We start from the raw sequence: 54,776 nt of genomic DNA on the forward strand, positions 1-54,776 counted from the left end.
TTTTATATACGAAACTATTTATATATTGAAAAAATCTCAAAAATATAGAAGGTTGCCATGAACAAGGAGCTGTTATGGGACTTGGCAACCAGAGTGATGACCAGAGTCAGGTGTTTGTCATGTGTGCGGATTTACCGCGCTCACCTGGACACGTTTTTTATGACCGCTTGCAGTCGATCTTGATCAAGGGCGGCTTTGACCGTTTTGTCGAGAAGCTCTGTGAGCCGTATTATGCGTCTGGTCCCGGCAGGAAATCCATTCCTCCAGGTCGTTATTTCAGGATGCACTTGGTTGGCTATTTTGAAGGGATCGAGAGCGAGCGCGGGCTTGAGTGGCGGTGTTCCGACTCCTTGTCGCTGCGAAAGTTCCTGCGGCTCTCCCTGACCCAGAGGGTACCTGATCACTCCAGCCTGAGCAGAATCCGACAGAGGTTGCCTCTGGAAGTTCATCAGGAAGTGTTCGGATGGGTGTTGCAGGCACTGACCAAGTCCGGCCTGGTAGTTGGGGAACGTCTTGGCATCGACGCCTCGACCATGGAAGCCAACGCGGCCATGCGCTCGATCGTACGCCGAGACACGGGCGAAACGTATCAGCAGATGCTTGAGCGCATCGCCAAGGACAGTGGGATCAAAACGCCGACCCGTGAAGAACTGGCTCGCATGGATCGCAAGCGCAAGGGAAAGAAGCTTTCGAACAAGGACTGGAAGTCGGAGAGTGACGAGGATGCGCGGATCACCAAGATGAAGGACAGCCGCACTCACCTCGCCTACAAGCCCGAGCACGCCGTAGATCTGGACACCGGAGCGATTGTTTCCGCCGACATCCACAAGGCCGACCAAGGGGATACGACGACGATCGGCAAGACGCTGGAATCCGCCAGGAAGAATCTTTCCGACATCGGTTGTACGCCGATTACCACGGCTCCAACGGAAGTCATCGCGGACAAGGGCTACCATTCCCGGGAAGTAGTGAAAGAACTGAATGGCGGAGTTTGGAGGACGAGGATCGCCGAGCCGAAAGCGAACGGTCTGCTCAACTGGAAAGGTGACCACGAGGCGCGGCGGGCCGTTTACAACAACCGCGCCCGGTTGAAGTCAGCCAAAGGGCGCGAACTGGCAAAGCGACGAACGGAATTGGTCGAACGAAGTTTCCAGCATGTGCTCGATCGTGGAGGTATGCGGAGAACGCACCTTCGAGGGCAGGAAAACGTCCACAAACGATACCTCCTGTGTGTGGCCGGGTTCAATCTCGGCCTGCTGATGCGTCAGTTGATAGGTTTCGGGACCCCGAAGGGGTATTTTTACCTCAATTCAGCGCAAATTTTTATTATTGTTTGGGGACGGATGGTCGTTTCGATAATTTTGGTTGAGATGAAGAGCGAGACTGGCCAAGAATTCGTCGGAACTCAGATTACCGTCGAGCGGTGTTGATCATGAATAAATCAACGGGCTGCTAATAGCGCCACCGATGGGCACCTTAATGACGCCAGCAAACATGAGAGATTTTCGCTCGGACGACCTCGTCTGGTTATGTGTTTATGAGTCGCCTCTGCAAGGGGAAAGATCCTTGCGAGGGGTCCTGTAGCTCTTGCCGTCCAGTACGACTTGGTAAGCGCCGTGCATGATCCGGTCGAGGGTGGCTGCGCCGAGCAGCTTGTTGTGGAAGGCGTCGTTCCACTCCGAGAAGTCCAGATTGCTGGTGATGATCGTCGGTTTTCGCTCGTAGCGCTCTGCGATGACGTCGTGGAAGTCCTCGTCCTGCCCGGAGCGCATGGGCTTGAGGACCGCGGGCATGCGGTCATTGAACGATGCCTGGCGCTGCCTCTTTGGAGAGTAATGCGCAGGAAGGCACCTAGCTGCCGTCCTGTCCTGTCCAGACGGCCCAAAGCCCGGCGAAGGCGATAGCATCTGCATTCGGTGCGGAGATGTAGTAGGGCGGCTTCACCTGCCGGCCAGAATCGCTCCTGACTAGGTCGTTTTCGTTCCATTCGTACCATCCCCTCACAGGCATCAGGCAGCGCATACATTGCATGCTTTGTAAGCGTTCGCCGGTCCGCATTTATCCATTAAATTTTTTGTGTGAGATAAATCAGGTCCCTTTTGATGAATCGAATTTCGACTGGTGCATCTAAAATCCCTGTTTATGACTGCCTGTTTTTTAACGTTATTGTATTTTTTTTTGACGGTATTTTTTAGGGCCGGAGCAGACCATCTCGATCTGCTTCGGCTTGCGTCAGTCTTGAGGAATGGAATTACTGGGGCGAGATTTTTTACGATTTGACCACTTCGAAGTTGGTGTCGATGGAGTTATCTTCTTCATGGACTTCTGCAGCCTCCATCAGGCGAACAATGTATGGTATGTTGAAGGCGTCAATCATGACCTGTTCTTTTGCCCGGTGGGCCGCAATACCTAGGAACGTCATGTCAGAATCTAGTGTATTTGAAGGTGAAGCATCTCCTATACCTGTAAAAGTCTGACCTTGGCTCGTCTCTAGTTTCGCTTGGCAAATTGCAGTGTTGCCATTTTCCTTGTTTGGACATTGAATAATTGACACATCTAGGCTATCGATGCCGATCGTATGTGCAGCATAAAGCAATAAATTATAGCTATAGTTAATGGAATTATTTGCTTCAGTAACGCCATTTTCGATTTCTGCAGTTTCGATTTTGTGATGTTTAGACATAATAATTGCTCCTTTTATAGGTTGATAATAAAGGATATTATTCCGATCAGTAGCGTTATACTGTCCGGGCAAATTGGATCTTGGTTGAGTGAATTTTGAATAGAAGAAACGTGGTATTTGAGATGCAAAAAGCGGATTGAAGCGAAATCTTATATAACTTTGCATTCATTTTGCGCATTAGATTATCTAACAAAATATTTTATTATACAAACAGATTTGCGTAAGCGGTCAGGCATCCGCATCATCTTCCACGGACGTGCCAGATCTGCGATACAAGCAGAAGAGTCATTACTTTTTGCGCGGCTTTGGCTTGGGGAGGCTTGGGAGAAGGGATTTGTCCACGTGCTGCGGCATGAGGGCTCGCATGTCTTCCGTGATCTGCGCGGAGGGGAATCGTTCGAAGAGGAGTATTTGGTAGGCTTGGGAGTCGGTCGCGCTGGCCATGTCGCGTGGTTCTGGCCAATTCCAATTCCAGCGATCGATTTCTAGGAGTCTTGATGCCGCGGCTTCGTCTGGAATGGCAAATCATCCACACTTGGCTTCCTCGTGAGCTTGAGTCTCTCGAAACTTAAGTACGAAGAAGGTTTCATGAGCAAAAAAATAAATGAGGCCGGATTCCCTGAAAGGGGTGTCCGGCCTGACATTTTCAGCTTTACGTCACTACCAGTTACTCAGCCTTGGGTGCCTTTTTACGCTTTTCCCAAAGCTTCATGTCCTGCATGGTTTTTCGGCGGCTACGGGCCAGAGATTTTGCTACCAGGGAAGTACCTTTCTTGTAACCGTATTTTTCCCTGTACTGTTCGGGAGTGAGTCCGTGTGTAGCCAAGTGACGCTTCGTCAAAACTTTGAATGACTTTCCACACTCGCAGCAAAGGACGCTCTTTTCACGAATTGCGTTTTTGGGATCGATAGCGGGTCCGGTTTCGACAACGGGAGCGCCACCTTCATCGACTCCACGAATGCTGCCAGCCAAGGCCTTGATCATGGACGTGATCTCTTCCTCGTTCATATTGCGCACAGATGCTTGGGCTTTTACGATCTCGATTGCTTGCTTGAGATAATCTTCCATGTTTTCTCCTGTGGATCTATTAGGATTTGATTATGCGCTCTCAGCACAAACTGTGCCTGCGCCAATATCGAGGCGTCGTTGGAAAAAGTAACATACAAATATTGGGAAGGTAAATGCCGAATGGGTTTTGCAAAAGAGGCTAAACATAATGAATGGCTACGGCCTTAACCAGACCGTAGCCATTGCTGTTGTTCATGTCGGTTAGTCAAAAAGTCTCCGAAAAATACGTGCTGAAAACAGCATTTCTCAGGTTTTCGGGGATTTGGGGCATCAGTATCGACCGATGGGTCTGTTATTTTGGATGATATTTTGATTAACGAGTTGGGGATTCAGGACGCACAACCGGTCTCTCCCGGCCTCGAAATACTGCCGTATGTTATCATGTTGCTCAAGCAGATCGAGCGCTGCGTGACATTGCTTCTTGTTCAACCCGCTAATCGCACTCATTGCGTCCTGAGCTTGGAAAACCGGGATGATGTCGGTCCAATCGCAACGGCGTATCCATGCGAGTATTTCCTGTGCATCCACACACGCTTGGCTACGCTCTGGGCTAAAGGCTATGTTTGCGTGCTCGACGATAACGTCCATCAACGAGATAGCAGCTTCTACTTCTTCCCGAGTGATAGGAGACTGTTCTGGCTTGGGATTGTTCCAGGCGTGAATGCATAACGCTAATCGTACGACCGCTCCATGCGCCTTCGCAAGGAAGGAACTCATGTGCAAATACTCCAGGCTTCTGACATATGGCTGCGTGTTTTGCTCATAAGTTTTGACCAGTTCGTAGGCTTTCGGTGTCAGGGACACGGTCCAGATTTCTCTGTTTTTGTCCTGCGTGAAGTTCCGTTTCAGCATTTCGGTGATCTTGGCGTTGTAGGCGATCATAGCGCCTGGCTTCGGGGTGGGGGGCAATGACCTGTGGCGAATGAAATTGCTGGGCTTCGAGGCGAAGTGGGGCAGAAACCTCGCGTTTAACCCTCGACTTTTCAGATTTTTGTTGCTGTAAAAATTCATAAGCACATCAGGTTGGACAAACGCGACTATGGTCATAGACGGTTTTTGCATTGAGATTTTGCCGACATTTTTCGACGAGTAATCGTATCTCTCCATGTCGTATGACTTGAGGTAAAGGCCTGGGTGTGTAGACTTGTTGGCGATTTCGCTTTCGAAAAAGGAGCCTTCTGCCTCGAAGACACAGGCAAATTCACCTTGCTTTGACATTCCCTCGCCAGCCGACACGCGACTGGCTATGCTCAGGAATATCTGTGGTGGAGTGCTATACTTGGGTTTTGTAGCCTCAGTGTTCTTGTCCAAGCTGTCGATAGTGTGTTGAAGCTCTGGTAACACCTCGTTCGGATCCCCAAAGTAAATTCCATCTGCCGAAGAACTCTTCAGATGGTTGTTTATAAGTAAATTGATGACTTTCCGTTTGAACACTTCAAGGTGCTTGTTATTTTTTTTATATTTAGCAGACTGCACCTCATGCTCCAGGCTCAATTTTTCGAAGTATTGGTCTAAAGGTGCTTTTGCTGTGCTAATCACGTACGATTTGCGAGAGCCAGACTCAGCAGCTTCTACAATGTATAGGCCGCCAGACTCACGCCATTCATGGTCTACTTGCACAACGTAGCGGCCGCACATCGCAGCAGAAATACTGCCAAACAAGACCAAAAGTACTGACGTTGTATCAATCTCTGCATGGCTACTGATGTGCTCGGCAACTTCAATCAAGTCATTTGGAAACAATTCCGGATTGAAAGCTGCGAACGACAACTGTTGAAAAATCCAGCGAGGAGGACGATTCCGAAGCTCCTCGTAACTGCGGTGTAGTTTATCTTCGAGTCGCAATCTGTACTGCCTGTCCTCGATTCGCTTGTTGAAGTCGATGGCGTTAACCATCATCTTCAATTCATCTTCTTTGTAAGCCATAACGGCCTCCTTTTCATGCCCATTTTGGGCGGTATATGATTGATAAGTTGTTGCCTGTCGAACACTACGCAAATCAGATGTTCCTGGTGGTGACCTGCAGAGTTTGATGCGTATCTCCATAGTTAGATATCCGCCTTGCTCAGTAAGACGCCTTTGTCGGTGACTTCGAAACGGATAATGTCTTCCTTTGTTGCTTGGAGCTGCATGCAAATTTCTTTTGGAAGATTTTTTCCAGAGCATGTTCCGTATTCATATGTCGCTAGGGTTATTTTTTTTTCAACGATCGCATCTGTGAAATTCTTATTGTATCGAGCCATCGAGATGCTGAGTTTGCGCATTATTTCGAAGGGTGTGAGGCCGCGTTGGTAAAGTTCGACGAACTGCCGATGCTCTTCCCTGATCTCTGCGACAGATCTCCTGGACTTCTTTTCTGTTTCTTCTTTCATTGTAGACCTCCGATGATGAATTGTTATGAATAGCTTCTGTAATCTCATCAGGACACCCAAGGATGGGTGTCCTGATGGTTCCTGAACGCGTTATTTCTTTAGTTGAGTTGGCTTGATTCTTGCCGCAAGCCATGTCAAAAAAGATTCGCGGGAGTAGCAAACCTTGCGGCCAATCATAAAGCGCCCAGCAATGCCGTCTCCGCGTGAGTCTCTGTTACGAAGTGTGCCAGGTTGAATAATCCCCCCCGTCAATCGCCCGACTTCGCTTCTTGCGAAGATAGGGGGGAGCGACTCTCTCAGTGTTTCGATTTCGGTCATAATGCCTCCTGTCTGTGTTTCGACGAATCCAAACGTCCATTCGCGAATTCACTATAGAAACCGGAAGATGGGTCTATTTTTTCTGAAGGAAGATCGGAGGGTCGCGTAGATTTTTTTTCTATCACGCTGAAAAGTAAGCGAAAATTATTCAGGCTTACGAAATGTGATTTGGAAACTGACTTAAGAAATTGGCGAAAATGGTGTTGTTTTTTTTAAAAAATGAATTAATTCAGCTTGTTGATTGTTCGATAAGTTTTGCGTGTGAGGGGGGGCAGAGCGAGATTCGTGCTAGCGGCAGCGGTCAAAGAAAAAATATTTATGAGGTGCCGATTTATTTTGGGCACCTTTGGCCGTTTCCGCGAAGCGATCAAACGGCGCGTCCTTTTAGACCGTGGCCTGCGCCAGACGTCGGAACAAAGAAAGCTCTTCCTGCCAGAAGAGCTATTTTGTTGTTAATGGTTCCAAACGGGCTGGCGTTAGCGTCGGTTGCCATGCGGCGGAGATATTGCAACGGGAATGGGATGGTTTCGTCTTGAGGAATATGAAGTCTTTTATGCTGCGAATTTTCTCCGGAATCCGTTTATGTTTAACAGGTCCAAGCCTAAGAGCAGAGCTTTGGCGGAGATGGGAGCAGGCGAGGGTGGGGTCGTTGCGAGGCGGAGGTAATCCATCAAGCCCCCCTTTGGTGAAATATGGCTGGAGGCAACCGCCATCGTCAGGCTGGAGGGCCGTTGTCCACGAAAGGCCTGCCTTTGCGCAGGCGTGGCGTATCAACACCGTCTGACTGATTCCAAAATTATATTTTTGGGGCGCCGTCATAACCTTCCTGTCTTGTCCAATTCTTGTACTATTCTTGTACTAAACTTGGTTTTATGGAAGGGAAAATGAAAAGGACTTGCCGCATATTGCTGCAAGTCCTTGTTTTCATTGGTGCCCAGGGCCGGACTTGAACCGGCACGCCCCGAAGGGCAAGGGATTTTAAATCCCTGGCGTCTACCACTTCCACCACCCGGGCAGGGAGGTTTTTCAAATATACAGGGCGGTGATGACCGTCAATTCTTTCTTGGGCTCTTGGACTCTTGGACGGTTAAGCGGTGGCGGGTCTGGGCATGGGGTGGTGTGGTTGGTCGGGTGACGCGGCGCGCCAGGGAGGGCGAAAAAATTTTCGCCCCTACGATGCGGTGGGGCGTCGATTGGTGGATGAGGATTTATTTTATGGCAGGTCCTGGATTTTGCCGGCTGGGTCGCTGTCGTATTTTTATCTACGATTTCAGTCTGTTGCGTTGCGGCTCGCGATGAAGTTTTTGAAGTCGGCGGCAAATCCGCTGTCGATGTAGCTCAGGTCGCGCAACAATTCCTCCACGTCAAAGCCGTTTTGCACCGCGAACTGGGCGAATGCCCGGCCGGAGGTCCCGGCGTTGCGCTGGCGGATCAGTCCTTCACCGTCGCGTGAAAAGAACTGGTAGTGCCCCAGGGCGTCGAGCACCAGGGAGTATTCCAAGTCCCAGGGGGTGTCAGCCGCGTAGTTGGCGACGGACCCGAGATAGTGGCCGGGCAGGGATTTCAAGCGGTTCTCCTGTCTTTGCGCAGAGTGAATTTATACCAATCCTTGTAATGATAGAAATAAAGGGCGGTGGCGCTCTGAACCAGGACGGACGCGAACATGGCCATCCATACGCCGTTGGCGGACTGAAAAACCACATGCCCCAGCAGGTACGCGAGCGGCAGGCGCACCAGCCACGCTGCCGTGCCGAAAATGACGGCTTGGTAGATGGTCGCACCCGCGCCGGTGAAGGCTCCGCCCAGGATCATGGCGGCCAGCAGCGGCGGTGTGGCGGCCATGTTCCAGGCCAGATAGCGTATGGCTTCTTCCTGCACCTGCAGGTCCGGCGCGACAAAGGCGATGACCGGCTCGATGACCAGCCACAGAAGGCCGGTGATGACGCTCATGGCGATCACGCCCACGAGCATGATCTTGTAGCCGATGCGCTTGGCTTCATCCTTTCGCCCCTGGCCAAGGTAGTGGCCGACCAGGATGGAAGCGGTGAAGTTGAAGGCGATGCCGGGCAGAAAGAGCAGGGCCTCGATGCGGATACCGGCGCTCATGCCCGCCATGGCGACGACGTTGTCAAAGGGAAGACTGGCCGTGATGGCATAGAGCACCATGTAGGCCGAGTGCCAGACCAGTTGCATGAGCCCCGCCGGCCAGGCCACCTTGACCAGATAGGGCAGAGCCAGCCGGACCCAGCGCCATGGGGCCAGACTTTGCCGGGAGAGCAGGCCGCAGCGGAACATCATGACAAAATTATAGACGGTGCCGCACAGGATGGAGGCGAATGTCGCCCAGGCGATGCCCTTGTATCCGAGGTTGGGCAGCCCCCACATGCCGAGTCCAAGGCCCAGGTCGAGCAGTGTGTTTACTCCCGTGACCAGGATCATGGAGTAAAGGGGCAGGGTCACTATTTTCTGGGCCCGAAAAAAGGCGTTGCTGATGGTGAACAGGTAGTAGGCTGGCAGAATGTAGAGACTGACTTGCAGCAGATACTCGGCGATGGGCATGACCTCGACCGGGATCTGCAGCAGGAGCAGGAAGCGTTCGTCGAACCAGAGCCCGAAGGCCAGAATGACCAGTCCCGTGACAAATCCGAGTCCCACTCCAAGCCCCACAAAACGTTTGACGCGGCGTGGGAGCCCCGCTCCGGAGCTCTGGCTTATGGCCGCCACACCACCGTTGGCCAGCGCAATGGCCACGACCATGAAAAAAAACATGGCCTGGCTCATGACGCCCACGCAGGCTTGGGTCTCGCGACCGATCCGTCCGGCCACCCACACGTCGACAAAGCCGATCAGGAAATGGAAGAACATCATCACCACCTGGGGCCAGGCCAGATTCCAGATGGTTGCGTAAGGGGCGCGTTGCAAATTTTGGTCAAAATCGCTTTGAGACATGTCTGCTCCGGATGAGTTGTCTGGGTCGGAATGCTTCAGGGACTTTGATTTGACAAGCGAAAATGTGCCCGTCGGGTGTCAGGAGCCGCCTGGGCTTGCTTTCCCGGGAGGCTGCGGATAACGGAACGGATCTTGACAATAAACAGGGCATGGGCCCGTGAGGTATAGCGTGGATTTTGAAAATTTGCCCGACAGCGTGACCGTGGTCGAAGAGGGCGAGAAAAGGTTTTTTCTCGTTGGAACCGCCCACGTTTCTCTGGAAAGTGTCGAGGATGTGCGCCGGACCGTGGAGATAGTGCGTCCCGATTCCATCTGCGTTGAACTCTGCCCGGCGCGCCACCAGGCCATGACCCGCCGCGACGACTGGAAGCGGATGGACATCTACAAGGTCATCAAGGAAGGCAAGGCCGTCTTCCTCATGGTGCAGCTCGTGCTGCAGGCCTTTTACCGCAAGATCGGCGACAAGTTGGGCGTGCAGCCCGGCGCGGAGATGATGGAAGGGGTGCGTCTGGCCCAGGAAACCGGAGCCACCCTGGTCCTGGCCGATCGCGATGTGCAGGTCACCTTGAAGCGCGTCTGGGGTTTTCTTGGCTTCTGGAAGAAATTCCAGCTCCTGAGCCAGCTTCTGGCCAGCGTCTTCGTCGACGACGACGTGGACAAGGAGCTTATCGAGGACCTGAAGAAGAAGGATGAGCTGGCCGCCATCATGGGCTCTTTTGCGGAAAATTTTCCCCAGATCAAGGAGCGCCTCATCGACGAGCGCGACATCTACCTGGCGCAGAAAATCCGCAAGGCTCCGGGCACGAATATCGTGGCCGTGGTCGGTGCCGGTCACGTGCCGGGCATGCAGAAATATTTTGGCCAGGAGATCGACCTGGCTCCGCTGGAAGAGCTCCCTCCACCCTCCAGATGGGGCGTGTTCTGGAAGTGGGGATTGCCCGGTTTTTTCGTCGCCTTGCTGGTCATCGGATTTTTCCGTGGCGGCGCTGATGCCTCCATGGACGCAATTTCCGTCTGGGTGCTGGTGACCGGCATCGGCGCGGCCCTTGGTTCCCTTGCCGCTTTCGGGCATCCGCTGACCGTGCTTTCGAGCTTTCTGGCCGCGCCCATCACCACGCTGCATCCGCTCATCGCCGCAGGTTGGGTGGCCGGTCTTGTCCAGGCCTGGGTCAAGAAGCCCACGGTTTCGGACCTCGAAGACCTGCCCATGAGCGTCATGACGGTGAAGGGCTTCTGGATCAATCCGGTCAGCCGCATTTTGCTCGTTGTCATCTTCGCCAACCTGGGCGCGACCATCGGCGTCTTTGTCTCCGGAAGCTGGATCGCGAGCATGGTCTTCTAGGACGGTCGGTTTTTGACGGGGCCCGCGTCGGCCAGGTGAGCGCGAGAGGTGGCGATATATGCCATCCATATCCGAAGTTCGCAGCAAGACGGCTTGAGGCTGAGCTTCGCAAGATACACTCTGGCTGTCATTCCCGCGAAGGCGGAAATCCATCCGGCATGATTTCAGGTTGAAACAAATTGTTTTGAAACAACAAAAAAAGGGTGACCATTTCGGCCACCCTTTTTTGTTGTCGCTGCGCACAGGCCCCGGCGCTAGTAGGCACCGTCCTGGGCCAGTTCCTTTTCCGTGACCTTGTGGGCGAAGGTCCGGTAGAGCCAGAACTGGTAGGCCGCCACGATGGGGATGAAGACCAGCGTCACGCCCAGCATGATGGACAGGGTCAGAGTGCTGGAGGCCGCGTTGGTGATGGTGATGGAATAGTCCGGGGAGATGCTCGAAGGCAGCAGCGCCGGGTACAGCCCGACCACGCCGAAGAGCGTCAGGCCGGCGATGATGGCGGCGGACAGGCCCCAGGCGGCCCACCACTGCTCCTTGCCGATCTGCTGGCGCAGCAGAACGAGCGCCAGGATCGGAATCACCAGCAGGACGAGCATCAGCGGGTTCAGCAGGTAGTTGGACAGCAGGTTGGTGTAGATGGCGGTCAGGACCACGAAGACACCGATGAGTGCCACCAGCACGGGCCAGAGCTTGCGGGTCAGTTTGGCTGCGCGTTGATGCAGGTCGCCTTCGCTTTTGATCGTCAGCCACAGGGCTCCGTGCATGACGAAGAGCAGCACGAAGAGCACTCCTCCGGCCAGGCCGTAGGGATTCAGGAGCGTCAGCAGGTTGCCCTGGAAGACGCCATTTTCATCTAGAGGCAGGCCCATGAAGATGTTGGCGAAGGCCACGCCCAGAAGCAGCGCGGGCACGAAGCTGCCGATGGTGGCGCCCCAGTCCCAGACCTTGCGCCAGGCCGGGCTGTCGACCTGGTGCCTAAACTCCAGGGAGACGCCGCGGACGATGAGGGCGAAGAGCAGCAGCATGAGCGGCGTGTAGAGGCCGCTGAACATGACCGCGTAGGCCTTGGGAAACGCGGCGAAAGTCACGCCGCCGGCGGTGATCAGCCAGACTTCGTTGCCGTCCCAGAAGGGACCCATGGCGTTGAACATTACCCTGCGGTCCGTGTCGGATTTGCCGAGGAACGGGACAAGGGTTCCGATGCCAAGGTCGTATCCGTCCAGCACGAAATAAACAGCCCAGAGCACACCCCAGAGTAGGAACCATATGGTTTCAAGCATGTATCAATCCTCCTTGTGATCCGAACGGTTTATGCCTCGGCCGGGCCTTTCTTGGCGAACTTGAAGAGCAGGTAGATGTCCACTGCGCCCAGCAGCGCGTAGAGCAGGGTCAGCGCCACCAGGGAGAAGGCCACCTGGGAAGTCACGATGGGCGAGACCGCGTCGGCGGTTTTCATGAGCCCGTAGACGATCCATGGTTGACGTCCCACCTCGGCCACTACCCAGCCCGCCTCGATGGCGAGATAGGGGAGCGGGATGGCGAAGATCATGGCTTTGAGCAGGCGCGGCGTTTCGGTCAGCTTGTTGCGGCGCAGAAAGGCCCAGATGCAGAGGATGGGCAGGAGCGTGCCGAGGCCGACCATGACCCTGAAGGAGAGAAAGGTCAGCATGACGGGCGGGCGCTCGTCCGCCGGCCAGTCCTTCAGGCCCTGGACGGGAGTGTTGAAGGAACCGTGAGCCAGAAAGGACAGAGCGCCGGGGATGCCGAAGAGTTCGATGGCGTTCTTCTCGTTTTTCTCGTCCGGCACGACCAGCAGATACATGGGCGCGTTTTCATGGGTTTCCCACAGGGATTCCATGGCCGCGAGTTTGGCGGGCTGGATCTTGCCGACTTCCTGGGCGTGATGATGACCCTGGACCGCGACCAGCACCGAGAAGACAAGGGCGAAGATCATGCCCATCTTGAAGGAGCGGGTGAAGAAGTCGATGTTCTGTTTTTTGAGCAGATGGTAGGCGGAGACGCCCATGACGAAAAATCCGGCCAGGGTGAAGGCGCCGCTCAGAGTATGTACGTACTGCTGCCAGCCAAAGGGGTTCAGGAGCACGTGGAAGAAATTGTCCAGTTCGGCGCGTCCGTTTCTGAGCACATAGCCAACGGGGTTCTGCATGAAGGCGTTGGCCAGGAGAATCCAGGCCGCCGAGAGGTTGGAGGCGATGGCCACCAGCCAGATACAGGCCGCGTGCATCTTGGGGGACAGGATGTTCCAGCCGAAGATCCAGGCGCCAAGAAATGTCGATTCCAGAAAAAAGGATGTGGTGGCCTCGATGGCCAGAAGAGATCCGAAAATGTCTCCGACGTATTCGGAATAGCGGGACCAGTTGGTGCCGAATTGAAATTCGAGCGTGATTCCCGTGACCACGCCGAGCACGAAATTGATGACAAAGAGTTTGCCCCAGAATTTGGTCATCCGTTTGTACGTCTCGTCGCCGGTCCGTACGTATTTGGTTTCCATGATGGCTACCAGAATGGACAGGCCCAGGGTCAGCGGGACGAAGATGAAATGAAACATGGTAGCCATGGCGAACTGAAGCCTGGATAACATGAGCACATCCATAGTGAGTCTCCTTTAGTTTTGTGCGGGTACGTGGCCCGTGATCCGGCAGACGGCTTCCGCGGCCAGGATGGCCAGGGTCACTTCCTGAAGTTCGCGGTCGCGGTACAATTCAAGGACCGATTGGTCCTGGCTCATGGCTTTAAGTTTCGGCAGCGCCGCGGTCAGGCCCAACAGGCCGCAGGCCCAGGCCGCAAGGCCCCGGATGACCGTGTCGCAGTCTTCCAGGGCGCAGAGCAGATCGGGCTCGGCCTTCGCCGCGAGGTCTGGCCGGACCTGCGCCAGCCGTCCCACGCCCCAGACGGCCCCACGGCGCAGGGGGGCGTGTTCCAGATAGCAGTCCGGACGGCAGTGGTCCTCGTGGATGTAGGCCAGGAGGTGATTGTGGTATTCGGAAGCGATCAGTGGGCTTGCGGTCATGATTTCGGCCATGGCTTCCGGCGCGCCCCAGCCGATGCCTCCGGATTCGTCGTTGAGGCTCCAGATGAAGCGGCGCATGACTACGCGCGCCTTTTCCGGAGTCTTCTCGGCCAGGGCCGCGATGACGATTCCAAACCCCGTGACCGCGCGCCAGCGGACCAGCGGCGCAGGGTTGCACAGCGCCGAAAAAAGCGGCGCCACGGCCTGCTGCCCGAGTTCCGCGAGACCGCCAAGCCCAGCCTCCCAGCCATCGGTGGCCAGGAGGTCCAGGACTTGGCGTTTTATTTCCCTGCTGCGTGCCATGGTGCGGGTCTTAGGCCTCGGCTTCCACTTTGGCCACGATGGCCTTGCCGACCTGGCGTCCCAGTTCCTTGCACTCGGCCAGCTTGGCGTGATCCGGCACGTTCTTGCACTTCACGCCGGGCTCGACGACCTCGATCTTGGCCGATTTGAGCCACTCGGTCAGGATGTTCAGGGATTCGCCGCTCCAACCGAAGGATGCGAAGGCCGCGCCGACGCGTCCAAGGGGCTTCAGGCCTTTCATGTAGGTCAGAAAGTCCGCCATCAGCGGCATGATTCCGTTGTTGTGGGTCGGGGAGCCGCAGATGATGCCGGTGGCATCGGCCAGGGCGCCCATGACGTCGGAGTGGTGGTACTGTTTGAGGTACATGATCCTGACCGCGACCCCTTCTTCCATGAGTCCTTCGGCGATGGCCTTGGCCATCTTCTCCGTGGAATGCCACATGGTGTCAAAGACGATGACGGCCTTCTTGTTCGGCTTCTGCTCGGCGTAGTCGCGGTAGGCCTGGAGGATCAGCGGCACGTTGGAGCGCCAGATGATGCCGTGGTCCGGTGCGATCATGTCGATCTCAAGGCCCAGCTTGGCCACATCGTCGAGCACCGCGATGACCCGGGGCGAAAAGGGCAGGACGATGTTGAAGTAGTAGTGGGAGGCCTCTGCCATGAGCATGGCCAGATCGATTTCGTCGTCGAAGCGTTCGCTGGAGGCGATGTTCTGCCCGAAAGCGTCGTTGGAGATGAGCAGCTTCTCTTCGGGGATATAGGAGAACATGGAGTCCGGCCAGTGCAGCATGCGTGTCTCCATGAACTGCACCGTGCGTTTGCCGAGGCTGATGGAGTCGCCGGTCTGGACCGGATGGTAGGGCCAGTCGGGTTGGTGGTAATGGTCGAGGAGCATGCGATGCCCAATTTTGGAGCAGAAGACTTTCTCGGGCTGGATCTTCTCCATCAGGAAGGGCATGGCCCCGGAGTGGTCGGGTTCGATGTGGTTGCAGACGATGTAGTCGATCTTTTCCAGCGGGATGATGGACCGGATCTGGTGGTACAGGTCCATCTGAAATTTGGCCGGAACGGAGTCGAATAGGGTGATCTTGTCGTCGATGACCAGATACGCGTTATATGTCGTTCCCTGGGGAGATTTGGAGTATCCGTGGAAATCATGGATGTTCCAGTCCACGACTCCGACCCAGTAGATGTCTTTCTTGATTTCGGTGACAGGCATTGGGGATTGTCCTTACAACGTGATGACCCCGCCCGGGGCGGGGAGTTGAGCGTATAAAAAAACAAGGCCAGCCCGGATCGCACGGGCTGGCCTTGGTAAATCAATCTTCCTTGGCGAAATCTTCCTTGCCGGCTCCGCAGATGGGACAGGTCCAATCATCAGGGACGTCTTCGAACTTGGTTCCGGGGGCGACTCCGTTGTCCGGGTCGCCGGCGGCCGGGTCGTAAACATAGCCACAGAGCGTGCAAACGTATTTATCCATGCTGGGTATCTCCTTTTAGTTTTCGATTTTCCAGTGTCCGTGCAGGTTGCAATATTCGCGGGCCGTGACCTTTTCCGCGGTGATGCAGAATTCGGCTTCAGGGGCCTGGCCGGGGCTCAGGTACTGACGGTAGACCTTGCCGTCGGCGACAAGCTCGATCCACTCTATATAATGAGCGTCGATCATGGGATGGGCGACTTCGCCGACCACGACCTTGTAGCCGGTGGCGGTTTTGTGGATCACGGGAACATGTTTTTCCCGGGCCGCGTCCACGGTTCCCTCAACCTGAAGCTTCATGTCCTCACCACAGCAGACCAGGGCTCCGTCGCCGCCATGCATCACTTCAACGATATTGCCGCACAGGTCACATTTGTACACTTCGAGTCTTTGAGCCATTTCTTCCTCCATGTTCGTGGTGTGAATTTACCCGAACACTTACCACGGAACGGCTGAGTGTTCCAGTGATTTTGATAATTGGGACATGTTCGCCGCTAATGGACTATTGCGCCAGCTTTTTTCCCGCCTGGCACTGGGGGCAAATCCCCGAAAATTCCAGGCTTACGCCGGTGATCTGGAAGTCCGTGCCAAGTCCCTGCTCGATTCCCGTGATGTCTGGAGCGTCGAAGATGTCCCCCACCTTTCCGCATGCTTCGCAGCGGATATGGTGATGGGGGGAGACGTCGCCGTCAAAACGCTTCTGTCCGGCTGCGTTTTCCAGCTTGCGCACCAGACCGAGCGAACTGAGCACTTCAAGATTGCGATACACGGTGCCCAGGCTGATGCGAGGCATCTTCTGGCGCACCATGCCGTAGATCTCGTCGGCAGTGGGGTGGGTGGTCACTGATTTGAGCTCTTCCAGGATGATCCTGCGTTGATTGGTCAGACGCATGTCTTTGCCCAATAGTTCTTTCATGTCGGTACCTCTGTCAAACTTTGATAATTGTTCCTATTAAAAATAAGGACCGGCGTCAACAAAAAGGCGGGGTTGGTTCAGGCCGGGAAGGAAGAAAGCAGATCCAGGATCAGTTTCTCCGAGACGTCTTTCATGCAGGCGTTGCCAAGCGAGCATGCATCCTGGCCGTGCAGGGAGCAGGGGGCCTTGGGGCAGGGGCTTTGATGGACAACGTCGTGTGGGCCTGAAGGGTAGAAACCCCATTCCTTTGTGGTCGGTCCGAACAGTGCGACGACGGGCGTGTTCACGGCCGTGGCCAGATGCATGGGGCCGGAGTCTCCAGTGACCAGGACTCGGCACAGGGACAGCAGGGCCGAGGTGGCGCGCAGATCTGTGGCGTTGGTCAGGTCATGCGGAGCCTGTGGATACAGGGGGCGCTCATGGCGGCCGAGGATGAGCACCTGCTCTCCCTGGGTTTTAAGGTTCCGGATCAGATTTCGCCACACTTCGGGGCGCGGGGTCTTGGCCGGGTGGGTGGCGTAGGGATGGATGGCGACGGGCCGGGTCAATCCCAGACGTGAAAGCGTTTCACGGGCCACGGCTTTTTCATTCTCGGCAAGGAAGATGCGGGGCTTCAGCGCATCCGCGTCCACGACCTCTGGGTCCAGAGCCATGCAGTAGCGCTGGGGAACATTGAGGCGGCGGAGCCTGGTGGCGAAGACGGGGTGCCGGGTGGCCAGAAACAGTCGTCTCTCCAGGGAGAATTTGCGGTAGGAGCGCGTGGGTCCTGGCCAGAACGAGCGCAGCAGCAAGGTACGCAGGTTGGCGTGCAGGTCGATGAGCGGCAGTCGGCCAAATTCCTTGGCCAGCCCACGGCAGAACCTGATCCAGCTTGCGCCGTGCAGGTCTTCTTCACGAACGCCGATGATCCCGGTCACGGCCGGGTGGTTGTCGAAGACGGGAGCCAGGGCCGGTTTGGTCAGCACTTGAAAGGTCAATCCGGCCTGTTCATGCCAGTATGCGAGTACTCCCGTGGTCAGAATGGCGTCGCCAAGGGCGCTCAAGCGCACGGTCAGGCATTCCTGGTTGCTGAAGGGCAGGGACATGGGGGAGAGGCTCCTATCTTTGCGCGCAGAGGTCGGCGTAGACCTGCATGAGGGCAGCCGAGGTGCGCGAGATGTGAAAATTCCGGGCGTGGCGCTCGCCCCTGGCGATCATGTCCTGCCGCAGGGCGCTGTCCTGCAGGACCCTGGTCAGGGCCTGGGCCAATTCCGGTACGTCGCCCGGGGTTGTGTACAGGGCCGCGTCGCCGCCGGGTTCGGCAAAGCAGGAACCGGTGGAGGTGATGACCGGCACTTTGCTGTTCAGTGCCTCAAGGATGGGGATGCCGAAGCCTTCGCCTACCGAAGGATAGGCAAATGCCACGGCCTGCTGGTACAGGCCGGGCAGATCCGCGTCCGCGACCTGTCCCAGGAAATGGACCTGGCCGCCAAGGCCCGAGGCCAGCGCCTGGTCGCGCAGGGCCGTTTCCATGGGGCCCTTGCCGACGATGACCAGCTCCGGCCGGTCGGACCGGGGCAGTTGCGCCAGAGCGGAGATGAGCGTCTGGGCGCCCTTGCGGGGGATGAGGGAGCCGACAAAGAGGATGTAGCGCTCGGGCAGGCCGTGAATCCCGCGCAACCTGGCCGTCTCATCCGGACCTCTGGTGACGGAGAAGGCCGGAGAGCAGCTCTGGTAGGCGACACGGATACGCTCCCGGGGGATCTCGAAAATTTCGTGCACGTCGTCGGCGGTCTTTTGGCTGATGGCCACGATCATGTCCGCGCGCTGGCAGCTTTTTCTGTATTTGAGCGCGTAGAGCTGGCGGTCGATCCAGGGATAGAGGTGCGGGTGGGTCAGGAAGAGCAGGTCGTGCATGCTGACCACGGTGCGCGTGCGTGGTCCGAAAGAGGTCAGCGGAAGCTCGTGGGACAGTCCGTGGTAGATGTCCAGATCGTGACTGCGCGCCGCGCGGGGAATGCCCAGGCTACGCCACAGAGCCGGAAACATGCGCCCAAGCGGGCATGCTTCCTGCACATGCAGGCCGTGACCGGCGGGCAATGTGCAAAATGGTCCGGAAAGACGCTGCGTATATAATGTATAGCGGTGCTCTGGAAAATGCTCCGCCAGCCCGAAGATGGTGCTGCGGGCGTAGTTGCCGAGCCCGGTGGGGTTGTGGAAGAAGCGCTTGGCGTCAAATCCGATGTGCATGCACATGTTCCTTTTTTTGCACAAGATGCTCCAGATAGCGGCCAAGGTCGCTTGCCAGCCAGGTCGGCCGGCCCGGTCCGGGGGCGCAGCGCTGCAGCGGGGCTCCAGGTGCGTCGAGGCCAAGCTTCCGAGCGGCGTCAAGGCCATGTCCGGTCAGGACCAGCACCGTTTCGGCGCAGCCGATGGCCTGGCCGAAGCGGATGTCGGCGACCTTGTCTCCGATCATGACCGTTTTTTGGGGAGACAGACCGAAGTTCGCCGCCAGTTCCTGCCAGAGTCCGATACGCGGCTTGCGGCATCCGCATTCGTCCTCCGGAGAGTGGGGGCAGTGGGCGGCGCCGCCAAGGACGATGTCTTCGGCCAGCAGCAGGTCCACCAGACGCGCGTGCACCCGGCGGTAGTCGTCTTCGCTGAACAGCCCGCGTCCGATGCCGCTCTGGTTGCTGGCCAGGTAGAAGCGGCAGCCGAGCCCAGCCAGCCTGCGCATGGGGGCGGCCACGCCGGGAATCAGCGCGACCAGGGCGGGATCGCTCAGATAGTGCCGCTCTTCAATCAGGGTGCCGTCGCGGTCGAGGAGTATGGTGTCTATGTCTGTCATATTTGTCCTTGCCGAAGATGGGCTTTTTTGATCGGTAAGCGCAGCAAGGTCAAGAAAGGAAATGAATCGGTTCGGACCGCCGGTTTCCGGAGCGTCGGAGGTAAAAATTTTGTCCGACGAAATTGTTGACGAAACTGGTCTGGTTGTGGATATGCGCGTGCGAAACGGCACGCAAGGCGTCGTGACAGGTGGCGGCGGTTCGTGCTAGGAGCCGGGCCACAATGAAACCGGAGACTTTATGAGTACCGCAAAAAATCAGAAATGGGTCTACCTCGCCGCAGTCCTGCTCGTAGGGGTCGGGGTGGGCTATCTTCTCTTCAGTGGCCTGTCCCAAAATTCCGTTTATTTTCTCAATGTTTCCGAAGCGCTGGCCATGCCTGCGGAAAAGCTGTCCCAGGCGAGGCTTTTCGGCATGGTGGCGGAGCATGACGTGGATCATGACCCTTCGGCCATGGGCGTGTCCTTTTTCGCCCTGGACAAGGACGAGCCGAGCAAGGCCATTCGCGTCCATTACCGGGGCGCCGTGCCCGATACGTTCAAGCCCGGCGTCGAGGTCATCCTTGAAGGCTCCTTCACGGCCGACACACGGGTGTTCGAGGCCACCACGCTGCTGACCAAATGTCCATCCAAATACGAAAAGAATGACAAGGGCCAGATGCGTCCCCCTGGATTTGCAGGCTAGTCCCGGTTCGTTCAGTCTCTTTTGCAACCAGAACCTCCACGAGGATACCCCGCTTCATGCACGCCATCAGTTTTACCGCACTACTCTTGAGCATGCTGGCCGCCGTGGGCTTGACCGCGACCGCCGGGATGAAGGCCCTCAAAGACGATTTCGACACCGTAGCCCTGCTTGAAAAGGGGCAGATCCTGCTGACCCTCGTGGTTCTGGCAGTTTCCGCCGTCCTGGTGCAGGCTCTGGTGGTCCGCGATTTTTCCTACGTCTATGTCCGGGATTACACCGACACATTCCTGCCGCTCTTCTATGCCGTAACGGCATTCTGGGCCGGTCAGAACGGATCCTTCCTGTTCTGGTACCTGTGCGTGGCCGTCATGGGCTGGTGCATGATCTACACCCCAGGATATTCCCGGCTGGACAACAGGACCAAGGTTTTCTTCTGGATTCTCTTTTTCCTGATCGAGATCTTTTTCCTTTACGCCCTGACCGGTCCGAGCAACCCCTTCATGAAGCTCGACCCAGTTCCGGCGGAAGGCCGGGGGCTCAATCCGCTGTTGCAGAATCCGGGCATGATCTTTCATCCCCCGCTTCTTTTCCTGGGCTATGCCGGCTACACCATCCCATTTTGCCTGGCCCTGGCCTCCCGCCTCTCGGGCAACAGCCGCGAGTGGCTTGAATTGTGCCGCAACTGGAACATCGTGGCCTGGATATTCCTGACCTCGGGCATCATCCTTGGGGCCTGGTGGTCCTACATGGAGCTTGGCTGGGGCGGCTACTGGGCCTGGGACCCGGTCGAGAACGCGTCACTCATCCCCTGGCTGGCCGGGACCGCCTTCATCCACACCGCCATTGTCGGCCGCACTCGCAAATCGCTGCTGCGCACCAACGTGTTCATGGTCGCCCTGACCTTCCTGCTCTGCTTTTTCGCCACCTTCGTGGTCCGCAGCGGCATGATCGATTCCCTGCACGCCTTCGGCGGCAGCCGCATGGGTATCCCGCTTCTGGTATTCATGGTCGCCACGCTGTTGCTGACTCTCCATGTCTGCCTGGTCCAGCGTGAGGACGACTCCGCGCACATCGATGACTTCGCCAGTCGTCCGGGCATGCTCTTCCTGGCTTCCTGGCTCTTTTTGTGCATGGGCGGCATCGTCTTTCTGGGCGTGCTCTGGCCGGTCCTGAGCAGCATGTGGAGCGCCAATCCCGTGGGTCTTGACGCCGGCTTCTATAACAAGGTCTGCCTGCCGCTTTTTGCCGCGCTGGCCTTTATCATGTCCATCTGTCCTTGGTTTTCGCAAAAAAGCGGGATCAGCGACAAAGCGGCCCTGGGGCTGGTTCTGGGTGCCGGTGCGGGATCGGCGGTGATCATGTTCGTCATGGGCTACTCGCAGCCGCTGGCTCTTTTTTCGGCCGCCTCGGGATTCATGATGATCGTCTCCATTGCCCTGTATTTTGTCCGTAACAAGGGCGCGCGAGCCTTCCTGCCGTCTTTGGGCGCTTACGGAGTGCATCTGGGCGTGGCGCTGATGGTCGTCGGCGTGGCCTTTTCCGGGCCCTACAAGGTGGAGGCGGAGGCCGTACTGACCAAGGGACAGTCCATGACCGTGGGCTCTTACGAGGTCATGTTCCATGAACTGACCCACGATCACGACAATCCGGCCATGGACACCCACGCGGCCCTGTTGACCGTGACCCGGGGCGGCAAGACCGTGGGCAGCATGGCGCCTGAGAAGCGGCTGTATCGCAACTTCGAGCAGTCGACCTTTGCCGAAGTCTCGGTCATCCCGTCTCTGGGCGAGGAAATATACTCCACGCTGCTCGGTTTCGACGAAGAGGGCACGGTCAGCCTGAAGGTGAGCGTCAACCCGCTGGTCAACTGGATCTGGATCGGCGGCACCCTGTCCTGCCTGATCGCGTTTTTGTGCTGGAGAAAGATCGAGCGCCGATGATGAATTCAGGTTCCCTGCTGACCCTGCGCGGGGTCAGCCATTTTTTTGGCTCCCGGCTGATCTTCAAGGGGGTGTCCTGTGAACTGGCGCCGGGCAGCATAATGCTCGTGGCCGGACCCAACGGCGCGGGCAAGACCACCCTCCTGAAGATTATGGCCGGTCTGACACCGCCCCGGGCAGGCACCGTGGAGCGCACGGTCAAGGATCGGGCCATGGCCTTCATGGGGCATCAGACCTTTGTCTATCCGGCGCTTACGGCCCTGGGCAATCTCGAATTCTGGAACAGCGTCTACGGGCGCGGACTTGGCGATGCGGCCCTGCTCGGCCTTTTGGACCGGGTCGGCCTCAAGGGCTTCGCCCTGGAGTCAGCGGGCACGTTTTCGCGGGGCATGGCCCAGCGCCTGTCCCTGGCGCGAGTCCTTCTTGTCGAGCCTGCGCTTGTGTTTCTGGATGAACCTTCAACGGGGCTCGATACGGCGTCCCAGGCGTTGCTGCACGCCGAATTGGAGGCCGCAAGGACCAGGGGCGCGGGAATTGTCTGGATATCCCACGACCTGGATCGGGATCTGGGCCGTGCCGACACGGTCCTTTCGCTTGGTGGACGCGGCATGAGCTATTTCGGCCCGGCGCATGGGTTCGCCCCGGAGGGACCGTGATCGCATCTTCACTGGCCATCGCCCGCAAGGATCTGCGCCTGGCCTTCGCCGGGGGGCAGGGACCGGTGCAGGCGGTGCTGCTCGGACTCCTGCTGGTATTCATCTTCAGCCTTTCGGCTGCTCCGGGCGAGCATTTTTCTGCCCAGCAGGCCATGGCCATCTTCTGGCTGTGCAGCTCCTTCGGGGTGGTCCTGATTTTTTCCCTGCTTTTTCGTTTCGAGGAAGAGAACGACACGGCCACGGCCCTGCTCCTTTCCCCTCTGCCGGTGCAGGGACTGTGGCTGGGCAAGACCCTGGCGGGGCTTATTTTGCTTTTGCTGTGTCAGGTTTTCTTTTTTCCGGCGGCCCTTGTCTTCCTGGGCCTTGACCCCGGCGACAACCTGTCCGGGCTTGTGCTCATGGTGCTGGCCGTGGATGTCGGCCTGTGCGTGCTGGGCGGGCTCATCGGGGCCATGGGGCAGGGCCAGGGAGCCAAGGACGCGCTTTTGACCATCATCGTTTTTCCGTTGCAGGTGCCGCTGCTGCTCGGCGGAATCCGTATCGGGGTCGGGCTGATGCAGGGCACGGCAATGGCCGGAGTCTCGGATTGGTTCGGACTTGTCTTGGCGTTCGACGCAGTTTTTGCGGGCGCGGCACTTTTTCTGTTCCCTCATGTCTTCAGAGGGGAATAAAGGGACGAACATGTTTCGCATCTATCCAAAAATACTCATGATTCTTGCCTGCATCAGCATGGCGCTGATGGCGATCGGACAATACGCCATCTGGTTCCATGCCCCCGAGGAAATGACCATGGGGCTGGTGCAGAAGATCTTCTATTTCCACTTGCCCCTGGCGTGGTGGTCGTTTGTGGCCTTTTTCGGTGTGTGCGCTGCAAGCGTCATGGTGCTGTGGACCGGCCGGGAGCAATGGGACGTTCTGGCCGGAGTGCTGGCCGAGATCGGGGTGCTTTTCAGCGGACTGGCCCTGGTCACCGGCTCCCTCTGGGGCCGAGCGGCCTGGAATACATGGTGGACCTGGGACCCGCGTCTCTCGACGACGCTGGTGATGTGGTTCGTGTACGCCGGCTATCTTGTCCTGCGTTCCGCCGATGTGGGCGGGACCAAGGGCGCGAAGGTGCGGGCCGTGCTCGGGATCGTGGCTTTCTTGGATGTTCCGCTGGTTTTTTTGTCCGCCAGGCTTTGGCGGTCCATTCATCCGGCCGTGCTCGCTTCCAAGGGCGGGGGGCTTGAGCCGGAGATGTGGACGGCTGTGTGGATCAATGTCCTGGCCTGGGGGGCGATGTTTGGGACTCTTGTCCTGGCACGCTATCACGGCGCCGGTCTGAAGCGGCGCGTCGAGGCGGCCCTGATCGGCATTCAGGAAAAGACCTTGCAATAAGGGGAATAGGCATGAATTACCTTTTTATCGCCAATGTGTGCATCTGGCTGGGCGTGGGCGGCTACGTCCTGTTCCTGGCCCGGCAGCACAGTGTTTTGGAACGCCGCGTACGGCAACTGGAGATCATTGATGGAAACGAATAACGCTTTTCCCCAGGCTGCCCGGCGCCGGGCGCTTTTCTTCCTGCTGGCCTGCCTTGGCGTGATGCTCTTCGCGACGGTGAGCTTCAGGGTGGAGAACCCTTCCATCGTGCAGCATGAAGAACCCCGGGGGATGCCCGGCGGCGGGGGCATGGAACAGATGGGTGGAGACATGGCCGCTGTTTCCGCCATGATGAAGAAATTGCAGGAAAATCCAGAGGATGTCCAAGCCATGCGCGCCCTTGGCATGTCTTTCATGGACATGCAGGCCTGGGATAGAGCGATATCTTTTTGGGACATGCTCCTTGAACGGGACGGGAATGACGTCATGGCCCTCAACCAGAAGGGCTTCTGCCTGTTCGAACTGGAGAAATACGCCGAGGCCGCAGAACTTTTCGAGCGCATGCTGACCATCGAGCAGAAGAATTTTCACGCTCACTACAATCTGGGCGTCATCTACAAGCATTATTTGTCGGAGTCCGACAAGGCCGCCGCTCATTTTCAGGCCGTCATCGATGCCGCCCCCGATGATCCCGCCCTGATCGAAAACGCCAAGCGGGAACTCGAAAGCAAGTAATCGCCGCGCTCCTGTTTGACACCTCCAAGGGGCTAATGGTAATAGCCCTCGATTCCGCAAGCTTTAGTGGCCCGCCATGGCGGGCCATGAATCATATCCTAAACTTGAACATTGTGGAGGAACTGATGAAACGTTTTTCTGGTCTCGTGATCGCGGCGTGCCTGACTTTGCTGACCAGTACGGCATTTGGTGCCGATACCGTGAAGATCGGCGTGGCGGGAGCCCACACCGGCGATCTGGCCTCCTACGGCCTGCCGACAGTCAATGCCGCCAAGCTGGTGGCAAAGGACATCAATGCCAAGGGCGGCATCGACGGCAAGCAGATCGAACTTTTGATCCAGGACGAAGAGTGCAAGCCTGAAAAGGCGACCAACGCGGCCACAAAGCTCATTTCCGACGGTGCTGTAGTCGTGCTTGGGCACATCTGCTCCGGCGCCACCAAGGCTGCCCTGCCCATCTACACCGAAGCCAAGATCGTGACCATGTCCCCCTCGGCCACCAATCCTGAGTTGACCCAGAGCGGCCAGTACCCCACCTTTTTCCGCACCATCGCTTCCGATGACGCCCAGGCTATGCTTGGCGTCAACTTCGCCATCGACAAGCTGGGCGCCAAGAAGATCGCCGTCCTGCATGACAAGGGCGATTACGGCAAGGGTTATGCCGAGTACGCACAGAAGTTCATCCAGGAAGGCGGCAAGGCCGAAGTCGTTCTGTTCGAAGGCGTGACCCCCGGCGCGGTGGATTACTCCGCCGTTGTCCAGAAGGTTCGTCAGGCCGGCACGGACACCGTCATGTTCGGCGGCTACCATCCTGAAGCCTCCAAGATTGTTTCCCAGCTGAAGAAGAAGCGCGTCAACGTGAAGTTCATCTCCGACGACGGCGTCAAGGACGACACCTTCATCAAGGTCGCGGGCGTCGATGCCGAAGGCGTGTACGCTTCCGGTCCCCAGGACGTCAGCGGCCTGGAAATGAACAAGGCCGCCAAGGCAGCCCACGTGGCGGAGTTCGGTTCCGAGCCCGGCGCGTTCTTTGATGCCGCCTATGCGGCCATGCAGGCCCTGGTCAACGCCATCGACAAGGCCGACTCCACCGATGCCGACAAGATCATGGAAATGCTTCGCACCGAGAACGTGGACACCACCGTCGGTACGATCAAGTTTGACGCCCGCGGCGATGCCGAAGGCGTTGGCTTCTCCATGTATCAGGTACAGGGCGGCGCTTACGTGGAATTGAAGTAGGCTCCCTCTTACAATGCAGCTTTAACCGAGGGACGGGCGATAAAGCCTGTCCCTCGGTTCTTTCAACAGCCCGGCAAGGAATGGTCCAGGGCCGGAGCAGACGGGGAATTATGGACTGGCAATATTTCACGGAACTTTTTTTGGGCGGATTGACCAGGGGGAGCATCTACGCTCTCATCGCCATCGGCTACACCATGGTTTACGGCATCATCGAGCTCATCAACTTCGCCCACGGCGAAGTTTACATGCTCGGCGCCTTCGTGGGCCTGATCATTGCCGGCGTGCTCGGGATCATGGGATTTCCCGCGCCTGCCATTCTGGTCATCGCCGGGGTGGTGGCGATCATCTACTGCGCTGGATACGGCTACACCATGGAGAAGATCGCCTACAAGCCTCTGCGCGGGGCCGGTCGCCTCTCTCCGCTCATTTCCGCCATCGGCATGTCCCTGTTCTTGCAGAACTACATCATCCTGGCCCAGACTTCCGACTTTCTGCCGTTTCCGCGCCTGATCCCGGATTTTGATTTCATCGAGCCCATCGCCCACGTTTTCGGATCCTCGGACCTCGTCATCGTTGTCACCAGCGCATTCTCCATGGCCGGCCTGACGGCGTTCATCAAGTACACCAAGATGGGCAAGGCCATGCGCGCCACGGCCCAGAACCGCAAGATGGCCATGCTGCTCGGAGTGGATGCGGACAAGGTCATCTCCATCACCTTCATCCTCGGTTCGTCCCTTGCCGCCCTCGGCGGCGTGCTCATCGCCTCGCATGTAGGCATGGTCAATTTCGCCATCGGATTTCTCGCAGGCATCAAGGCCTTCACGGCCGCTGTTCTGGGCGGCATCGGGTCCATCCCCGGCGCCATGCTCGGCGGTCTCTTTCTGGGTCTGTCCGAGAGTTTCGCCACTGGCTACATTTCAAGCGATTACGAAGACGTCTTCGCCTTCACCCTGCTGGTGGTCTTTCTGATCTTCCGGCCGTCGGGAATCATGGGCAAGGCCAAGGTGGAGAAGGTATGATCAGCGGACGCAAACGTATCGAAGGGCGGACACGATAATGAACGAGTTGAAAAAATCCATCATGGTCAGCCTGTGGTTCATGTTCCTGACCTTTCCCCTCATGGTTATCCGCGTCAATACCATTGAAAATACGGTGATTTGGCGCTGGGAGAACATGGCCTTGATAGGCATCGGCAGTTTTGTGCTGTCCTTTGTGTGGCGCTGGGCCATGCGGCGCAAGGAAGCCGGTGACGCAGTGGCGGCGTCCGGAGAAAAGAAGAGCGGCAAATTGGCGGAGCTGGCCAACAACCCGGCACTGACCAATTCGTTTCGAGCTTTTTTTCTGGTCGTCTTTCTGGTCACTCCCTGGCTTGTGACCACATACCAGACCAATATCCTCATTTCCTTTTTGCTTTACGTCGTGCTCGGGCTCGGCCTGAACATCATCGTCGGCGTGGCCGGCCTGCTGTTTCTCGGCCATGCGGCCTTCTACGCCATCGGCGCCTATTCCTACGCGCTCCTGAACCAGTATTTCGGTCTTGGCTTCTGGGTTGCACTGCCTCTGGGCGGCGTGATCGCGGCTTTGGCGGGCATCGCACTGGCCTTTCCGGTGCTGCGGCTACGCGGAGACTATCTGGCCATCGTCACCCTCGGTTTCGGCGAGATTGTGCGCCTGGTGCTTGAGAACTGGAGCGATCTGACGGGAGGTCCTTCGGGCATCTCGAACATTCCGCGCCCGGGCCTGTTTGACGCAAAGCTCTCGGTTGCAGATGCAAACATCTATATTTATTATATTGTGTTGGCTTTGGCCATCATCACCATCATCGCGGTGACCCGCCTCAAGGATTCGCGCATCGGTCGCGCCCTGCAGGCCCTGCGTGAAGATGAGATCGCTTGCGAGGCGATGGGCATCGACCGGGTCGGCGTGAAGGTCATGGCTTTTGGCCTGGGCACTGCCTGGGCCGGGTTCGCGGGAGTCATCTTCGCGGCCAAGACCACCTTCATCAACCCCGCGAGCTTTACCTTTTTCGAATCGGCCATCATTTTGTCCATTGTCGTTCTGGGCGGGATGGGTTCAAACCTCGGGGTCATCCTCGGTTCCGCCTTTCTGGTGCTCCTGCCGGAATATCTGCGCGCCTTTTCCGAGTATCGCATGATCCTTTTCGCCTCCGCCATGGTGCTCATGATGGTCTTTCGACCTCAGGGGCTCATTCCGGCCAAGGGGCGCTCCTACACGGTGGACGATCCTGAATTGAACGCGGCCAATGGAGGACGTATCTAGATGAAACCGGTACTCGACGTCACGGCTGTGTCCATGAATTTTGGAGGCTTGCGCGCTTTGAACGAAGTGCAGCTTGAGGTCCAGTCAGGAGAGATCGTCGCGCTCATCGGCCCCAACGGGGCGGGCAAGACCACCTTCTTCAACTGCATCACAAGCATCTACGAACCAACCGAAGGCGAAGTCTGGTTCACGCCCAGGAATGGGGCGCGGACCAAGGTCAATGGCCTCAAGCCCAATCTGGTCACGGAACTCGGCATGGCCCGGACCTTCCAGAATATCCGGCTTTTCAAGAACATGAGCGTGCTCGAAAACGTCATGATCGCCCGCCACTGCCGGACCAAGACCGGCATCTGGGGCGCGCTTCTGCGTTCGCCCAGTGTGCTCCGCGAGGAAAAGGAGATCGTGGATCGGAGCTATGAGCTGCTCAAGTATATGGGATTGCACAAGTTCTACAAGGAACTGGCCTGCAATCTGCCTTACGGAGCCCAGCGCCGCCTTGAAATCGCCCGTGCCCTGGCCACTGACCCGACGCTTCTGCTGCTTGATGAACCCGCAGCGGGCATGAACCCGCAGGAAACCGAGACGCTCAAGCATCTGGTTTTCAAGATCCGGGACGAGATGGACATGGCCATCCTGCTCATCGAACACGACATGAGCATGGTCATGAGCCTCTCGGGGCGCATTTACGTCATGGAGTACGGCTGTCTCATCGCCAGCGGCACTCCGTCCGAGATCAGCAGCGATCCTCGGGTCATCAAAGCCTACCTCGGGGAGGAAGCGCATGCTTGAGCTCAAGAACGTCTGCACATTCTATGGAAACATCCAGGCCCTGCACGGAATTTCCATGCACATCGACAAGGGGGAGATCGTTTCCCTGATCGGTGCCAACGGCGCAGGCAAGAGCACCACGCTCATGTCCATCTGCGGTGGGGTTCCGCCCCGAAGCGGCGAGATTCTGTTCGAGGGCCAGCCCATTCATCAGGTCAAGGCGGACCGGATCGTGCGCATGGGCATCTCGCAGGTGCCTGAAGGACGGCTCATATTCCCGGAAATGACGGTCATGGAGAACCTGGATCTGGGGGCCTTTCTGCGCAACGACAAGGTCGGCATCGCCCAGGATCTGGAATATGTCTTCACGCTCTTTCCCATTCTGGCCGAACGACGCAAGCAGCTCGGCGGCACCCTGTCCGGCGGCGAGCAGCAGATGCTGGCCATTTCCCGCGCGCTCATGGCACGGCCGAGGTTGTTGCTGCTGGACGAACCCTCGCTCGGCCTCGCGCCGATCATCATCGCTCAAATTTTCGACATCATTCGCAAGGTCAATGAATCGGGAACCACGGTTTTTCTGGTCGAGCAGAACGCCAATCAGGCGCTCAAGATCGCTCACAGGGCCTATGTCATGGAAAACGGCCGCATAACGCTTGAGGACTCGGGCGCGGCCCTGCTCTCCAATGAGGATGTCAAAAAGGCTTACCTGGGGATCTAGCCCCGAATTTTGAATTGTAACCCAATCCCCAGCATCGGGAGAGATGAAATATGGATAAATTTCTAGGCAAGGCGTTGACCTTCGACGATGTCCTGCTTGCTCCGGCGTACTCTGAAGTGACGCCGGATCAGGTCATTTTGAACACCAGACTGACTCCGGCCATTGAACTCAACATCCCCTTCTTGAGCGCGGCCATGGACACGGTCACGGAGTCGCGCATGGCTATTTCCCTGGCTCGGGCCGGGGGCATCGGCATCGTGCACAAGAACATGACCGTCGAGCAGCAGGCCCTTGAGGTCGTGAAGGTCAAGAAGTCGGAATCGGGCATGATTGTCGATCCGATTACCGTGGCCCCCGACGACACCGTCGGTCATGCGCTTGAGCTCATGCGCGACTACCGCATCTCCGGCCTGCCGGTGGTCCTTGGCGACCAGCTCGTGGGCATCGTCACCAATCGCGACGTGCGCTTCGTGACCGACATGTCCGCCAAGGTCAGTGAAGTCATGACCAGCAAGAGGCTTGTCACCGTGCCGGTGGGCATTTCCCTGGAAGACGCCAAGCGGCACCTGCATGACAATCGCATCGAGAAGCTTCTCGTGGTGGACGAAGGCAACAAGCTCAAAGGGCTTTTAACCATCAAGGACATCGACAAAGTCCGCAAGTATCCCAACGCCTGCAAGGACGAGATGGGACGCCTTCGTGTCGGTGCGGCCGTGGGTATCGGCACCGGACGTGCCGAACGCGTCGAGGCGCTGGTCAAAGCCGGCGCGGACGTGATCGTCCTGGATTCGGCCCATGGCCATTCCCGAAATATTCTGGACGCGGTCCGCGCGACCAAGACCGAGTGGCCGGATGTTCAGATCATCGCCGGCAACGTGGCTACCTACGAAGGGGCCAAGGCCCTCATCGCGGCGGGCGCCGATGCGGTGAAGGTGGGGATTGGGCCCGGCTCGATTTGCACCACGCGCATCGTGGCCGGTGTGGGTGTGCCGCAGATCACGGCCATCATGGAATGCGTACGGGCTTGCCGCGAAGAAGGCCGCTGCTGCATCGCCGATGGCGGTGTGAAATTCTCCGGTGACGTGGTCAAGGCTCTGGTCGCCGGAGCCGATACGGTCATGATGGGCTCCATGTTCGCTGGAACCGAGGAGAGCCCGGGCGAAAAGATTCTGTATCAGGGCCGCACCTACAAGATTTATCGCGGCATGGGTTCCATCGACGCCATGAAGGACGGCAGCAGCGATCGCTATTTCCAGGAAGGGTCGAAGAAGCTCGTTCCCGAGGGCATTGTCGGCCGGGTTCCCTACAAGGGCTCGGTGCTTGAGACCATCGATCAGCTTGTCGGCGGAGTGCGCTCCGGGATGGGCTATCTGGGCGCCAAGGACATCGAGACCATGCAGCAAAAGGCCCAGTTCGTGGAAATCTCTGCGGCCGGTCTGCGCGAAAGTCACGTTCACGACGTGATCATCACCAAGGAAGCGCCCAATTACAGGGTGGACGCGTACTGAAATTTTCGAGATCATAACCATCCGTGAAATCGGATGGAGGTAAAAATGGATATACAAGAAAAAGTCATCATTCTGGATTTCGGGTCCCAATACACCCAGCTCATCGCCAGGCGCACCCGTGAATCCGGTGTCTATTCCGAGATTCATCCCTGCAATATCGGCATAGACGAGCTCAAGGCCATGCAGCCCAGCGCCATCATCCTTTCCGGTGGTCCGGCCTCCGTGTCCAGCCCCGACTCTCCGGGCATTGATCCCTGTATCTTCGAGTGGGGCCTCCCGATCCTTGGTATTTGCTACGGCATGCAGCTCATGGCGCACATGCTCGGCGGCAAGGTCGCGCCTTCGCTTGACCGTGAATACGGCCGCAGCGATCTTTACTTCGAAGGACAATGCCCTTTGTGGCACACGGTCTCCGAGGCTGAGAAACTTACGGTCTGGATGTCCCACGGGGACCATGTCCTGGCCGTTCCTCCGGGTTTTTCGGTCACGGCCAAGACCCAGAACATCGAGATCGCGGCCATGGCCGACGTCAGCCGTAAGATGTATGCGCTGCAGTTCCATCCCGAGGTGGCGCACACCGAGCAGGGTGACGAGATCCTGCGCAATTTCCTATTCCATGTGGCGGATCTCAAATCCGTCTGGACCATGTCCTCGTTCGTGGATTCCATGCTCCAGGCGCTGCCGGAGCAGATCGGCGACGACAAGGTCGTGTGCGGTCTCTCAGGCGGCATCGATTCCACCGTTGTGGCGGTGCTTCTGAACAAGGCCATCGGCAAGAATCTGCATTGCATCTTTGTCGACAACGGCCTGCTGCGTGCGGGCGAGGGCGACGAGGTCATCGGCTACCTGCGCCAGCATTTCGATCTGAACCTGCATTACATCAAGGCGCAGGACAAATTCCTGTCCCGGCTTGAAGGGCTTGATGATCCCGAGCAGAAGCGCAAGATCATCGGCTACACCTTCATCGAGGTTTTCGAGGAAGAGGCCAAGAAAATTCCTGGGGTCAAGTATCTGGCCCAGGGCACGCTCTATCCCGACGTCATCGAATCCATCAGTTTCAAGGGTCCTTCCGCCGTGATCAAGAGTCATCACAACGTCGGCGGGTTGCCTGAAAAGATGGATTTCGCCCTGGTCGAACCCCTGCGCGAGTTGTTCAAGGACGAAGTGCGCAAGGTCGCCCAGGAACTGGGGCTACCTGATTTCATCGTGTGGCGCCACCCGTTCCCGGGTCCCGGCCTTGCCATCCGCGTCATCGGCGAGATTACAGACGAGCGTCTTGAAATTCTGCGTCAGGCCGACAAGATCGTGCAGCACGAGCTCATGGCTTCCAACTGGTACTACAAAGTCTGGCAGGGATTTGCCGTACTGCTGCCGCTGAAGACGGTTGGCGTCATGGGCGATGAGCGTACTTACGAACACGTCATCGCCCTGCGCATTGTCGATTCCATAGACGCCATGACCGCCGACTGGTCCAGGATCCCGACTGAAATCCTGGGGCGCATGTCGAGCAGGATCATCAACGAAGTAAAAGGGGTGAATCGCGTCGTGTACGACATTTCGTCCAAGCCGCCGAGCACCATAGAGTGGGAATAGCCGTCCAAAACACACCTCTCACGGAGATGAACCTATGTTTGGAATTGGGTCCACGGAACTTATAGTTATTCTCATTGTCGCCCTGATCGTCATCGGGCCGGCCAAGCTGCCTGAAATGGCCAAGTCCCTGGGCAAGGCCCTGGGCGAATTTCGGCGAGTCAGCACCGATGTGAAGCGGACCATCGAAATGGAAGCTGAGCAGTCCGAGCAGAAGGTGAAGACGGAGCAGGCCAAGAAGGAGCTTTTTCCTGAAACCGCAGCCACTGCCGAGCCTAAGGACGCGGCTGCTCCTGCTCCCGCCCAACCTGCCGAGCAACCCACCGTGCAGGCCACGGAGAACGAAAAGGACAAGGCATGAGCGAGGAGCGCACGGATCGGGACAGGATCGAAGACGAAGCCGGCGCTGAATCGGAAGGAACGTCTTCCCTGAATCAGGGCGAGGGTACGGCTGAAGGCCCCGCTCTGAACGATTCTTCCGACGAAGGGCACGCCCCCGGTGAGGACCTGACGGACGCCTTGGCTTCGGACGAAGCGGAGGATGGCACTTCCCGGCCGACGGAGGATTCGCCGTCGGAAGATTCGCCCACGGAAGATTCCGCCGACCCCGAGCCTCCCTTACCGGAGTCTCAGGACGCTGGGGACGCGGTCGAAAGCACTTCCGACATCGAGCCCAAGGGCGATGGTAGTGTCGCCGAGGCCAAGGCCGAGCCCGAAGAAGAGGAGCCCGTGCATGAGATGACGTTCACCGAGCACCTGAATGAGCTTCGGGTGCGTTTGGTGCGATGCATCATCGCGGCTTTCGTGGGCCTTCTGGTCTGTTACGCGTTTGCCGAGCAACTCTTCATGATGCTCATGCAGCCGCTTATCACGTTGCTCGAACCATCCGGCGGCTCGCTCATCTACACAGGTCTGCCCGAGGCCTTCTTCACCCACCTCAAGGTCGCGGCCATCGCCGGACTGTTCGTGGCCAGCCCGTACATTTTCTATCAGCTCTGGATGTTCATCGCTCCCGGTCTTTACGAAGGGGAGCGAAAATACATGATCCCCATAGCCTTGTGCTCGGCCCTTTGTTTTGTGGCCGGGGCTCTTTTCGGGTATTATGTGGTATTCCCGTTTGGTTTTCAGTTTTTTCTGGGTTATGCTTCGGATGTCATCAAGCCCATGCCCTCGGTCAGGGAGTATTTCAGCTTCTCGACCAGCATGCTTTTTGCGTTCGGGTTTATTTTCGAGTTGCCACTTTTCATGTTCTTCCTCTCGATCCTTGGGATCGTGACGCACCAGACCCTGCGCAAATATCGTAAGTTCGCCATATTGGGGAGCTTCGTCGTGGCAGCCGTGCTCACTCCGCCGGATGTTGTCTCCCAGTCGCTGATGGCCGGGCCGCTCTGCATTCTGTACGAAGTAGGCATCTGGGTAGCTTATGCGTTCGGCAAGAAGCGAAAAGAGTCCCCGGCGGAAGATGACGCGACGGCGGAAGCCAAGGGATAAAACCAAGGCCGGGCTTCAGAGCCCGGCCTTTTTTCACTGTAAGGAGACGTTATGCATCCTCGTACAGGCCGTATCGATCGAGAGACCCGGGAAACCCGGATTTCCGTGGTTGTGAATCTCGACGGAAAGGGTGTCTGCTCGGTGCAAACAGGGTTCGGATTCGCCGACCACATGCTTGATCTTTTGGGCCATTGGGCCGGTTTCGATCTTGAGATCTCCTGCAAGGGCGATCTGCATATAGATGCGCATCACTCCCTGGAGGACATCGGCTTGTGCCTCGGTAACGCCTTGAGCATGGCCCTTGGAGAGCGCCGGGGCATCGCCCGGGTAGGGTGCGCGAAGGTTCCCATGGACGAAGCCCTGACCGAGGTCTGTCTCGACCTTTCGGGACGGTCCTATCTGGTGTACGAGGAAAACGTCCTGCCGGCCGTTATCGCCGGAGAGGAAAAGGATCTGTGGCGTGAATTTCTGAAATCCCTGGCGTCCAAGGCGGGCATGAACCTGCACGTGCGCATGCTTTACGGACAAAACGGGCACCATCTGCTGGAATCGGTATTCAAGGGACTCGGCCTGGCTCTGCGTCAGGCCGTGCGCGTGGAACGCGAAGACGTGCTCAGCACCAAAGGAGGTCTCGACTCATGAGATACATCATTCCGGCTTTGCTCTTTTTATGCACGGCCTGCGCGGGCACCGCGCACTGGCCTGCCGTCGAGCCCAAGGCCACCCTGGCCGTGGCTCATTTTGTCCATGCGCAGCATGACTGGGAGCTCATGGCCGGCGTACTCCCGGATGAGGTTTCGGTTATTTCCGAAGAGGTATTGGACTCCCTGGACGACAAACTGGCCGCCATCCTGGATAAAAGCGAGGCGCGCACGGTGATGCATGCCGCCACGGTCAGACAGTGCGAGGAGATCGTGCAGGCCGGTAAGGAAAGACCACGCTTCGAGCCCCTTGACTACTGGAAGAACGTGGGAACCTGCATCAAGGCCGACTTTCTGCTCGTGCCCTTTGTTTCCCAATGGCAGGAGCGCGACGGCGGCGAATGGGGCGTGACCCGTCCGGCCAGCGTGACCCTGGATCTTTACCTGATCAACATGGCCACCAGTGAAGTGCGGCGCTATCATTTTGAAGAGGAGCAGCAGGGCTTGGCCGAAAATCTGCTCAAAGGCGGGCGTTTCTTCAAACGCAAGGGACGCTGGATCACGCCGCTTGAAATCGCGGCCGAAGCTTTGGAAGAAGGGACGAGGGTTCTTGGTTTATGAATATATTTCCGGCAGTTGACATAAAAGACGGCAAGTGCGTGCGCTTGCGGCAGGGTGTCGAGGATCAGGTCACGGTTTTTTCCGACGACCCGGTGGCCATGGCCCGGCAGTGGGTGGAGGCGGGCACCAGATGGCTGCACGTCATCGATCTCGATGGCGCGTTCAGCGGGACGCCGCGCAACATGGAACTGATTCGCGAGCTCTGTTCGGCGGTCTCCATCCCGGTACAGCTCGGCGGCGGCATTCGTAGCGTCGAGATCGCGGGCAAATATCTCGAAGCCGGGGTGACGCGCCTGATCATCGGCACCGTGGCGCTGGAAGATCCCGAATTGTTCAGCGAACTCTGCCAAACCTACCCAGGCCGCATCGGGGTTTCCCTGGACGCCCGCGATGGCAGGCTCAAGACCAAGGGCTGGGTCGAGGACGCAGACAAGACCGTGGCGGATGTCGTTCCCGAACTTGAGGCGGCGGGGGCCGCTTTTTTCATCTACACCGACATAAGCCGCGACGGGATGCAGTCCGGGGTGAACATCCCGGCTCTTGAAGCGCTGCTGGCCATGACGGACAAACCCGTGCTCATCGCCGGGGGCATCTCCACTCTTGAAGACGTGCAGGCCGTGCATCCCTTGCGCGAGAAAGGTCTGGCCGGAGTCATCACCGGCAAGGCGATCTATGCCGGGAGCCTTGATCTCAAGGCTGCCCTGGACTGGTTGGCGGCCCAGAACTAGCGTTTTCAGCCTTCAGATGACAAAAAACGCCCGGTCGGATGATCGGGCGTTCGTTTTTTTGTTGCAAAGTACGCGAGAATGATCAGAACGGTTTGTCGAAATCCTCGTTGTCCACGTCTGCGTACTCCATGTAGTCGGCGGCCGCTTTGAGGAACACGCCCATCGAATCACACAAGTTCTTGACGGCCATGCTGTAGGTCAACTTTTCCTCGGGGGTCTTGGCCTTGGCCATGGCCTTGAGGGTTCTCTCGATCTCCACTGACAGTTCGTCCATGAGTTTGTCGGAAATCACGTCAGACTCCTATTTCGTTCCGAAGATCTTGTCTCCGGCGTCGCCCAGGCCGGGCAGGATATATCCGTTTTCATTCAGGCGTTCGTCAACGGCCGCGACGTAGATGTCCACATCGGGGTGTGCTTCGGTGATCCGCTTCAGCCCTTCGGGAGCCGCGACCAGAAAAAGGCCGCGGATGCTGGTGCAGCCTGCGTTCTTCAGGCAGCGGATGGTGGCGTCGAGGGTTCCGCCCGTGGCGAGCATCGGGTCAAGGATGAGGGCCATGCGCTTGCCTATGTTCTTGGCCAGCTTCACGTAATATTCCACGGGCTGGAGAGTCTCTTCGTTGCGGTAGAAACCGACGACGCTGACCTTGGCGCCAGGAATCAGATCAAGAACGCCGTCCTGCATGCCGAGTCCGGCGCGCAGTATCGGCACGACGGTGATCTTCTTGCCCTTGATGACATCCACCTCGACGGGTCCGGCCCATCCTTGTGCGGTCTTTTTTTCTGTCTCCAGGTCCTTGGTGGCCTCGTATGTCAGCAGTCTGGCGACTTCGGAAGCGAGTTCCCGGAAATTCTTGGTACTGATGTCATGTTTGCGCATGAGTCCGAGCTTGTGCTTGATGAGTGGATGATCCGCCACGAATACTGCCATGTGAGTCTCTCCTTGCCATGGTCGAAAAGATTGGTGCGCTGGGCTGCTTGAAAAATGTGCCTCTTCCTATTCTTCCCCTCCGGTCCGGTCAAGACGACGTTTGGAGTCTTAAAATCCGCCACACCGGAGCGACGTACGGCGCCGGTCATTGAACCTGGGATTCGTATTTCGGGCGTTCCTGCGTGTCGCCAAATTTCAGGATTCGTCCTTGGGTCCACCCGGGCTGCGCAGGTGCAACGCCGAGCGGGCAATGAGATAGGCGCTGACCGGGGCGGTGGCGAAAAGAAAGAGGGTGATGAGCAGTTCGTGCAGGCTCAAGGCATGCTCCTGTCCGCTGAAATGCAGGACAGACGCGATCAGGATGCCGCCGACACCCAGCGTCGTGGCCTTGGTCGGCCCGTGCAGCCGGGTGAACAGGTCGGGCAGCCGGGCCAGTCCGATGGAGCCGATCAGGGCGAAAGCTCCGCCGATGAGCAGAAAGAGGGAGATGAGCGTTTCACTGAGCATGTTTGGCAACTCCTATTCGATGATGTCGCCGCGCAACAGGTACTTGCACAGGGCCACGGTTCCGATGAAGCCCATCATGGCGATGAGCAGGGCCGCCTCGAAATATTCGGTCAGGTTCTGGTGGATGCCCAGCAGGATCAAAAGGGCGATGGTGTTGATGGCCATGGTGTCCAGGGCCAGGATGCGGTCCGGAAGGGTCGGCCCGGCAAAGAGCCTCCAGAAATTGAGCGTCAGGGCGGCGGCTATGCAGAAAAAGGCCACCGTGATGGCAGTGGTCAGCATGGGAAGATCTCCTTCAGGGGCGCCTCGTAGCGCTGTTTGATGCGGTTCACGAGCAGGGCTTCATCATCGAGGTCCAGGACGTGAATGAGCAGGCTGCGCCGATCCTCCGTCACTTGCGCGGAAACAGTGCCCGGAGTGAGGGAGATGGTGTGGGCCAGCAGGGTGATGGCGAAATCGTTTTTCAGGTCCAGGGGCAGCCGGATGAACGCGGACCGCAGGTTTCCTGTCGGGCCGAGTATGAGGCGGGCCACCGTCAGGTTGGCGACGACGATGTCCCAGAAAAATACGGCCAGATAGACGATGAGGGTCAGCGGACGGCGCATGCACGGTTGATCGGGCCAGAACCTGATCGTGAACAGAGGGATGGTGACGGCGAGCAGCGCTCCGAGGACAATCTGCCCGGGAGCCGCCGAATTCACGAGCAGAAGCCAGATCAGCAGCAGGAACAGGCTGAACATGGGTTGCGGCAGCCATCTTTTCATGGGGTTCCCCTTCCGAGAACGGCGTTGACATAACTGTCCGGAGTCAGGAGCTGTCCGGCCGCCGCGTCGGTGTACGTGGTGACGGGGCCGGCCATGACAGACAGTGCCACGGCGGTCAGAATCAGCGTGGCGGCGGGTGCGAGCCGCGACCACGACACCGGGGGGCCGCAAAGAGGATCGCCCTGGGTCTTCCAGAAGAGTATGCTGCCGCATCGACCCAGCGCGATGATTCCTAAGAGGCTGCCGCCAAGGACGACACACCAGAGCCAGGCGGCAACCGGAGCCTGCGCGGCATTGAGGAGCAGCAGTTTGCCGATGAATCCGGACAGCGGGGGCAGCCCGGCGATGGCCATGGCGCCAAGGAGAAAAAGCGATCCCAGCAGGTTCGGGCGAGACATGGGCGGGCCCGGCTCAAGCACGTCCCCCGCCGGTCCGCGCTGGCGTGCCAGATGATCGGCGAGCAAAAAAAGTCCGGCGGTGACCAGGGTTGAGTGCGGCAGATAATAGAGGCTCGCGCTTATCCCAGCCGCGTTCCACAGGCCGATGCCTGCCAGCAGGCTGCCGACGGAGACGATGACCAGCCAGGCCAGGAGCACCCGCAGCCGCCTGCTGCCGAGGACGCACAGCGATCCGGCGGCCAGTGTCGCAAGGGCCACGGGAAAGAGCAGCCCTGCCGCTTCGGGAACGGGGCCGTGGTTTGTGAAGATGAGCGACTGGGTGCGCAGGATGGCATAGACGCCGACCTTGGTCATGATGGCGAATAGCGCTGCCACGGAAGGCAGTACGGCGGCGTAAAGACCGGGCAGCCACAGAAAGAGGGGCAGGATGGCTGCCTTGAGCCCGAACACGGCCAGAAGAAGCAGGCCTGCTGCGCCCAGCAGCGGGGCCTGATCCGGAGTGCTGCCGGCCACCTTGAGCGCGAGGTCAGCCATGTTCAGGGTGCCGCAGACTCCATAGATGGTGCCGAGGGCGATGAGGAAAAGACTTGAGCCAATCAGGTTCAGGACCACGTAGCGCAGCGCGTTTCGCGTACGCTCGGGGCCCAGGCCGTGCAGCGCCAGACAATAGGACGCGATGAGCAGTATTTCGAAGAAGACGAAAAGGTTGAAGAGGTCGCCGGTCAGGAATGCACCGTTCAAACCAAGGACCTGCAACGGGAAAATGACGTGAAAATCGCGTCCGAGCTGGTCGTCCCCGTTACAGGCATGGAGCAGGACGGGCAGGGTCAGGAATGCGGTCAGCACGAGCATGAGGGCGCTCAGCCTGTCGAGCACCAGGACAATGCCGAAGGGCGCGGGCCAGTTGCCGAGTTCGTATGTGTCGATGTGCCCGGTTTCGGCCCTGGCCAGCAAAAGCAGGGTCGCGGCGAGCAGCCCGCAGGCCGTCAGGATGGAAATCAGGCGCTGCGCGCCGATGCCTTTGCGCACCAGCAGAAGGTTTGTCATGCCGGCGGCCAACGGCAGGAGCAGGGGGATCATGATCAGATGGTTCATGGTTTTTCGTCCTCTCCGTCGACTTGGTCGGTGCCCAGCTCTCCAAGGGCGCGCAAGGCCAGGATGACCACGAAGGCGGTCATGCCGAAGCCGATGACGATGGCGGTCAGGACCAGCGCCTGGGGCAGGGGATCGGCCGTGGCTCCGATGCTTGTGGCCAGAGGCGGAGCGCCTGTAGTCAGGCGGCCGCTGAAGAAGAGGAAGAGGTTGACCGCGTAGGACATGAGCGAGAGCCCGAGAACCACGGAGAAGGTCCGGGCGCGCAGCGTCAGGTATGTTCCGCAGCCGACGAGTACGGCGATGATCAGGGCGGCGAGGGCTTCCATCAGCGTATCCTTGCGGGGCGGGTTTTGCGCCTGGTCAGTTTGCCCAGATTGGCCAGGATGAGCATGATCACACCGACGACGGTCAGGAAAACGCCCAGGTCGAAAAGCATGGCGCTGGCCAGTTCGAATTCTCCGACAATGGGCAGGCTGACATGGCCGAAGGTGGAGGTCAGGAAGGGATGGCCTGCAAGCAGACTGGCGGCTCCTGTCGCGGCGGCCACGAGCACGCCGACGGCGATGAGCGGATGGAAGGGCATCCGCCACTGCCGCTGGGTCCAGGCGGTGCCGTTGGCCATGTATTGCAGAATGAGAGCCACTGCCGTGACCAGGCCCGCGATGAAGCCTCCCCCGGGCGCATTGTGCCCGCGCAGGAACAGGAAGACCGAGACCAAAAGGGCGAGCGGCAGCAGGAATCGGGTCATCTGCGACAGGATGAGCGGATGCGGCTCGGCGGCCCAGGGGCGACCGTCCTGGTCGTGCTTCGGAATCGGCAGGCGCAGGTTGTCGAGCATGGCGAAGATACCGACGGCGGCCACGGCCAGGACTGTGACCTCGCCCAGGGTGTCGAAGCCGCGAAAATCCACCAGGATGACGTTGACCACATTGGCCCCGCCACCGCCGGGGATGCTCTGTTCCATGAAGAAGGTGGAGATGGAGTCAAGGGGGCGGGTCAGCATGCCCCAGGCCAGCAGTCCGCATCCGGCCCCGGTGCCCGTGGACAGGACAATATCCTTGAAACGTCCGGATGGGCGGGATCGCGGTTTGTGCCGCCGGGGAATGAAAAAGAGGGCCAGCAGCAGAAGCATTATGGTCACCACCTCGACGCTGAGCTGGGTCAGGGCCAGGTCCGGAGCGGAGAAACGCACGAAGACCAGGGCCACGAGCAGGCCGACCACGCTTAGGGCCATGATCGCGGACAGGCGATGCTCGTGCCAGAGCACGGTCAGCAGACCGGCGGACATGAGCAGCAGCGCGCCCATGAGAGACGGGGCATCGATGGGTGTGAGAGGGAGTGGGCCGGTGATGGCGGGACCGGCGAGGGGCAGAATCATGACCAGAGCCGCCACGCCCAGGAGCAGGGCCGCCGAGCGTTGCATGGAGCCGTTGTCCACGCCGTGCAGGAAGGCGCGTGCGCATCGGATCAGGGCGTCCTCGGCGGCATGGAAGAGGGCGGCCGCATCGGGAGCAAGGGGTAGGCGTTCGTGCAGGGCGAAGAGCTTGCGCCGCATTCCGTAGACGGCAAACCCGCCTCCAAGGGCGACGAGGCTCATCAGCAGCGGCGTGTTGAAGCCGTGCCAGACGGCCAGGCTGTATGGCGGCAATGCTTCGCCGGTCACGCTGGTCGCGGCCAGATCCAGCAGCGGACCCACGGTCAGGGCGGGCAGGATGCCCACCAGCAGGCACGCTCCGGCCAGGATCTCCACCGGAATCTTCATGAAGCGCGGCGGTTCGTGTGGCGGAAACCTGGGCAGATCGCGGGGCGCGCCGTTGAAGAAGACATCGTGAATGAAACGGGCGGAATAGGCCACGGCAAAGATTCCGGCCAGGGTCGCGGCGGCCGGGAGGACCATCCACGCGGGGCCGAGTAACTGGACGTGCAGGGTTTCGGCAAAAAACATCTCCTTGGACAGAAAGCCGTTCAGAAGCGGAACTCCGGCCATGGCCGCGGCCGCGATCATGGCCAGGGTCGCGGTGTGGGGCATGTATTTCCAGAGCCCGTTCAGGCGTCGCATGTCGCGGGTTCCGGTTTCGTGGTCAATGATGCCTGCGGCCATGAACAGTGAGGCCTTGAAGGTGGCGTGGTTGATGATGTGGAACACTCCGGCCACAGCAGCCAGCGGCGTGTCCAGTCCGAAGAGGAGCACGATGAGGCCGAGGTGGCTGATGGTCGAATAGGCCAGGAGTCCTTTCAGGTCATGCTGGAAGATGGCGGCATAGGCGCCCATGAGCAGCGTGGTCAGACCTACGCCGCTCACGGTGAAAAACCAGAGATCCGTGCCTGACAGGACCGGGTAGAGTCTGGCCAGCAGGAAGACCCCGGCTTTGACCATGGTGGCCGAGTGCAGATAGGCGCTGATGGGTGTGGGCGCGGCCATGGCCCTTGGCAGCCAGAAATGGAACGGAAACTGCGCCGACTTGGTGAAAGCGCCGATCAGGATGAGTAGAAGCGCAGGAACGTAGAGCGAATGGGCTCGGATGTGGTCTCCTTGCGCCAGAATCTCGGAAATCCGGTATGTCCCGGCCATCTGCCCCAGGAGCAGGAATCCGGCCAGCAGGGCCAGACCGCCCGCGCCGGTGACGATCAGGGCCATGCGCGCGCCCTGTCTGGCGTCCGCGCGGTGCTGCCAGAAGCCGATGAGCAGGAAGGAGGAAAGCGAGGTCGACTCCCAGAAGATGAGCATCAGGATCAGGTTGTCCGACAGCGCCACGCCGAGCATGGAACTCATGAACACGAGCAGCAGCCCATAGAGGCGGCCCATGGGATCCTTTTCCGAGAGATAGTAGCGGGCATAGATGATGACCAGCAGCCCGATGCCCGGCACCAGCAGTGCAAACAAGGCGGCCAGGCCGTCCATGCGCAGGGACAGATCGAGTCCGATGCCGTGCAGCCAGTGCAGATGCATGGACGCAGGAGAGCCTTCAATGGCCTGGATGTGCAGGGCCAAGGCCAGCATCAGGGTGCATGCGGTGATAGCCATGGCCACCCAGGTGCAGACGTCGCGTCCGAAGCGAATGGTCATCGGCGGGAGCATGGCTCCCAGGAGTGGGAGCAGGATGAGAAGGAGAACGTTCATGCCTGAGCTTAGATGTTCAAAACGGACTGCGTCAACCAGACAGTGCAAAATAAAACATGTCAACCTGCGTCATTGTTTTGGGGAAATGGCGCGCAGGTTTTTCTGAGATGTTTTTTTGGTGTCGGACTGGATAAAAAACTGTTCAATCACAAAATAATTTCGTATTGAACCATGCACAAATTCTTATTCGTGAGGCTGCACTGCGGAAAATTTTTCAAGGAAGAATTGCCAGAGTTTGTCGATATTCATGCCGGAATGGCTGGAGATGAGCAGAGGTGGCTTTTCCGTTCCGAGGAGTCGTTGCCATGCGGTCTGATTTGCGCTCCGTACAGGTTGCTTGCATTTATCGGCCTTGGTCATCACGGGGAATACATCCATCCCTTGAGCCCTGATGTAGGTGATCAGCTCTATGTCGAGGGCCTGTGGCGGGAGGCGTGAATCAAGCAGGGCTACTACACCAAAGAGGCGAGGGTTGTTTTTCAAGTATCTGTTGATGAGCGTGGCCCATTTTTCACGTTCCGTTTTGGAGCAACGGGCATATCCGTATCCCGGAAGATCAACGAGATAGAATTCTTCCGGGCTGACCCTGTAAAAGTTCAGGCTGCGGGTTTTGCCGGGGGTGGAACTGATTTTCGCAAGATTTTTCCGGCCGGTGAGTTTGTTCAGCAGGGACGATTTTCCAACATTGGATCGTCCGGCAAGGGCGAGTTGAGGAAGCGGCATTTCTCCCAATTGATCGATGGTGTAGATTGTCTTTTCCAAAATTACGGTGCTGGGCATGAAACTACCATTTCCTGGGGCTAGGGTTCTTGACGAAATGCGTTTTGATCAGGCAGTGATAGAAAGAATTGTCTTGGTTATCAATAATTAATTGGAGGCATACTATGCGTGCGTTGCTCGTGCTCTTGAGCGCCGTCTTTATCTTTGGGGGGTGTTCCAAGGAAGTGAAGTTGGTTTCGGCCAATTCCGCCCAGGAACCCATCCGGGTTGAGGAACAAGCCACTGTCGAATTGCGTCTGAGTGAAATGGACCTGATCAAATACGTGGATGCCGACACCGGGATATGGACCGAGGCCAGGAACGCAGGTCTGGTCAAGGTCTTCAACAAGATCCTGAACAAGGACATAGTCATCGTGCCCGTGGCCGGGATGACCCCGCTTGGGCGCATGGACGGTGCTTTCACCCAGAGCGGTCTGCTCAATACCCAGGGAGATCCGGAAACCGGAGACCTGGTCCAGAGCTTTCTGATCTCGGCCAGTTTCGTGGGCGACCTGAGCCTTGGAGGCCAGATCATCTCGCTGGAAGAGGATCGCTATATCGCGGGCATGCATGACGTGCTCTATGCCATGCTCTATCAGACGACACCCGAATCCCTGCCGTCCTATGTGGCCATTGCCGAACCTGTCGGCGAACTCGGAACCAGCTTTTACCGCGTCATCGGCATGGCCGAAATCAAGCAGCTCATGCAGGACACCGTCGCGTTGCCCAAGGAGCAGGGCGGAGCTACGGGCGTGTTGTGCAACCTTGAGATCATCGTCAGCGACCGCGAGGTCGAGGCAGGCGATCGCATTTTTCTCATGAACGTCGATGTCGCCGCCCTGGATCCGGATGCCGTCATCGCCCAGGACGAGCCGGACACGGTTGTGGTCCTACCGCCGCATTCCGATACCGTGAGCGAGCCTTCGGAGCAGAAATAAGCCATGGAGCTCGTGGTCATAAACGGGCCCAATCTGGGTTTTCTGGGACAGCGGCAGCCGGAAATATACGGAACCGAAGGTATGGACGCGCTCCCGGGCCTGGTTGAAAGATTGCTCGGAGAAGACGCGGGACGCATTCGCCTGACGCTGTTTCAGTCCAATTCCGAGGGCGCACTCATCGATCGTCTGGAAGAGGCGTGGAAGATCAAGAGCGACGGAATCGTCCTCAATGCCGGGGCGTACACCCACACCAGCCTTGCCTTGGCCGATTGCCTTGCCTGGACCGGGCTTCCCTGCGTCGAGGTCCATCTGAGCAACGTGCACGCCCGTCAGTCCGCCATGCGGCACACAAGTCTCATCGCGCGGCACTGCATAGGGGCTATTGCCGGTTTCGGCATTATGAGCTATGCGCTCGCAGTCCAGGCGCTTTGGCAGCGTCTGGCCGTCCAGCCCTGAGGCTGCCGCCGGCAGGGACAAATCTATGGAGGAAGCAAGGCAAGCATGTTAGCTACGAGTGATTTCAAGAAAGGCAAGAAGATAGAGATTGACGGCGCACCGTGCGAGATTCTGGAGTGCAGTCATTACAAGCCGGGCAAGGGTGGTGCGTTCATGCGCACCAAGTACCGCAACCTGCTCACCGGATCGGTGGTCGAGCAGAATTTCCGTTCCGGGATCAAATTTCCCAAGCCGGATCTGGAAGTCCGGGAAATGCAGTACCTCTACAATGAAGGCGAAAGTTATGCCTTCATGGATATGACAACCTTCGAGCAGATTTCCGTTCCCCACGATCTCATCGGTGAAAAGGGCGGCTACCTGAAAGAGGCTCAGGCCTACAAGGTCATGCTGTATCAAGGTCGTCCGCTTGATCTGGAAATGTCAGGCTCCGTTATCCTGGAAGTGACCATGACCGATCCCGGCATGAAGGGCGACACGGTTACCGGCGCCTCCAAACCCGCGACCCTGGAGACGGGGATCGTGGTCAACGTCCCGCTTTTCGTCGAGATTGGAACCAAGATCAAGGTCAATACGGAAACGGGCGAATATCTCGGCCGCGAATAGATTGGTTGATCGACAGCATCCAAAAGGCCATGGAGAGCGCTCTGTGGCCTTTTGTTTTTGCAACTGTCCCAGTATGGAAAAAAACGCATGACTAAAGACGGCAACAAGCTCGTACGGGAAATTTGTGCGCTGGTCTTTGCCTGTTCACTGGCACTTGTGACCCTGGCCCTGTATTCCTTTTCTCCCGCCGACCCCGGATTCAACCATCAGGCCGTGGCCGGTCACAAGACGCAGAACCTGGTCGGCACCCTGGGCGCATACGTGGCCGGAGGACTGGTCGATCTGTGTGGCATGGCGGCATGGCTGTGGCCCGTTTTCTTCGCCTTGGCTGCGGCGATGCTCTTTTTTCCGAATTTTCGGCCGCACTGGCTGCGCTGGACCGGCGGCATCATGCTGGCGATCCTGATTCCGGTCTGGGCGCATTTCGCGGTCCTGCGCCTGGACCTGCCCGGATCGGGAATGATCGGCGGAGGTTTTGTCGGGCGGACCCTGTATGCGCTGCTGCAGCGCGTCTTCGGCAATTACGGCTTCGTCCTCGTTGCAGTCTGCCTTACCCTCATCGCGGGCAGGTTGCTTTTTGGCATGTCGTACCACGCTCTGATGGAAAAGTGCGCGGCCTGGCTGGCTCCGTTGCGGCGTCTGTTTCAAGGATTTCGGGCCTGGCGGGCCGAACGCTTCACGCAGGTCCCGGCCCCATCCTCCCCGCAGCCTCAGCGCTCTCCCGTCAAACCGCGCAAACCCGTAGATGAGACGCGCAGGGAAGAACCCCGGATCATTCCCAAGCCCCAGCCCAAGACTGCAAAACCGGCGACTCCCGTCCGGGCGCAAACTACCCAGGGCAGCCTGCCTCCCATAGATCTTCTGGCCCCGGTTCCGGCCTCGCGCATTTCGATCCCCAAGGCAGTCCTGGACCGTCAGTCCCAGGCCCTGACCGCCTGCTTCGCCGACTTCGGCATTCAGGGCGAGGTACAGGGCGTGCAGCCCGGACCGGTCATCACCATGTTCGAGTTCAAGCCCGCGCCGGGCGTCAAGGTCAGCCGCATCGCCAATATGAGCGATGATCTGGCCCTGGCCCTGAAAGCCCGGGCCGTGCGCATCGTGGCCCCGCTGCCCGGACGCGACACGGTGGGCATCGAGATCCCCAACGAACAACGCCAGATCGTCTATCTGCGTGAAATCCTCGATGACCCGGCCTTCGCCGACACCAAGGCCCAGCTGCCCCTGGCCCTGGGCATGGACATTCAGGGCGTGCCCAAAATCGCCGATCTGGCCAAGATGCCGCACATGCTGGTGGCCGGCGCCACCGGCGCGGGCAAGTCCGTATGCCTGAACTGCCTGCTCCTGAGCATCGTCTACAAGCACGACCCGGAGCACGTGAAACTGCTGCTGGTCGATCCCAAACGCATCGAACTGGCCGTCTACGGAACTCTTCCGCATCTGGTCCATCCCGTGGTCACGGACATGCATCTGGCCAAGAACGCGCTGGAATGGGCGGTCTATGAAATGGAGCAGCGCTACGAGGCCATGGCCAGAACGGGCGTGCGGCACATCACCACCTACAACCAGAAGCTTGCCGAAATGGGTGACGACCGCCCCGAGGACATGCGCGATCTCAAACCCTTCCCCTATCTGGTCATCGTGGTCGACGAGCTGGCCGACATGATGATGACGGCGGCCAAGGAAGTGGAAGGCAGCATCGTGCGTCTGGCACAGCTGGCGCGCGCTTCGGGCATTCATCTCATCCTGGCCACCCAGCGCCCTTCCGTGGACGTGGTGACCGGCATCATCAAGGCCAACTTTCCCTCGCGCATCGCCTTTCAGGTCAGCTCCAAACATGACTCGCGGACCATCCTCGACGGCATCGGCGCGGAATATCTCCTCGGACACGGCGACATGCTCTTCAAGCTCAGCGGCGGCAACATACAGCGCGTGCACGGCGCTTTCGTGGGCGATGACGAGATCGCACGCGTGGTCAAATACTGGGAGAAACAACGCCCGCAGCGTTTCGAGCTGGATTTTGCCGAGTGGAACACGGCAGGCGAGAGCGGAGGCGAAGGCAACGGCGGGTCCAGCGACGTGCTCGACGACCCCAAGTACGCCGAGGCCATCGATTTCGTCTCCGACCAGGGCCGGGCTTCCATCTCCATGATCCAGCGCCGTCTGCGCATCGGCTTCAACCGCGCGGCCCGCTTCATCGAACAGATGGAAATGGATGGCATCATCGGACCACAGGACGGCAGCAAGCCCCGACTGGTGCGCAAGAAGGATTAGGGGAGATGCCTCCGGCGGGCAGGGGACGCGTCCCCTGCACCCCATTTAAGGGGGGAAGGGGCGATATCGTTGACGAATTCCGCTTCGATTGAAGCTGCTGGGATCTTTAACGGACTTCCCGCATTGGCTCAAGCGTGTCGGCTCGGTTCGGACAAGGCCTGTCGGCTGTCTGACTGAGCCAGACATCGTTTGTTTCCCGGCCGTTTCGCGCACGGGGCAAGAAAAAGGGTAAGAGCTCAAGGCCGGGAAGCATTACGAGGTCGGCAAAGGAGTTCCGGCAGGCCTTGTCCGAACCGAGCCGACTCGCGTTTTTCGCATCCGGCGCAAAAGGGATGTCTCCGGCAGGCCTTGTCCGAATCGAGCTGACTCGCGTTTTTCAGGTGTGGCACGAAAACAATGTGCCCGAACCGAGCCGACACGCGCCTTCCGCATACGACGCGAAAGTGTTGTGCCTGTCAGGCTTCGTCCAGGAAGGTGAAACGTGGCTGCGTTTTTCCGTTCCGCTCGAGGAGTTCCGTGAACATGGACAGCGGGCGCACCCACAGGCCCGTGTCGTTGTAGAGTGGGCGGTACACCACCATGTCCTCAAGGCCCTCGCTGTGTCTGGCCACATCCAGGACCTCGTATTCTTCTCCCTTGAAATGCCGGTAACGACCGGGCAGCAGCAGGGTTTCGTTCTTGTCGCCGGAACTGGACATCGGTTTTTCCTTTGTTTCGGGGTTGAAAATTCATGCAGGCATTCAATGAATTTCTTCTTTGGCATCATGGAAGGGTGAATTCAAGGCTTGCCTTAGGCCCATGTGCGTGAGTAGAAGATTCCATCAATTTCAGGATGATGCTTGGCGAAGCCGGGCACGGTCGCTGGCCTTGGGCATGGAAGCCCGGACTGCCACGTTCGTGGCATGGAGAATTATTCCCCGTCTGATCTGGAGGGTTGATGGAACTTGATGTGGAAACCATGGTCGGCCGACTTGGAGAATCCCTGCTTCTTCAGGGAGCCCATATGGCCACGGCCGAGTCCTGCACCGGGGGGTTGCTCGCAAGCACCCTGACGGATGTGGCGGGAAGTTCGCGCTGGTTCGAAGGCGGAGTCGTGGCCTATGACAACCGCGTCAAGATGCGTCTGCTCGGCGTACCCGAAGAGATACTGATCCGCCATGGCGCAGTCAGTCAGGCTTGCGTTGAGAGCATGGTCAAGGGCGTGTGCGAGCTGATGAAGGTTCCCGTGGCCCTGGCCATCTCCGGCGTTGCCGGGCCGGGCGGCGGAACACCGGAGAAGCCGGTCGGACTGGTCTGGATGGCGTGGCGGATCAATCATCGGATCTGGAGCCGCGAATTCAGGTTTCAGGGCTCGCGCCGGGAGATCAAGCAGGCTAGCGTGCGCGAGGCTGTTTTGGGTCTGCTCTGATCATAAAAAACGGCGCTTCAGGTGAAGCGCCGAAAAAAACGGGAGAAATGGCACCGGAACCGGGCGTTAGTTCAGGTAGTCGCCGCGGTTGAACTTGAACTCTTCCGTGGTGGTCAGGATGTCCAGCTCTTCGACCATGGCCGCGAGCCCCTGACCGGAGGTTTGGGCCAGATCGCCCTTGACCTCCTGGATGTTTTGGCGAATGTCCGCGAGCAGATTGTAGCCTTCTCGCAGATTGCCGTTTTCCGAGCCGATGATTTGGGAATAATCTTCCCACTTGGAAAGCAGTGCATTCATCTTGTCCATGACCGTCTGCTCTGTTGGTTTTTGCAGCATGGCGGCCTGCAAGGCCTGATCAAGTCGAACCATGGGACCGGCCGCAGGCGCGGCATTGCTGGTCTGGGCGGTGGATTCCGATCCAAGTTCCTGGGCCAGGGCCTTTGCGAATCCTTCGCCTGGAGTGTTCCGGGCCGTGTTTTTTTGCTGGAGCTGCAGGGCAGCCAATTGATCCGGGGTGATTTTCATGGCCATCTCCTTCCTTTTTTCATCAGACCAAGCAAAGTCCCTGCCAAGACGAGCTTTGATTCCAACATATGAAAATTCATGAATTTTATTTGCAAGGGCCGGAAAGGTTTGCCGGGCGTCGCCGAATGCGCCCGTGCCATGCGTGTACCAGCCTCGCCGGAGCCCGGTCAATGCACGAAGGAGGGCGGGCCGCATGAGTCGGCAGCACGAGGTTGAAGTTCTTGAACTTGCGCGCGGCGGGCTGGTCATCTACCCGACGGAGACGTTTTACGCCCTTGGATGTCTGGCCACGGTGCACCAAGCCGTGGAGAAAATTATTTCGGCCAAGGGAAGGCCCGCGGACAAGCCTCTGCCGCTCATCGTCTCCGACTGGGAGATGGCGGAGCGCTTTTTGCGTCTGACCAACGCCGAAGAGGAGCTGGCCCGGAAATTCTGGCCGGGGCCGCTCTCCATCGTGGCCGAGGTCGATCCGAGAGTGAGTCCGCTTGCCAAGGACCACGCCGGTCGCTCGGCCGTGCGCATGTCCCCGCACGTCATTGCCGCGCGTCTCTGCCGTGAGGCCGGCGCGCCGCTGGTGTCTTCCAGCGCCAACCGCAGCGGCCGGCCGCCCGTGTGCAGGCCGGATGAGCTCGACCCGGAGCTTGTCAGAGATTCTGGGGCGCTGGTCATTGCATCCACTCCGTGGCCCGGTGGCGGATTGCCTTCCACGCTGGTGAAAATCGTGGGGACAAACTCCTTGCGCATCCTGCGAGCGGGAGCGATATCGGCCGAGGAGATAATAGCCGCTGGGTTTGAGGCGCTCTCTTAGTACAAAATTTTTTTTACCGGATGGGCTGCTTCGGGCTTTAAAGAATACGGGGTTTAAAAATTTGAATTTATTCGAGTGGACTGGGGCTTTAGATCTTGAAATAAAACTGTTTAATTTTAAGTATTTAAAGTTTTTATTAATAAAAATTGAAGTGAATTTCGTTTTGGCCCGACCTTTGCTAATTAGAAAATAACTTCCTCTTTTTGCCAAAATCGGCCCCCGAACCTCACGGTTCGGGGGCCGATTTTGTTTGATCTCCGAAAAATCACGCGCAGCCATGCTCGCGAGCGGGCTCATGCCGTGCTCCACGATCATTTTTGGTACCTGTCTTTTAAGGGCTATGCATTCGGGACAGAAATCCTCTGTCAATGCTGGGGGTTGCGCTTTTGAGCGCTGAACGTATCACTAATCCGGCAGATGATTTTCAGATGTTTTGAGTGCTTTTGTAACGATTTTGCGTAGCCAAGTTTAAGGCTTCAAGTCCCGGAAAAATGGTGCTAGGCAATTTTGAAGAGAATTGGCATAAGAAAGCTACGAGGATGCCATGCACAAAACCCGGTCATTCAGCTGCGCATGCACACGATGCGGCGCAGCGGTTGCGCAGAGAAATCCTTTCCCCACGGTGGATATTGTACTTTACCGCGACTCTCAGGGGATTCTGCTCATCGAGCGCGGCAACCCGCCACATGGATGGGCGTTGCCCGGAGGCTTCATCGATTGCGGGGAAAGCGCCGAACAGGCTGCCGTTCGCGAGGCGCTGGAAGAGACCGGCCTGGTAGTGCGCCTGACCGGGCTTCTTGGAGTCTATTCCGATCCGGACCGTGACCCGCGTTTTCACACCTTGAGTGTGGCCTACACGGCGGAATGCGATGACGACGCAATTCCGTGCGCCGGAGACGACGCCAGGAATGCCCGTTTCTTTCCCCTTGATGCGTTGCCGACCGATATTGCCTTTGATCACCGCAGAATCATTGCCGATTTTGCCAAGAAATTAAGCAGGAGCGCATGATCACACCGCCCCACGATATAGTTTTCCTGACTTCGGAAATTTATCCCTTCTCCAAGTCCGGAGGGTTGGCTGACGTCATGGGCATCCTGCCCCTGACCCTGTCCCGCATGGGGGTGCGCGTGGCCGTGATCACGCCCTTCTACGGCAGGCTTTCCACGGGACAATACCCCGTGCATCTGGTTCAGGAGGACTGTCCGGTGGGATACCCCTGGGCCGACACCACGGCCGACATCTATCTGGCCGACTATCACGGCCTGCCCGTCTATTTCATAGAACGCGGCGAATATTTCGACCGCCGTCAATACTACTGCACGCACAAGGGCGATTATTTCGACAACTGCGAGCGGTTCATCTTTTTCTGTCGCGCGGCCCTGGCCGCCATCAGGCATCTGAACATGGGTGCGCGCATCGTTCACGCCCAGGATTGGCACGCGGGCCTGGCCATGGCCTATCTGGCCTTCTGGCGGCGCGTCGATCCCTTCTGGGCGGGCGTGCGCACGGTCATGTCCATCCACAACCTGGCCTATCAGGGCCGTTTTTCCTATCGCCTCTTCGAGCAGTCAGGCTTGCCTCTGGAAGCCTGGAACATGGAGGGCGTGGAATTCTACAACAGCTTCAACCTGCTGAAGGCCGGGATCGCATACGCCGACAAGATCACCACGGTCAGTCCCAGCTATGCAGCGGAAATCATGACCCCGGAATTCGGCTGCGGCCTGGAGGGCATCCTGACCCGCCGCGCGGCCGATCTGGTCGGGATTTTGAACGGCGCGGACTACTCCATCTGGAGCCCCGAGAACGACCGGATCCTGGAGTGCACCTATTCGGCGGAAAAGCCTGAAGGCAAGGTGGACTGCAAGAAGCATCTCATGGGTCTGCTTGGATTGTCTCCCGAACTGACCGAGCGTCCGCTTCTGGGTTTCGTCGGACGCCTGCGTGGTCAGAAGGGTATCGACATCGTGCTCGAAATCATCCCCGAACTCATGGAGCTGGGCGTGGGGCTGGTGGTTCTGGGCGAGGGTCGCGCCGAGTTCGAGGCCATGCTGATGAGCGTCATGGAGGACTACCCGGGCAGGATCGCGGGAGTCATCGGGTATACGGAGGAGATGTCGCATCTCATCCAGGCCGGGGCGGACATCTTTCTCATGCCGTCACGCTACGAGCCTTGCGGTCTGACGCAGATGTACAGCCTGAGCTACGGCACTCCGCCCGTGGCCACTGCGGTGGGCGGCCTGCGAGACACAATAACCCCATATCCCCGCACCGGCGCCAATGGGTTCATTTTCGACGATCCCACGCCGGAGGCGCTTTTGGCCACGGTGCGCAAGGCGGTGCAGGTCTGGGAAGATCGGAGCGCCTGGAGAGAAGTTCAGGTGAGTGCCATGCAGACAAGGTTTTCCTGGGAACACTCCGCGCGCAAGTATATGGATGTCTACGCATCCCTGCACGGAGATCTTTTAGACACATGGAGGATGAGATGAGTATCGATAAGAAATATTTGAAGACGAAAAACATTTGCAAGGTTACCTTTCATCTGCCGGCCGGCGGCGCAGGTGGGGCGGCAACGGCGTTTCTGGTCGGGGAATTCAACGAATGGGCCATGCACTCGCTGCCCATGAAGAAGCTCAAAGACGGGTCTTTCAAGCTGACCATCGATCTGCCCATTGGAAATGCGTACCAGTTTCGCTACCTGCTCGACGATGATCGCTGGGAGAATGACTGGAGCGCGGATTCCTATTGCTACAGCGAATTCGGAAACTGCGAAAATTCCGTTGTCGAAGTGTAGCTGACACGCAGAAATCCTTACTCGATTATCGCTTGCGCATTGCTTTTTGAGCGCGAAGCCCGTAATTTCTGCCCCTGTTTTCATACATTTTCAGTACAAGGAGCAGACTATGGATGCGCAACAACCCGCCTATAAGGATATTGCGCCCCGTTTGCGGGGGCTGCGGGACGCCATGGATTTGAGCGAAGAGGATATGGCCGCGCAGCTGGGCGTGCCGGCCGCTGATGTCCTCGGCTACGAATCCGGAGAGCAGGAGATCCCGGTCAGTTATCTTTTCAACGTGGCCCAGGTGTTTCAGGTCGACCTGACCGTGCTCATGTCCGGTAAGGAAGCGCATCTGCACACCGCCTCCCTGGTCAAGAAGGGCAAGGGCATGAGCGTGGAACGGCGCAAGGACTACGACTACAAGAGTCTGGCCTACCGTTTCGTCGGCCGCAAGATGGAGCCCTTCGTCGTCACCGTCCCTCCCAAGGACAAACACGCCCTGACCTTCAACGAGCACCCCGGGCAGGAATTCATCCATGTCCTCTCAGGCAAGCTTGAAATCACCCTCGGCTCCACGGTCCATGTCATGGAACCTGGAGACAGCCTGTATTTCACCTCGCGTACTCCCCACGCCCTGCGTGGTCTGGACGGCCAACCGGCCGAGTTTCTGGATGTGATTATCTAGGGGGCGAGCCACAAGGTTCGTACCCCGCAAGCAGTCATCCCGAATCAATCCAACACCATCGGAGTACCCATGCATACAAAACTGCGTCCTTCGTCTTATGAAGAGTTCCAGGCATCTTTTTCCCTGACCATCCCGGACAAGTACAATTTCGCCTTCGACATGGTCGATGCAGCCGCCGCGGCGGACCCTGCGCGACTGGCCATGGTTCACGTGGACGACGCCGATGTGCGCCGCGAATACACCTTCGGCTATTTTTCCGAACAGTCGAGCCGTCTGGCGAGTGCGCTGCAGAGCCTCGGCATCGGGCGCGGCGACAAGGTCATGATCATCCTGCACCGCCGGGTGGAATTCTGGACCGTCATGCTCGCCCTGCACAAGCTCGGCGCGCTGGGCGTGCCGTCGCCTGCGCTCCTGACGGCCAAGGACATCACCTACCGGGTCAATTTTGCCTCCATCAAGGGCGCCATCGTCGACGAATCCGTGCGCGCCA

62 protein-coding genes and 1 tRNA gene (1 of these 63 running past the window's edge) are annotated in these 54,776 nt (G+C 58.3%); 32 read left to right on the forward strand and 31 right to left on the reverse strand.

Going from position 1 to position 54,776, the window contains the following annotated elements:
• Positions 1-74 precede the first annotated feature (74 nt).
• Positions 75-1,430, forward strand: a complete 1,356-nt coding sequence (locus BMZ40_RS07735; protein WP_245751060.1) for a transposase — start codon at positions 75-77, stop codon at positions 1,428-1,430.
• A gap of 105 nt (positions 1,431-1,535) precedes the next feature.
• Here the strand turns inward: BMZ40_RS07735 and BMZ40_RS07740 are convergent, their stop codons facing one another.
• From BMZ40_RS07740 to BMZ40_RS07780, 10 genes are all read right to left on the reverse strand, one after another.
• Entirely contained in the window at positions 1,536-1,793 is a 258-nt protein-coding gene (locus BMZ40_RS07740; RefSeq protein ID WP_281243777.1) for an ATP-binding protein, read from the reverse strand.
• Positions 1,794-1,851: 58 nt separating this feature from the next.
• Positions 1,852-2,058, reverse strand: a complete 207-nt coding sequence (locus BMZ40_RS20160; RefSeq protein WP_092373776.1) for an SOS response-associated peptidase family protein — start codon at positions 2,056-2,058, stop codon at positions 1,852-1,854.
• 211 nt (positions 2,059-2,269) lie between these two features.
• Positions 2,270-2,683 (reverse strand): hypothetical protein, encoded by a 414-nt coding sequence (locus BMZ40_RS07750; RefSeq protein ID WP_092373778.1) that lies wholly within the window; start codon positions 2,681-2,683, stop codon positions 2,270-2,272.
• Between the two features lie 667 nt (positions 2,684-3,350).
• Positions 3,351-3,752 carry a Ros/MucR family transcriptional regulator gene (locus tag BMZ40_RS07755; protein ID WP_092373780.1) on the reverse strand — a complete coding sequence of 134 codons (402 nt, stop codon included), beginning with the start codon at positions 3,750-3,752 and terminating at the stop codon, positions 3,351-3,353.
• Positions 3,753-4,022: 270 nt separating this feature from the next.
• The gene (locus BMZ40_RS07760; RefSeq protein WP_177193073.1) at positions 4,023-5,678 is read right to left on the reverse strand and encodes a DUF3987 domain-containing protein; all 1,656 of its coding nucleotides are present in this window, start codon (positions 5,676-5,678) and stop codon (positions 4,023-4,025) included.
• Positions 5,679-5,800: 122 nt separating this feature from the next.
• Positions 5,801-6,124 carry a hypothetical protein gene (locus BMZ40_RS19555; RefSeq protein WP_177193074.1) on the reverse strand — a complete coding sequence of 108 codons (324 nt, stop codon included), beginning with the start codon at positions 6,122-6,124 and terminating at the stop codon, positions 5,801-5,803.
• 90 nt (positions 6,125-6,214) lie between these two features.
• Positions 6,215-6,442: a hypothetical protein gene (locus BMZ40_RS07765; protein ID WP_092373784.1), complete on the reverse strand. Its 228-nt coding sequence runs from the start codon at positions 6,440-6,442 to the stop codon at positions 6,215-6,217.
• A gap of 928 nt (positions 6,443-7,370) precedes the next feature.
• Positions 7,371-7,457 (reverse strand) — tRNA-Leu (locus BMZ40_RS07770).
• Positions 7,458-7,712: 255 nt separating this feature from the next.
• Positions 7,713-8,009: a hypothetical protein gene (locus tag BMZ40_RS07775; RefSeq protein ID WP_092193743.1), complete on the reverse strand. Its 297-nt coding sequence runs from the start codon at positions 8,007-8,009 to the stop codon at positions 7,713-7,715.
• Positions 8,006-9,391: an MATE family efflux transporter gene (locus BMZ40_RS07780; protein WP_092373786.1), complete on the reverse strand. Its 1,386-nt coding sequence runs from the start codon at positions 9,389-9,391 to the stop codon at positions 8,006-8,008. The genes BMZ40_RS07775 and BMZ40_RS07780 overlap by 4 nt, the downstream gene beginning before the upstream one ends.
• Before the next feature lie 169 nt (positions 9,392-9,560).
• On the opposite strand from BMZ40_RS07780, the gene BMZ40_RS07785 reads away from it, so the two are divergent.
• Positions 9,561-10,733, forward strand: coding sequence for a TraB/GumN family protein (locus tag BMZ40_RS07785; protein WP_092373788.1), 1,173 nt, complete (start codon positions 9,561-9,563; stop codon positions 10,731-10,733).
• A 254-nt stretch (positions 10,734-10,987) separates the two neighbouring features.
• Here the strand turns inward: BMZ40_RS07785 and cydB are convergent, their stop codons facing one another.
• From cydB to BMZ40_RS07835, 10 genes are all read right to left on the reverse strand, one after another.
• Positions 10,988-12,013 (reverse strand): cytochrome d ubiquinol oxidase subunit II, encoded by a 1,026-nt coding sequence (gene cydB / locus BMZ40_RS07790; RefSeq protein ID WP_092373790.1) that lies wholly within the window; start codon positions 12,011-12,013, stop codon positions 10,988-10,990.
• A gap of 29 nt (positions 12,014-12,042) precedes the next feature.
• Positions 12,043-13,347, reverse strand: a complete 1,305-nt coding sequence (locus tag BMZ40_RS07795; protein ID WP_092373792.1) for a cytochrome ubiquinol oxidase subunit I — start codon at positions 13,345-13,347, stop codon at positions 12,043-12,045.
• 12 nt (positions 13,348-13,359) lie between these two features.
• Positions 13,360-14,067 carry a DVU0298 family protein gene (locus tag BMZ40_RS07800; protein WP_092373794.1) on the reverse strand — a complete coding sequence of 236 codons (708 nt, stop codon included), beginning with the start codon at positions 14,065-14,067 and terminating at the stop codon, positions 13,360-13,362.
• A 10-nt stretch (positions 14,068-14,077) separates the two neighbouring features.
• Positions 14,078-15,286 (reverse strand): FprA family A-type flavoprotein, encoded by a 1,209-nt coding sequence (locus BMZ40_RS07805; RefSeq protein WP_092373796.1) that lies wholly within the window; start codon positions 15,284-15,286, stop codon positions 14,078-14,080.
• Between the two features lie 100 nt (positions 15,287-15,386).
• Positions 15,387-15,548, reverse strand: coding sequence for a rubredoxin (gene rd / locus BMZ40_RS07810; RefSeq protein WP_092373798.1), 162 nt, complete (start codon positions 15,546-15,548; stop codon positions 15,387-15,389).
• 15 nt (positions 15,549-15,563) lie between these two features.
• Positions 15,564-15,944: a desulfoferrodoxin gene (locus tag BMZ40_RS07815; RefSeq protein WP_092373800.1), complete on the reverse strand. Its 381-nt coding sequence runs from the start codon at positions 15,942-15,944 to the stop codon at positions 15,564-15,566.
• A 103-nt stretch (positions 15,945-16,047) separates the two neighbouring features.
• Positions 16,048-16,461 carry a Fur family transcriptional regulator gene (locus BMZ40_RS07820; RefSeq protein WP_092373802.1) on the reverse strand — a complete coding sequence of 138 codons (414 nt, stop codon included), beginning with the start codon at positions 16,459-16,461 and terminating at the stop codon, positions 16,048-16,050.
• A gap of 77 nt (positions 16,462-16,538) precedes the next feature.
• On the reverse strand, positions 16,539-17,546 hold the full coding sequence (locus tag BMZ40_RS07825; RefSeq protein WP_092373804.1) for a glycosyltransferase family 9 protein: 1,008 nt from the start codon (positions 17,544-17,546) through the stop codon (positions 16,539-16,541).
• Positions 17,547-17,559: 13 nt separating this feature from the next.
• A complete protein-coding gene (locus BMZ40_RS07830) occupies positions 17,560-18,690 on the reverse strand; it encodes a glycosyltransferase family 4 protein (protein ID WP_177193075.1) in 1,131 nt (376 codons plus the stop codon).
• Entirely contained in the window at positions 18,674-19,288 is a 615-nt protein-coding gene (locus BMZ40_RS07835; RefSeq protein ID WP_092373808.1) for a D-glycero-alpha-D-manno-heptose-1,7-bisphosphate 7-phosphatase, read from the reverse strand. Before BMZ40_RS07835 ends, BMZ40_RS07830 begins: the two co-directional genes overlap by 17 nt.
• Positions 19,289-19,526: 238 nt before the next feature.
• On the opposite strand from BMZ40_RS07835, the gene BMZ40_RS07840 reads away from it, so the two are divergent.
• The 19 genes from BMZ40_RS07840 (at position 19,527) to hisA (ending at position 36,243) form a co-directional block, all read left to right on the forward strand.
• The gene (locus BMZ40_RS07840; RefSeq protein WP_092373810.1) at positions 19,527-19,970 is read left to right on the forward strand and encodes a cytochrome c maturation protein CcmE; all 444 of its coding nucleotides are present in this window, start codon (positions 19,527-19,529) and stop codon (positions 19,968-19,970) included.
• A 56-nt stretch (positions 19,971-20,026) separates the two neighbouring features.
• Positions 20,027-21,910, forward strand: coding sequence for a heme lyase CcmF/NrfE family subunit (locus tag BMZ40_RS07845; protein ID WP_092373812.1), 1,884 nt, complete (start codon positions 20,027-20,029; stop codon positions 21,908-21,910).
• Positions 21,907-22,566, forward strand: coding sequence for an ABC transporter ATP-binding protein (locus BMZ40_RS07850; RefSeq protein ID WP_092373814.1), 660 nt, complete (start codon positions 21,907-21,909; stop codon positions 22,564-22,566). The genes BMZ40_RS07845 and BMZ40_RS07850 overlap by 4 nt, the downstream gene beginning before the upstream one ends.
• Positions 22,563-23,237 carry a heme exporter protein CcmB gene (locus tag BMZ40_RS07855; RefSeq protein ID WP_092373816.1) on the forward strand — a complete coding sequence of 225 codons (675 nt, stop codon included), beginning with the start codon at positions 22,563-22,565 and terminating at the stop codon, positions 23,235-23,237. Before BMZ40_RS07850 ends, BMZ40_RS07855 begins: the two co-directional genes overlap by 4 nt.
• Positions 23,238-23,247: 10 nt before the next feature.
• Positions 23,248-23,943, forward strand: a complete 696-nt coding sequence (locus BMZ40_RS07860) for a cytochrome c biogenesis protein (RefSeq protein ID WP_177193076.1) — start codon at positions 23,248-23,250, stop codon at positions 23,941-23,943.
• A gap of 11 nt (positions 23,944-23,954) precedes the next feature.
• Positions 23,955-24,086 (forward strand): CcmD family protein, encoded by a 132-nt coding sequence (locus BMZ40_RS07865; RefSeq protein WP_092193761.1) that lies wholly within the window; start codon positions 23,955-23,957, stop codon positions 24,084-24,086.
• The gene (locus tag BMZ40_RS19560; RefSeq protein ID WP_177193077.1) at positions 24,073-24,660 is read left to right on the forward strand and encodes a tetratricopeptide repeat protein; all 588 of its coding nucleotides are present in this window, start codon (positions 24,073-24,075) and stop codon (positions 24,658-24,660) included. Before BMZ40_RS07865 ends, BMZ40_RS19560 begins: the two co-directional genes overlap by 14 nt.
• A gap of 125 nt (positions 24,661-24,785) precedes the next feature.
• Positions 24,786-25,898: a branched-chain amino acid ABC transporter substrate-binding protein gene (locus BMZ40_RS07870; protein ID WP_092373818.1), complete on the forward strand. Its 1,113-nt coding sequence runs from the start codon at positions 24,786-24,788 to the stop codon at positions 25,896-25,898.
• Positions 25,899-26,008: 110 nt separating this feature from the next.
• The gene (locus BMZ40_RS07875; protein WP_092373820.1) at positions 26,009-26,917 is read left to right on the forward strand and encodes a branched-chain amino acid ABC transporter permease; all 909 of its coding nucleotides are present in this window, start codon (positions 26,009-26,011) and stop codon (positions 26,915-26,917) included.
• Between the two features lie 37 nt (positions 26,918-26,954).
• Positions 26,955-28,178: an ABC transporter permease subunit gene (locus BMZ40_RS07880; protein ID WP_092373822.1), complete on the forward strand. Its 1,224-nt coding sequence runs from the start codon at positions 26,955-26,957 to the stop codon at positions 28,176-28,178.
• The gene (locus BMZ40_RS07885; protein WP_092373824.1) at positions 28,179-28,967 is read left to right on the forward strand and encodes an ABC transporter ATP-binding protein; all 789 of its coding nucleotides are present in this window, start codon (positions 28,179-28,181) and stop codon (positions 28,965-28,967) included. It begins immediately after the preceding gene.
• Positions 28,960-29,664, forward strand: a complete 705-nt coding sequence (locus BMZ40_RS07890) for an ABC transporter ATP-binding protein (protein WP_092193766.1) — start codon at positions 28,960-28,962, stop codon at positions 29,662-29,664. The genes BMZ40_RS07885 and BMZ40_RS07890 overlap by 8 nt, the downstream gene beginning before the upstream one ends.
• Positions 29,665-29,714: 50 nt before the next feature.
• Positions 29,715-31,172 carry an IMP dehydrogenase gene (gene guaB, locus BMZ40_RS07895; protein WP_092373826.1) on the forward strand — a complete coding sequence of 486 codons (1,458 nt, stop codon included), beginning with the start codon at positions 29,715-29,717 and terminating at the stop codon, positions 31,170-31,172.
• 45 nt (positions 31,173-31,217) lie between these two features.
• A complete protein-coding gene (gene guaA / locus BMZ40_RS07900; RefSeq protein ID WP_092373828.1) occupies positions 31,218-32,765 on the forward strand; it encodes a glutamine-hydrolyzing GMP synthase in 1,548 nt (515 codons plus the stop codon).
• 34 nt (positions 32,766-32,799) lie between these two features.
• Positions 32,800-33,123, forward strand: a complete 324-nt coding sequence (gene tatB, locus BMZ40_RS07905; RefSeq protein WP_092373830.1) for a Sec-independent protein translocase protein TatB — start codon at positions 32,800-32,802, stop codon at positions 33,121-33,123.
• Between the two features lie 377 nt (positions 33,124-33,500).
• Positions 33,501-34,253: a twin-arginine translocase subunit TatC gene (tatC, locus tag BMZ40_RS07910; protein WP_092374087.1), complete on the forward strand. Its 753-nt coding sequence runs from the start codon at positions 33,501-33,503 to the stop codon at positions 34,251-34,253.
• A gap of 51 nt (positions 34,254-34,304) precedes the next feature.
• On the forward strand, positions 34,305-34,895 hold the full coding sequence (gene hisB / locus BMZ40_RS07915) for an imidazoleglycerol-phosphate dehydratase HisB (protein ID WP_092193770.1): 591 nt from the start codon (positions 34,305-34,307) through the stop codon (positions 34,893-34,895).
• Positions 34,892-35,515, forward strand: coding sequence for a hypothetical protein (locus tag BMZ40_RS07920; RefSeq protein WP_092373832.1), 624 nt, complete (start codon positions 34,892-34,894; stop codon positions 35,513-35,515). The genes hisB and BMZ40_RS07920 overlap by 4 nt, the downstream gene beginning before the upstream one ends.
• Positions 35,512-36,243 carry a 1-(5-phosphoribosyl)-5-[(5-phosphoribosylamino)methylideneamino]imidazole-4-carboxamide isomerase gene (gene hisA / locus BMZ40_RS07925; RefSeq protein ID WP_092373834.1) on the forward strand — a complete coding sequence of 244 codons (732 nt, stop codon included), beginning with the start codon at positions 35,512-35,514 and terminating at the stop codon, positions 36,241-36,243. The genes BMZ40_RS07920 and hisA overlap by 4 nt, the downstream gene beginning before the upstream one ends.
• Positions 36,244-36,325: 82 nt before the next feature.
• On the opposite strand, the gene BMZ40_RS07930 is transcribed toward hisA, so the two are convergent.
• From BMZ40_RS07930 to yihA, 9 genes are all read right to left on the reverse strand, one after another.
• Entirely contained in the window at positions 36,326-36,535 is a 210-nt protein-coding gene (locus BMZ40_RS07930; RefSeq protein WP_092373836.1) for a hypothetical protein, read from the reverse strand.
• Between the two features lie 9 nt (positions 36,536-36,544).
• Positions 36,545-37,171 carry a uracil phosphoribosyltransferase gene (gene upp / locus BMZ40_RS07935; protein ID WP_092373838.1) on the reverse strand — a complete coding sequence of 209 codons (627 nt, stop codon included), beginning with the start codon at positions 37,169-37,171 and terminating at the stop codon, positions 36,545-36,547.
• A gap of 195 nt (positions 37,172-37,366) precedes the next feature.
• A complete protein-coding gene (locus BMZ40_RS07940) occupies positions 37,367-37,678 on the reverse strand; it encodes a Na+/H+ antiporter subunit G (RefSeq protein ID WP_177193078.1) in 312 nt (103 codons plus the stop codon).
• Between the two features lie 12 nt (positions 37,679-37,690).
• Positions 37,691-37,960, reverse strand: a complete 270-nt coding sequence (locus BMZ40_RS07945; protein ID WP_092193775.1) for a K+/H+ antiporter subunit F — start codon at positions 37,958-37,960, stop codon at positions 37,691-37,693.
• Complete coding sequence (locus BMZ40_RS07950; RefSeq protein ID WP_092373843.1) at positions 37,954-38,442, reverse strand: Na+/H+ antiporter subunit E; 489 nt, start codon at positions 38,440-38,442, stop codon at positions 37,954-37,956. Before BMZ40_RS07950 ends, BMZ40_RS07945 begins: the two co-directional genes overlap by 7 nt.
• Positions 38,439-39,935, reverse strand: coding sequence for a monovalent cation/H+ antiporter subunit D (locus BMZ40_RS07955; RefSeq protein WP_092373845.1), 1,497 nt, complete (start codon positions 39,933-39,935; stop codon positions 38,439-38,441). Before BMZ40_RS07955 ends, BMZ40_RS07950 begins: the two co-directional genes overlap by 4 nt.
• Positions 39,932-40,261, reverse strand: a complete 330-nt coding sequence (locus BMZ40_RS07960) for a Na+/H+ antiporter subunit C (RefSeq protein WP_092373847.1) — start codon at positions 40,259-40,261, stop codon at positions 39,932-39,934. Before BMZ40_RS07960 ends, BMZ40_RS07955 begins: the two co-directional genes overlap by 4 nt.
• Positions 40,261-43,056: a monovalent cation/H+ antiporter subunit A gene (locus tag BMZ40_RS07965; RefSeq protein WP_092373849.1), complete on the reverse strand. Its 2,796-nt coding sequence runs from the start codon at positions 43,054-43,056 to the stop codon at positions 40,261-40,263. The genes BMZ40_RS07960 and BMZ40_RS07965 overlap by 1 nt, the downstream gene beginning before the upstream one ends.
• Positions 43,057-43,239: 183 nt before the next feature.
• A complete protein-coding gene (yihA, locus tag BMZ40_RS07970) occupies positions 43,240-43,836 on the reverse strand; it encodes a ribosome biogenesis GTP-binding protein YihA/YsxC (RefSeq protein WP_092373851.1) in 597 nt (198 codons plus the stop codon).
• 104 nt (positions 43,837-43,940) lie between these two features.
• Between yihA and BMZ40_RS07975 the strand changes: the two genes are divergently transcribed.
• The 4 genes from BMZ40_RS07975 (at position 43,941) to BMZ40_RS07990 (ending at position 48,083) form a co-directional block, all read left to right on the forward strand.
• Entirely contained in the window at positions 43,941-44,753 is an 813-nt protein-coding gene (locus tag BMZ40_RS07975; RefSeq protein ID WP_092373853.1) for a hypothetical protein, read from the forward strand.
• 3 nt (positions 44,754-44,756) lie between these two features.
• On the forward strand, positions 44,757-45,209 hold the full coding sequence (locus BMZ40_RS07980) for a type II 3-dehydroquinate dehydratase (RefSeq protein ID WP_092373855.1): 453 nt from the start codon (positions 44,757-44,759) through the stop codon (positions 45,207-45,209).
• A 45-nt stretch (positions 45,210-45,254) separates the two neighbouring features.
• Complete coding sequence (gene efp / locus BMZ40_RS07985) at positions 45,255-45,812, forward strand: elongation factor P (RefSeq protein WP_092373857.1); 558 nt, start codon at positions 45,255-45,257, stop codon at positions 45,810-45,812.
• Between the two features lie 87 nt (positions 45,813-45,899).
• Positions 45,900-48,083, forward strand: a complete 2,184-nt coding sequence (locus BMZ40_RS07990; protein ID WP_092373859.1) for a DNA translocase FtsK — start codon at positions 45,900-45,902, stop codon at positions 48,081-48,083.
• 455 nt (positions 48,084-48,538) lie between these two features.
• Here BMZ40_RS07990 and BMZ40_RS07995 read toward each other — a convergent pair whose 3' ends face one another.
• Positions 48,539-48,781 (reverse strand): DUF1653 domain-containing protein, encoded by a 243-nt coding sequence (locus BMZ40_RS07995; protein WP_092373861.1) that lies wholly within the window; start codon positions 48,779-48,781, stop codon positions 48,539-48,541.
• A gap of 239 nt (positions 48,782-49,020) precedes the next feature.
• On the opposite strand from BMZ40_RS07995, the gene BMZ40_RS08000 reads away from it, so the two are divergent.
• Positions 49,021-49,491, forward strand: a complete 471-nt coding sequence (locus BMZ40_RS08000; RefSeq protein ID WP_092373863.1) for a CinA family protein — start codon at positions 49,021-49,023, stop codon at positions 49,489-49,491.
• 66 nt (positions 49,492-49,557) lie between these two features.
• On the opposite strand, the gene BMZ40_RS08005 is transcribed toward BMZ40_RS08000, so the two are convergent.
• Positions 49,558-50,016 (reverse strand): hypothetical protein, encoded by a 459-nt coding sequence (locus BMZ40_RS08005; RefSeq protein WP_092373865.1) that lies wholly within the window; start codon positions 50,014-50,016, stop codon positions 49,558-49,560.
• 193 nt (positions 50,017-50,209) lie between these two features.
• On the opposite strand from BMZ40_RS08005, the gene BMZ40_RS08010 reads away from it, so the two are divergent.
• From BMZ40_RS08010 to BMZ40_RS08035, 6 genes are all read left to right on the forward strand, one after another.
• Positions 50,210-50,824, forward strand: a complete 615-nt coding sequence (locus BMZ40_RS08010) for an L-threonylcarbamoyladenylate synthase (protein ID WP_092373867.1) — start codon at positions 50,210-50,212, stop codon at positions 50,822-50,824.
• Positions 50,825-51,368: 544 nt separating this feature from the next.
• Positions 51,369-51,833 carry an NUDIX domain-containing protein gene (locus BMZ40_RS08015; protein ID WP_092373869.1) on the forward strand — a complete coding sequence of 155 codons (465 nt, stop codon included), beginning with the start codon at positions 51,369-51,371 and terminating at the stop codon, positions 51,831-51,833.
• Entirely contained in the window at positions 51,830-53,311 is a 1,482-nt protein-coding gene (gene glgA, locus BMZ40_RS08020) for a glycogen synthase GlgA (RefSeq protein WP_092373871.1), read from the forward strand. The genes BMZ40_RS08015 and glgA overlap by 4 nt, the downstream gene beginning before the upstream one ends.
• Entirely contained in the window at positions 53,308-53,616 is a 309-nt protein-coding gene (locus BMZ40_RS08025) for an isoamylase early set domain-containing protein (protein WP_092373873.1), read from the forward strand. Before glgA ends, BMZ40_RS08025 begins: the two co-directional genes overlap by 4 nt.
• Before the next feature lie 109 nt (positions 53,617-53,725).
• Complete coding sequence (locus tag BMZ40_RS08030) at positions 53,726-54,286, forward strand: helix-turn-helix domain-containing protein (RefSeq protein ID WP_092373875.1); 561 nt, start codon at positions 53,726-53,728, stop codon at positions 54,284-54,286.
• Positions 54,287-54,355: 69 nt separating this feature from the next.
• Positions 54,356-54,776 carry the 5' portion of an AMP-binding protein gene (locus tag BMZ40_RS08035; protein WP_092373877.1) on the forward strand. Its footprint extends 1,220 nt past the window's final position, so only the first 421 of its 1,641 coding nucleotides appear in the window; it begins with the start codon at positions 54,356-54,358; the stop codon falls past the right edge of the window.

This window comes from Desulfomicrobium apsheronum, assembly GCF_900114115.1.
Taxonomy (GTDB): Bacteria; Desulfobacterota; Desulfovibrionia; order Desulfovibrionales; family Desulfomicrobiaceae; genus Desulfomicrobium; species Desulfomicrobium apsheronum.

Coding starts and splice junctions, on each gene's coding strand:
- BMZ40_RS07735 (WP_245751060.1), top strand. CDS start 75: ATGGGACTTGGCAACCAGAGTGATGACCAGAGTCAGGTGTTTGTCATG.
- BMZ40_RS07740 (WP_281243777.1), bottom strand. CDS start 1,793: ATGCCCGCGGTCCTCAAGCCCATGCGCTCCGGGCAGGACGAGGACTTC.
- BMZ40_RS20160 (WP_092373776.1), bottom strand. CDS start 2,058: ATGCGGACCGGCGAACGCTTACAAAGCATGCAATGTATGCGCTGCCTG.
- BMZ40_RS07750 (WP_092373778.1), bottom strand. CDS start 2,683: ATGTCTAAACATCACAAAATCGAAACTGCAGAAATCGAAAATGGCGTT.
- BMZ40_RS07755 (WP_092373780.1), bottom strand. CDS start 3,752: ATGGAAGATTATCTCAAGCAAGCAATCGAGATCGTAAAAGCCCAAGCA.
- BMZ40_RS07760 (WP_177193073.1), bottom strand. CDS start 5,678: ATGGCTTACAAAGAAGATGAATTGAAGATGATGGTTAACGCCATCGAC.
- BMZ40_RS19555 (WP_177193074.1), bottom strand. CDS start 6,124: ATGAAAGAAGAAACAGAAAAGAAGTCCAGGAGATCTGTCGCAGAGATC.
- BMZ40_RS07765 (WP_092373784.1), bottom strand. CDS start 6,442: ATGACCGAAATCGAAACACTGAGAGAGTCGCTCCCCCCTATCTTCGCA.
- BMZ40_RS07780 (WP_092373786.1), bottom strand. CDS start 9,391: ATGTCTCAAAGCGATTTTGACCAAAATTTGCAACGCGCCCCTTACGCA.
- cydB (WP_092373790.1), bottom strand. CDS start 12,013: ATGCTTGAAACCATATGGTTCCTACTCTGGGGTGTGCTCTGGGCTGTT.
- BMZ40_RS07795 (WP_092373792.1), bottom strand. CDS start 13,347: ATGGATGTGCTCATGTTATCCAGGCTTCAGTTCGCCATGGCTACCATG.
- BMZ40_RS07800 (WP_092373794.1), bottom strand. CDS start 14,067: ATGGCACGCAGCAGGGAAATAAAACGCCAAGTCCTGGACCTCCTGGCC.
- BMZ40_RS07805 (WP_092373796.1), bottom strand. CDS start 15,286: ATGCCTGTCACCGAAATCAAGAAAGACATCTACTGGGTCGGAGTCGTG.
- rd (WP_092373798.1), bottom strand. CDS start 15,548: ATGGATAAATACGTTTGCACGCTCTGTGGCTATGTTTACGACCCGGCC.
- BMZ40_RS07815 (WP_092373800.1), bottom strand. CDS start 15,944: ATGGCTCAAAGACTCGAAGTGTACAAATGTGACCTGTGCGGCAATATC.
- BMZ40_RS07820 (WP_092373802.1), bottom strand. CDS start 16,461: ATGAAAGAACTATTGGGCAAAGACATGCGTCTGACCAATCAACGCAGG.
- BMZ40_RS07825 (WP_092373804.1), bottom strand. CDS start 17,546: ATGTCCCTGCCCTTCAGCAACCAGGAATGCCTGACCGTGCGCTTGAGC.
- BMZ40_RS07830 (WP_177193075.1), bottom strand. CDS start 18,690: ATGCACATCGGATTTGACGCCAAGCGCTTCTTCCACAACCCCACCGGG.
- BMZ40_RS07835 (WP_092373808.1), bottom strand. CDS start 19,288: ATGACAGACATAGACACCATACTCCTCGACCGCGACGGCACCCTGATT.
- BMZ40_RS07840 (WP_092373810.1), top strand. CDS start 19,527: ATGAGTACCGCAAAAAATCAGAAATGGGTCTACCTCGCCGCAGTCCTG.
- BMZ40_RS07845 (WP_092373812.1), top strand. CDS start 20,027: ATGCACGCCATCAGTTTTACCGCACTACTCTTGAGCATGCTGGCCGCC.
- BMZ40_RS07850 (WP_092373814.1), top strand. CDS start 21,907: ATGATGAATTCAGGTTCCCTGCTGACCCTGCGCGGGGTCAGCCATTTT.
- BMZ40_RS07860 (WP_177193076.1), top strand. CDS start 23,248: ATGTTTCGCATCTATCCAAAAATACTCATGATTCTTGCCTGCATCAGC.
- BMZ40_RS07865 (WP_092193761.1), top strand. CDS start 23,955: ATGAATTACCTTTTTATCGCCAATGTGTGCATCTGGCTGGGCGTGGGC.
- BMZ40_RS19560 (WP_177193077.1), top strand. CDS start 24,073: ATGGAAACGAATAACGCTTTTCCCCAGGCTGCCCGGCGCCGGGCGCTT.
- BMZ40_RS07870 (WP_092373818.1), top strand. CDS start 24,786: ATGAAACGTTTTTCTGGTCTCGTGATCGCGGCGTGCCTGACTTTGCTG.
- BMZ40_RS07875 (WP_092373820.1), top strand. CDS start 26,009: ATGGACTGGCAATATTTCACGGAACTTTTTTTGGGCGGATTGACCAGG.
- BMZ40_RS07880 (WP_092373822.1), top strand. CDS start 26,955: ATGAACGAGTTGAAAAAATCCATCATGGTCAGCCTGTGGTTCATGTTC.
- BMZ40_RS07885 (WP_092373824.1), top strand. CDS start 28,179: ATGAAACCGGTACTCGACGTCACGGCTGTGTCCATGAATTTTGGAGGC.
- BMZ40_RS07890 (WP_092193766.1), top strand. CDS start 28,960: ATGCTTGAGCTCAAGAACGTCTGCACATTCTATGGAAACATCCAGGCC.
- guaB (WP_092373826.1), top strand. CDS start 29,715: ATGGATAAATTTCTAGGCAAGGCGTTGACCTTCGACGATGTCCTGCTT.
- guaA (WP_092373828.1), top strand. CDS start 31,218: ATGGATATACAAGAAAAAGTCATCATTCTGGATTTCGGGTCCCAATAC.
- tatB (WP_092373830.1), top strand. CDS start 32,800: ATGTTTGGAATTGGGTCCACGGAACTTATAGTTATTCTCATTGTCGCC.
- tatC (WP_092374087.1), top strand. CDS start 33,501: ATGACGTTCACCGAGCACCTGAATGAGCTTCGGGTGCGTTTGGTGCGA.
- hisB (WP_092193770.1), top strand. CDS start 34,305: ATGCATCCTCGTACAGGCCGTATCGATCGAGAGACCCGGGAAACCCGG.
- BMZ40_RS07920 (WP_092373832.1), top strand. CDS start 34,892: ATGAGATACATCATTCCGGCTTTGCTCTTTTTATGCACGGCCTGCGCG.
- hisA (WP_092373834.1), top strand. CDS start 35,512: ATGAATATATTTCCGGCAGTTGACATAAAAGACGGCAAGTGCGTGCGC.
- upp (WP_092373838.1), bottom strand. CDS start 37,171: ATGGCAGTATTCGTGGCGGATCATCCACTCATCAAGCACAAGCTCGGA.
- BMZ40_RS07940 (WP_177193078.1), bottom strand. CDS start 37,678: ATGCTCAGTGAAACGCTCATCTCCCTCTTTCTGCTCATCGGCGGAGCT.
- BMZ40_RS07945 (WP_092193775.1), bottom strand. CDS start 37,960: ATGCTGACCACTGCCATCACGGTGGCCTTTTTCTGCATAGCCGCCGCC.
- BMZ40_RS07950 (WP_092373843.1), bottom strand. CDS start 38,442: ATGAAAAGATGGCTGCCGCAACCCATGTTCAGCCTGTTCCTGCTGCTG.
- BMZ40_RS07955 (WP_092373845.1), bottom strand. CDS start 39,935: ATGAACCATCTGATCATGATCCCCCTGCTCCTGCCGTTGGCCGCCGGC.
- BMZ40_RS07960 (WP_092373847.1), bottom strand. CDS start 40,261: ATGGAAGCCCTCGCCGCCCTGATCATCGCCGTACTCGTCGGCTGCGGA.
- BMZ40_RS07965 (WP_092373849.1), bottom strand. CDS start 43,056: ATGAACGTTCTCCTTCTCATCCTGCTCCCACTCCTGGGAGCCATGCTC.
- yihA (WP_092373851.1), bottom strand. CDS start 43,836: ATGCCCAGCACCGTAATTTTGGAAAAGACAATCTACACCATCGATCAA.
- BMZ40_RS07975 (WP_092373853.1), top strand. CDS start 43,941: ATGCGTGCGTTGCTCGTGCTCTTGAGCGCCGTCTTTATCTTTGGGGGG.
- BMZ40_RS07980 (WP_092373855.1), top strand. CDS start 44,757: ATGGAGCTCGTGGTCATAAACGGGCCCAATCTGGGTTTTCTGGGACAG.
- efp (WP_092373857.1), top strand. CDS start 45,255: ATGTTAGCTACGAGTGATTTCAAGAAAGGCAAGAAGATAGAGATTGAC.
- BMZ40_RS07990 (WP_092373859.1), top strand. CDS start 45,900: ATGACTAAAGACGGCAACAAGCTCGTACGGGAAATTTGTGCGCTGGTC.
- BMZ40_RS07995 (WP_092373861.1), bottom strand. CDS start 48,781: ATGTCCAGTTCCGGCGACAAGAACGAAACCCTGCTGCTGCCCGGTCGT.
- BMZ40_RS08000 (WP_092373863.1), top strand. CDS start 49,021: ATGGAACTTGATGTGGAAACCATGGTCGGCCGACTTGGAGAATCCCTG.
- BMZ40_RS08005 (WP_092373865.1), bottom strand. CDS start 50,016: ATGAAAATCACCCCGGATCAATTGGCTGCCCTGCAGCTCCAGCAAAAA.
- BMZ40_RS08010 (WP_092373867.1), top strand. CDS start 50,210: ATGAGTCGGCAGCACGAGGTTGAAGTTCTTGAACTTGCGCGCGGCGGG.
- BMZ40_RS08015 (WP_092373869.1), top strand. CDS start 51,369: ATGCACAAAACCCGGTCATTCAGCTGCGCATGCACACGATGCGGCGCA.
- glgA (WP_092373871.1), top strand. CDS start 51,830: ATGATCACACCGCCCCACGATATAGTTTTCCTGACTTCGGAAATTTAT.
- BMZ40_RS08025 (WP_092373873.1), top strand. CDS start 53,308: ATGAGTATCGATAAGAAATATTTGAAGACGAAAAACATTTGCAAGGTT.
- BMZ40_RS08030 (WP_092373875.1), top strand. CDS start 53,726: ATGGATGCGCAACAACCCGCCTATAAGGATATTGCGCCCCGTTTGCGG.